The organism is bacterium (assembly GCA_023228325.1).
GTDB lineage: Bacteria > Auribacterota > UBA6266 > UBA6266 > UBA6266 > UBA6266.
On the sequence record JALOBK010000001.1, the window covers coordinates 288,357 to 346,027 of the forward strand.

63 protein-coding genes (2 of these 63 cut by a window edge) are annotated in these 57,671 nt (G+C 42.3%); 13 read left to right on the top strand and 50 right to left on the bottom strand.

Annotated elements, in window-relative coordinates:
* From M0R36_01330 to M0R36_01370, 9 genes are all read right to left on the bottom strand, one after another.
* Window positions 1-324, bottom strand: the 5' portion of a protein-coding gene (locus M0R36_01330; GenBank protein MCK9554452.1) for a polysaccharide biosynthesis/export family protein. 255 nt of this gene lie to the left of the window's left edge; the window shows 324 of its 579 coding nt (coding positions 1-324); its start codon is at window positions 322-324; its stop codon lies off the left edge, out of view.
* A 44-nt stretch (window positions 325-368) separates the two neighbouring features.
* Window positions 369-1,670 carry an outer membrane beta-barrel protein gene (locus M0R36_01335; GenBank protein ID MCK9554453.1) on the bottom strand — a complete coding sequence of 434 codons (1,302 nt, stop codon included), beginning with the start codon at window positions 1,668-1,670 and terminating at the stop codon, window positions 369-371.
* 109 nt (window positions 1,671-1,779) lie between these two features.
* Entirely contained in the window at window positions 1,780-2,322 is a 543-nt protein-coding gene (locus tag M0R36_01340) for a hypothetical protein (protein MCK9554454.1), read from the bottom strand.
* A gap of 68 nt (window positions 2,323-2,390) precedes the next feature.
* Window positions 2,391-3,029: a hypothetical protein gene (locus M0R36_01345; protein ID MCK9554455.1), complete on the bottom strand. Its 639-nt coding sequence runs from the start codon at window positions 3,027-3,029 to the stop codon at window positions 2,391-2,393.
* Between the two features lie 22 nt (window positions 3,030-3,051).
* Window positions 3,052-3,597 (bottom strand): HAMP domain-containing protein, encoded by a 546-nt coding sequence (locus M0R36_01350; GenBank protein ID MCK9554456.1) that lies wholly within the window; start codon window positions 3,595-3,597, stop codon window positions 3,052-3,054.
* A gap of 13 nt (window positions 3,598-3,610) precedes the next feature.
* Window positions 3,611-4,462 (bottom strand): peptidyl-prolyl cis-trans isomerase, encoded by an 852-nt coding sequence (locus tag M0R36_01355; GenBank protein MCK9554457.1) that lies wholly within the window; start codon window positions 4,460-4,462, stop codon window positions 3,611-3,613.
* A gap of 39 nt (window positions 4,463-4,501) precedes the next feature.
* Window positions 4,502-5,953, bottom strand: a complete 1,452-nt coding sequence (locus M0R36_01360) for a sugar transferase (GenBank protein ID MCK9554458.1) — start codon at window positions 5,951-5,953, stop codon at window positions 4,502-4,504.
* A gap of 20 nt (window positions 5,954-5,973) precedes the next feature.
* Window positions 5,974-7,257, bottom strand: coding sequence for an O-antigen ligase family protein (locus tag M0R36_01365; protein ID MCK9554459.1), 1,284 nt, complete (start codon window positions 7,255-7,257; stop codon window positions 5,974-5,976).
* Window positions 7,199-8,395: a hypothetical protein gene (locus tag M0R36_01370; protein MCK9554460.1), complete on the bottom strand. Its 1,197-nt coding sequence runs from the start codon at window positions 8,393-8,395 to the stop codon at window positions 7,199-7,201. The genes M0R36_01365 and M0R36_01370 overlap by 59 nt, the downstream gene beginning before the upstream one ends.
* Window positions 8,396-8,630: 235 nt before the next feature.
* Between M0R36_01370 and M0R36_01375 the strand changes: the two genes are divergently transcribed.
* Genes M0R36_01375 through M0R36_01430 form a run of 12 tightly spaced genes read left to right on the top strand, consistent with a single transcriptional unit; the run spans window position 8,631 to window position 21,811 of the window.
* Complete coding sequence (locus M0R36_01375; GenBank protein MCK9554461.1) at window positions 8,631-9,983, top strand: O-antigen ligase family protein; 1,353 nt, start codon at window positions 8,631-8,633, stop codon at window positions 9,981-9,983.
* Entirely contained in the window at window positions 9,980-11,110 is a 1,131-nt protein-coding gene (locus M0R36_01380) for a glycosyltransferase family 4 protein (protein ID MCK9554462.1), read from the top strand. Before M0R36_01375 ends, M0R36_01380 begins: the two co-directional genes overlap by 4 nt.
* A gap of 2 nt (window positions 11,111-11,112) precedes the next feature.
* On the top strand, window positions 11,113-12,060 hold the full coding sequence (locus M0R36_01385; protein MCK9554463.1) for a glycosyltransferase family 2 protein: 948 nt from the start codon (window positions 11,113-11,115) through the stop codon (window positions 12,058-12,060).
* Between the two features lie 32 nt (window positions 12,061-12,092).
* Entirely contained in the window at window positions 12,093-13,052 is a 960-nt protein-coding gene (locus M0R36_01390) for a glycosyltransferase family 2 protein (GenBank protein ID MCK9554464.1), read from the top strand.
* Complete coding sequence (locus M0R36_01395) at window positions 13,030-14,247, top strand: DegT/DnrJ/EryC1/StrS family aminotransferase (protein MCK9554465.1); 1,218 nt, start codon at window positions 13,030-13,032, stop codon at window positions 14,245-14,247. The genes M0R36_01390 and M0R36_01395 overlap by 23 nt, the downstream gene beginning before the upstream one ends.
* On the top strand, window positions 14,247-15,257 hold the full coding sequence (locus tag M0R36_01400; GenBank protein MCK9554466.1) for a glycosyltransferase: 1,011 nt from the start codon (window positions 14,247-14,249) through the stop codon (window positions 15,255-15,257). The genes M0R36_01395 and M0R36_01400 overlap by 1 nt, the downstream gene beginning before the upstream one ends.
* Window positions 15,258-15,259: 2 nt before the next feature.
* The gene (locus M0R36_01405) at window positions 15,260-16,666 is read left to right on the top strand and encodes a flippase (protein ID MCK9554467.1); all 1,407 of its coding nucleotides are present in this window, start codon (window positions 15,260-15,262) and stop codon (window positions 16,664-16,666) included.
* A 6-nt stretch (window positions 16,667-16,672) separates the two neighbouring features.
* Window positions 16,673-17,305, top strand: coding sequence for a hypothetical protein (locus M0R36_01410; protein MCK9554468.1), 633 nt, complete (start codon window positions 16,673-16,675; stop codon window positions 17,303-17,305).
* Window positions 17,286-18,461 (top strand): glycosyltransferase family 4 protein, encoded by a 1,176-nt coding sequence (locus tag M0R36_01415; protein ID MCK9554469.1) that lies wholly within the window; start codon window positions 17,286-17,288, stop codon window positions 18,459-18,461. The genes M0R36_01410 and M0R36_01415 overlap by 20 nt, the downstream gene beginning before the upstream one ends.
* Complete coding sequence (locus M0R36_01420; protein MCK9554470.1) at window positions 18,458-19,297, top strand: FkbM family methyltransferase; 840 nt, start codon at window positions 18,458-18,460, stop codon at window positions 19,295-19,297. The genes M0R36_01415 and M0R36_01420 overlap by 4 nt, the downstream gene beginning before the upstream one ends.
* Before the next feature lie 37 nt (window positions 19,298-19,334).
* A complete protein-coding gene (locus M0R36_01425) occupies window positions 19,335-20,723 on the top strand; it encodes a right-handed parallel beta-helix repeat-containing protein (GenBank protein MCK9554471.1) in 1,389 nt (462 codons plus the stop codon).
* A complete protein-coding gene (locus M0R36_01430) occupies window positions 20,720-21,811 on the top strand; it encodes a DUF1972 domain-containing protein (GenBank protein ID MCK9554472.1) in 1,092 nt (363 codons plus the stop codon). Before M0R36_01425 ends, M0R36_01430 begins: the two co-directional genes overlap by 4 nt.
* A 55-nt stretch (window positions 21,812-21,866) precedes the next feature.
* Here M0R36_01430 and M0R36_01435 read toward each other — a convergent pair whose 3' ends face one another.
* From M0R36_01435 to M0R36_01490, 12 genes are all read right to left on the bottom strand, one after another.
* On the bottom strand, window positions 21,867-22,670 hold the full coding sequence (locus M0R36_01435; GenBank protein MCK9554473.1) for a nucleotidyl transferase AbiEii/AbiGii toxin family protein: 804 nt from the start codon (window positions 22,668-22,670) through the stop codon (window positions 21,867-21,869).
* Window positions 22,667-23,305 (bottom strand): hypothetical protein, encoded by a 639-nt coding sequence (locus M0R36_01440; GenBank protein ID MCK9554474.1) that lies wholly within the window; start codon window positions 23,303-23,305, stop codon window positions 22,667-22,669. Before M0R36_01440 ends, M0R36_01435 begins: the two co-directional genes overlap by 4 nt.
* A gap of 120 nt (window positions 23,306-23,425) precedes the next feature.
* A complete protein-coding gene (locus M0R36_01445) occupies window positions 23,426-24,679 on the bottom strand; it encodes an ATP-binding protein (GenBank protein ID MCK9554475.1) in 1,254 nt (417 codons plus the stop codon).
* A 68-nt stretch (window positions 24,680-24,747) separates the two neighbouring features.
* A complete protein-coding gene (locus M0R36_01450; protein MCK9554476.1) occupies window positions 24,748-25,122 on the bottom strand; it encodes a hypothetical protein in 375 nt (124 codons plus the stop codon).
* Between the two features lie 118 nt (window positions 25,123-25,240).
* Window positions 25,241-26,665 (bottom strand): amidophosphoribosyltransferase, encoded by a 1,425-nt coding sequence (locus tag M0R36_01455; protein MCK9554477.1) that lies wholly within the window; start codon window positions 26,663-26,665, stop codon window positions 25,241-25,243.
* A 49-nt stretch (window positions 26,666-26,714) separates the two neighbouring features.
* Window positions 26,715-27,134, bottom strand: coding sequence for an EamA family transporter (locus M0R36_01460; protein ID MCK9554478.1), 420 nt, complete (start codon window positions 27,132-27,134; stop codon window positions 26,715-26,717).
* A gap of 31 nt (window positions 27,135-27,165) precedes the next feature.
* Window positions 27,166-27,933, bottom strand: a complete 768-nt coding sequence (locus M0R36_01465) for a hypothetical protein (GenBank protein MCK9554479.1) — start codon at window positions 27,931-27,933, stop codon at window positions 27,166-27,168.
* 3 nt (window positions 27,934-27,936) lie between these two features.
* Entirely contained in the window at window positions 27,937-28,476 is a 540-nt protein-coding gene (locus tag M0R36_01470) for a PilZ domain-containing protein (GenBank protein MCK9554480.1), read from the bottom strand.
* 3 nt (window positions 28,477-28,479) lie between these two features.
* A complete protein-coding gene (locus tag M0R36_01475) occupies window positions 28,480-29,760 on the bottom strand; it encodes a methyltransferase domain-containing protein (protein ID MCK9554481.1) in 1,281 nt (426 codons plus the stop codon).
* Complete coding sequence (locus tag M0R36_01480) at window positions 29,732-30,172, bottom strand: DUF116 domain-containing protein (GenBank protein ID MCK9554482.1); 441 nt, start codon at window positions 30,170-30,172, stop codon at window positions 29,732-29,734. Before M0R36_01480 ends, M0R36_01475 begins: the two co-directional genes overlap by 29 nt.
* Entirely contained in the window at window positions 30,165-31,103 is a 939-nt protein-coding gene (fmt, locus tag M0R36_01485; protein ID MCK9554483.1) for a methionyl-tRNA formyltransferase, read from the bottom strand. The genes M0R36_01480 and fmt overlap by 8 nt, the downstream gene beginning before the upstream one ends.
* Window positions 31,104-31,123: 20 nt before the next feature.
* Window positions 31,124-31,981 (bottom strand): DUF1189 domain-containing protein, encoded by an 858-nt coding sequence (locus M0R36_01490; protein MCK9554484.1) that lies wholly within the window; start codon window positions 31,979-31,981, stop codon window positions 31,124-31,126.
* 145 nt (window positions 31,982-32,126) lie between these two features.
* Here M0R36_01490 and M0R36_01495 point away from each other — a divergent pair, with 145 nt between their 5' ends.
* Window positions 32,127-33,551 carry a tetratricopeptide repeat protein gene (locus M0R36_01495; protein ID MCK9554485.1) on the top strand — a complete coding sequence of 475 codons (1,425 nt, stop codon included), beginning with the start codon at window positions 32,127-32,129 and terminating at the stop codon, window positions 33,549-33,551.
* 15 nt (window positions 33,552-33,566) lie between these two features.
* Here M0R36_01495 and M0R36_01500 read toward each other — a convergent pair whose 3' ends face one another.
* From M0R36_01500 to M0R36_01640, 29 genes are all read right to left on the bottom strand, one after another.
* Entirely contained in the window at window positions 33,567-34,436 is an 870-nt protein-coding gene (locus M0R36_01500) for an MlaD family protein (protein MCK9554486.1), read from the bottom strand.
* A 21-nt stretch (window positions 34,437-34,457) separates the two neighbouring features.
* Complete coding sequence (locus tag M0R36_01505; protein MCK9554487.1) at window positions 34,458-35,102, bottom strand: phosphopantothenoylcysteine decarboxylase; 645 nt, start codon at window positions 35,100-35,102, stop codon at window positions 34,458-34,460.
* Entirely contained in the window at window positions 35,099-35,671 is a 573-nt protein-coding gene (locus M0R36_01510) for a hypothetical protein (GenBank protein ID MCK9554488.1), read from the bottom strand. The genes M0R36_01505 and M0R36_01510 overlap by 4 nt, the downstream gene beginning before the upstream one ends.
* Complete coding sequence (gene rpoZ / locus M0R36_01515; protein MCK9554489.1) at window positions 35,631-35,852, bottom strand: DNA-directed RNA polymerase subunit omega; 222 nt, start codon at window positions 35,850-35,852, stop codon at window positions 35,631-35,633. Before rpoZ ends, M0R36_01510 begins: the two co-directional genes overlap by 41 nt.
* Window positions 35,853-35,893: 41 nt before the next feature.
* Window positions 35,894-36,508 carry a guanylate kinase gene (gmk, locus tag M0R36_01520; GenBank protein ID MCK9554490.1) on the bottom strand — a complete coding sequence of 205 codons (615 nt, stop codon included), beginning with the start codon at window positions 36,506-36,508 and terminating at the stop codon, window positions 35,894-35,896.
* Window positions 36,498-37,370, bottom strand: a complete 873-nt coding sequence (locus M0R36_01525; GenBank protein ID MCK9554491.1) for a YicC family protein — start codon at window positions 37,368-37,370, stop codon at window positions 36,498-36,500. The genes gmk and M0R36_01525 overlap by 11 nt, the downstream gene beginning before the upstream one ends.
* 4 nt (window positions 37,371-37,374) lie before the next feature.
* Window positions 37,375-37,956, bottom strand: coding sequence for an orotate phosphoribosyltransferase (gene pyrE, locus M0R36_01530; GenBank protein ID MCK9554492.1), 582 nt, complete (start codon window positions 37,954-37,956; stop codon window positions 37,375-37,377).
* A 114-nt stretch (window positions 37,957-38,070) separates the two neighbouring features.
* The gene (locus M0R36_01535) at window positions 38,071-39,378 is read right to left on the bottom strand and encodes a HEAT repeat domain-containing protein (GenBank protein MCK9554493.1); all 1,308 of its coding nucleotides are present in this window, start codon (window positions 39,376-39,378) and stop codon (window positions 38,071-38,073) included.
* Complete coding sequence (gene pyrF, locus M0R36_01540) at window positions 39,378-40,070, bottom strand: orotidine-5'-phosphate decarboxylase (GenBank protein MCK9554494.1); 693 nt, start codon at window positions 40,068-40,070, stop codon at window positions 39,378-39,380. Before pyrF ends, M0R36_01535 begins: the two co-directional genes overlap by 1 nt.
* Window positions 40,067-40,984, bottom strand: a complete 918-nt coding sequence (locus tag M0R36_01545; GenBank protein ID MCK9554495.1) for a dihydroorotate dehydrogenase — start codon at window positions 40,982-40,984, stop codon at window positions 40,067-40,069. The genes pyrF and M0R36_01545 overlap by 4 nt, the downstream gene beginning before the upstream one ends.
* A 157-nt stretch (window positions 40,985-41,141) precedes the next feature.
* A complete protein-coding gene (locus M0R36_01550) occupies window positions 41,142-41,936 on the bottom strand; it encodes a dihydroorotate dehydrogenase electron transfer subunit (GenBank protein MCK9554496.1) in 795 nt (264 codons plus the stop codon).
* Window positions 41,923-43,206: a dihydroorotase gene (locus tag M0R36_01555; protein MCK9554497.1), complete on the bottom strand. Its 1,284-nt coding sequence runs from the start codon at window positions 43,204-43,206 to the stop codon at window positions 41,923-41,925. Before M0R36_01555 ends, M0R36_01550 begins: the two co-directional genes overlap by 14 nt.
* Window positions 43,203-44,150 (bottom strand): aspartate carbamoyltransferase catalytic subunit, encoded by a 948-nt coding sequence (locus M0R36_01560; GenBank protein ID MCK9554498.1) that lies wholly within the window; start codon window positions 44,148-44,150, stop codon window positions 43,203-43,205. Before M0R36_01560 ends, M0R36_01555 begins: the two co-directional genes overlap by 4 nt.
* Window positions 44,143-44,688, bottom strand: coding sequence for a bifunctional pyr operon transcriptional regulator/uracil phosphoribosyltransferase PyrR (gene pyrR / locus M0R36_01565; GenBank protein MCK9554499.1), 546 nt, complete (start codon window positions 44,686-44,688; stop codon window positions 44,143-44,145). The genes M0R36_01560 and pyrR overlap by 8 nt, the downstream gene beginning before the upstream one ends.
* Before the next feature lie 172 nt (window positions 44,689-44,860).
* A complete protein-coding gene (locus M0R36_01570) occupies window positions 44,861-45,397 on the bottom strand; it encodes a hypothetical protein (GenBank protein MCK9554500.1) in 537 nt (178 codons plus the stop codon).
* Window positions 45,398-45,799: 402 nt separating this feature from the next.
* Window positions 45,800-46,780, bottom strand: coding sequence for a class I mannose-6-phosphate isomerase (locus tag M0R36_01575; GenBank protein ID MCK9554501.1), 981 nt, complete (start codon window positions 46,778-46,780; stop codon window positions 45,800-45,802).
* A 35-nt stretch (window positions 46,781-46,815) separates the two neighbouring features.
* Window positions 46,816-47,067, bottom strand: coding sequence for a hypothetical protein (locus M0R36_01580; protein ID MCK9554502.1), 252 nt, complete (start codon window positions 47,065-47,067; stop codon window positions 46,816-46,818).
* Window positions 47,068-47,095: 28 nt separating this feature from the next.
* Entirely contained in the window at window positions 47,096-47,851 is a 756-nt protein-coding gene (locus M0R36_01585; protein ID MCK9554503.1) for a fumarylacetoacetate hydrolase family protein, read from the bottom strand.
* Complete coding sequence (locus tag M0R36_01590; protein MCK9554504.1) at window positions 47,848-48,786, bottom strand: RluA family pseudouridine synthase; 939 nt, start codon at window positions 48,784-48,786, stop codon at window positions 47,848-47,850. The genes M0R36_01585 and M0R36_01590 overlap by 4 nt, the downstream gene beginning before the upstream one ends.
* Before the next feature lie 18 nt (window positions 48,787-48,804).
* On the bottom strand, window positions 48,805-49,575 hold the full coding sequence (gene lgt / locus M0R36_01595) for a prolipoprotein diacylglyceryl transferase (protein MCK9554505.1): 771 nt from the start codon (window positions 49,573-49,575) through the stop codon (window positions 48,805-48,807).
* 6 nt (window positions 49,576-49,581) lie between these two features.
* Window positions 49,582-50,178, bottom strand: a complete 597-nt coding sequence (gene lspA, locus M0R36_01600) for a signal peptidase II (protein MCK9554506.1) — start codon at window positions 50,176-50,178, stop codon at window positions 49,582-49,584.
* 12 nt (window positions 50,179-50,190) lie between these two features.
* Window positions 50,191-50,577: a TraR/DksA C4-type zinc finger protein gene (locus M0R36_01605; GenBank protein MCK9554507.1), complete on the bottom strand. Its 387-nt coding sequence runs from the start codon at window positions 50,575-50,577 to the stop codon at window positions 50,191-50,193.
* 23 nt (window positions 50,578-50,600) lie between these two features.
* Entirely contained in the window at window positions 50,601-53,381 is a 2,781-nt protein-coding gene (ileS, locus tag M0R36_01610) for an isoleucine--tRNA ligase (GenBank protein ID MCK9554508.1), read from the bottom strand.
* A gap of 71 nt (window positions 53,382-53,452) precedes the next feature.
* Window positions 53,453-53,734 carry a DUF167 domain-containing protein gene (locus M0R36_01615; protein ID MCK9554509.1) on the bottom strand — a complete coding sequence of 94 codons (282 nt, stop codon included), beginning with the start codon at window positions 53,732-53,734 and terminating at the stop codon, window positions 53,453-53,455.
* Window positions 53,731-54,579 carry a YggT family protein gene (locus M0R36_01620; GenBank protein ID MCK9554510.1) on the bottom strand — a complete coding sequence of 283 codons (849 nt, stop codon included), beginning with the start codon at window positions 54,577-54,579 and terminating at the stop codon, window positions 53,731-53,733. The genes M0R36_01615 and M0R36_01620 overlap by 4 nt, the downstream gene beginning before the upstream one ends.
* Before the next feature lie 16 nt (window positions 54,580-54,595).
* Entirely contained in the window at window positions 54,596-55,387 is a 792-nt protein-coding gene (proC, locus tag M0R36_01625) for a pyrroline-5-carboxylate reductase (protein ID MCK9554511.1), read from the bottom strand.
* Window positions 55,388-55,397: 10 nt separating this feature from the next.
* Window positions 55,398-56,063, bottom strand: coding sequence for a YggS family pyridoxal phosphate-dependent enzyme (locus M0R36_01630; GenBank protein MCK9554512.1), 666 nt, complete (start codon window positions 56,061-56,063; stop codon window positions 55,398-55,400).
* A gap of 43 nt (window positions 56,064-56,106) precedes the next feature.
* Window positions 56,107-57,624 (bottom strand): radical SAM protein, encoded by a 1,518-nt coding sequence (locus M0R36_01635; protein ID MCK9554513.1) that lies wholly within the window; start codon window positions 57,622-57,624, stop codon window positions 56,107-56,109.
* Window positions 57,625-57,627: 3 nt separating this feature from the next.
* Window positions 57,628-57,671, bottom strand: partial view of a PilT/PilU family type 4a pilus ATPase gene (locus M0R36_01640; protein MCK9554514.1) — the final stretch only. It continues 1,054 nt past the right edge of the window; the window shows 44 of its 1,098 coding nt (coding positions 1,055-1,098); the start codon falls outside the window, past its right edge — the gene reads right to left on this strand; it ends in the stop codon at window positions 57,628-57,630.

Sequence of the window (57,671 nt, forward strand, 5' to 3'; positions counted from 1 at the left end):
GACCGAAACCTGACGCGGATGATATTCTTCTATAAAAATCAGCACCTGAGCACTTACAAGATAATCTTTTTCGAGAAGTTCCTTTATAGTGTTTTCAAGCTCCTGGACAGTCAACCCTTTCACATATAATGTCCCTATAAGAGGAAAGGTGATATTCCCGTCGGCAGTAACTCTTGTCTGCGTTGTAAGGTCCGGCTGTTCATGGACGGTGATTTTCAAAACGTCTGTCGCCTGCAGTTTATATTCCGTAGACTGAGAATAAAGGAAAGAGGAACTTAAAAATATTAAAACAAAGAAAAGCTTTAAAAAAATGTTTGTTTTCATAAAGTATATCTAAAATATGGTTTTAGAAACCGGCAGGGTCAGGATTAAAAACCGACTGTTCCTTTCACCGTTATAATATGATCTTCAAAATCAAAAGTGTCAAATTTTGAGTCTCTCTGTTTATACTCATACATAGCTTCCAGCGACAGCCATTCCCTGACATCGTAGCGCAGGCCGCCTCCGCCCCCGAAAATATGGTCATACCTTCTGGCGGTCTCAGTTCCCTCTGTAGTCTCTTCCGGATACCAGTTATACTGGTAATCTCCGTAAAGGTTGGCGGAAACTTTATCATTAAACCAGTGAGTGTAACTTAAGGAAACAAAATTCACGTTATAGTAGTTTATATCCTGATAAGTAGATTCATAAATACTTCTCTCAACATTCAGTGTGAAAACATCATCTTTAGACGCTTTAAACTCAATGCCGCCCTTGCATACAAAACTGAAAAAATCCTTATCCACAACATAGTCCGAACTGTCATATTTCTGGTAACGCAGGCCAGCCCTGCCGTTAATCGTGATTTTATCGGTCAGTTCCCCCTTAAGTCCGACAAGGTCTTCCGTGTACCACGAATCGGAACTGTACCTGCTGTTATACCTGTAAAAGCCAAGGTCGCTTTCAACCAGGAAAGAAGTTTTCGGGGCGAACCTGTAACTCAACGTTACATCAACAACGTGCAGTTTCCTGTCTTTATCATCGTATGTCAGGGGCCCGGCGATTATTTCATCATTCAGGTAATCTTCTATCCCGAAGGTATAACCGATATCATAGGAAAGCTGGTCAAAAGCGGAAGATACACCCGCCCTTAAATGATTATGCTGCTGTCTTATCCTGTTGGTGTCTTCCGAACCGGAGCGGTCGGAAAATCTCCTGTACATCTCGCTGACATTCACCCTGAAATTTGTAAAATCAAGAGCCGCAAGGCCTCTGATGGTATGGTCTATGTAATCTTCCCTGTCATACCTCGCGAAGAAATAAGCGTCCATCTTATAATCAGCGCTTAATTTATGCTCCTGAATAGGAAGTTCAATCCCGATTGAAGGGCTTAATTTTGTTATAAAATCTTCTTTTTCATCATCTTCCGTAAGAAAAATGTTTGAATCCCATTGTTCCTGGGCTGTAAACGCGGCGTGAAGAAGGAACGGGTCCGCTTTTAATCCTTCCCTGAGGGGCAATTCATTGTTTGTCAACTCAAACTTCGTAACGCTTCCCAAAATACCTGACCTGACAGGGAGCGTTTCTTCAATACGAGTGGTCCTGTCTTCGCTGAGAGTTTCCGCTATGGCAATGTTGGCAAGTAAAAAGACAACTGAGAACAGCAAGAAAAGATATCCCGTTTTTCTCATAACATCCTCTGATTTAAGAAGTTAATGTAACTATCCATAAAAAAACAAATTCCCCCGAAGCAATTATCTTATCAATTGCGCAGGGAAAGTCAAGCAAGAACACTTAACCTTATGACTGGCTGGCGGGTTCTTCCGTAATTCCGGGCCCCCCGAAAGGATTTATTCTCGGCCGGTCAGGAAGTATATACGCTTCGGCTATCGCTACCGATTTTATCGCGTTTATAAGCTGCGCCGCCAGTTCTTTCGAAACACAATCTTCAGGTGTTATCTCCGGAACTTCTATGCCCGACAGGCTGCATATTGTCTGCAGTTTTTCATCAAAAGTCAAACCGTCCGCTTTAGTGCAGATAAAATATATAATGTCTGTCAGATCCTGGGCGTCTATACTGTCGCCCGGATTTGCCTGCGCAAAATAAGAAGAACTGAGAGATGCGAGCATATTGGAAAGCACCTCATAATATTCTTCATCCGAAAGCACTTCCGTCCCCACAGGAGGCTGTATATTGAGCGCTTTTGTAAGCATCTCGGCAAACTCGACATTGGTAACGGCATCAGGCGAATCGCAGGAAGCGGCATCTTCCTCCCCGTAAGAATATGCGCAGAAAAACGCCAATCCTAAAGCAATGGCCGTTAAATATGTTATCTTTCTCATAATCTACTCCTATATCGCTTAGTTAAGGTATTTATATAACATATTATCCGATTTTTGACAACTATTATTTAATCTTCAAGGTGTTCATCAACATAAATTGAAAGCATTTCCCTTATCTTCTCAGGCGGCCGGACTATAAAATAATGGTCTACAATAACATGGCCCATCTCATGGACAAGCACGGAATCGCTTATATCCGCCTCGGTCGTGTATATTGTCCTGAACTTATGGATGTAAAAAGCCTGGTATTTCCGCTTCTCCCCGAAAATATAATAATACTCTTCGCCTAACTCCCTGCTGTTCCGGAAAACGACTATTTTAATATCCTTGCACCTGGGCGCCATTCCAAGCAGTTGTTTCGCCTTATTAAATATGATATCCGTCCTGTAAGCTATTTTTTCCTCGTAATCCTTTAGATAAGAAGGCGTAGGCTTCGCGCTGAAAAAGAAAGACCTTTTTCTTAGTTTCTTTTCCATTGATTTCAGGTTTGCATCGGGCCTCACATATATTGTAAAATACGCGCTGTCTATCTGTTTCCAGTCTTTATCCCTTTCTAAAAGGTTCTCCTGCCTCAACAATGTGTCGCCGGAAGAAATAATACATTTTTTCTCAGCCATAAGAAATGAACTGACAATTACGGCAAAAAACAATACCGCGAAAACCGCCGGATAAAACTTACTGTTTTTATTCAGGATGTCGTTACGCATTTGTATTATTCCGTCACATTATTCAAGTTGAAAATTTAGAAAGAACCGCTTTTAGTTTAGCCATGTTTTCGCCGGATTCTTTGTCCGTCCGGGATTTTTCAAGTTCATTGACCGCGTCCTTGATGTCCTGGACATTGCTCTTTAATTGCAGTGTCATTTCATCAAGTTCATTGGAAAGGGATTTTATTTCATCCAGTTCCCTCACGCTAAACCTTTTTTTCAGGTTTCCCCCTGTTATATCCTTGATCTCCCTTTCTATCCTCTTCAAGGGCCCGGCAATCCTGTTTGATGTGTAAAGCGTTAAAATTATTGTTCCCAGCCCCACTGATATCATCACGACCGCCCCGCTCATTATGACAGCGGGAAGGATGAAATCGGCGGTAGTTTTCATTTCAAGGCGGGAATTGATAAATGCCGTTGTAACAGTAGAGCGGGTCATCGCGTATATAAGCAAACCCGCGAGAACAGAGCCTATTACAACCAGGACGCAAAAAGTAATAATAAACTTCTGCTGGAATTTAGCTTTTGTAAAGCGTCTTTTTCTTTTATGGACCTTCTCCGTTTTCATAGAAAATTCTCCGTTAATCCAGATTTATTTTATCAAGCAATTCTTCATTCACTTCAACTTTTGCCTTGCCCCTTACTTCCAGCGCCCATAATTCCATTGCCATTTCCTTCTTTTTCTCAAGGATATTTTCCTTTATCTGCTGTGAAATCTTCTCTATCGGCGCGATATCCCTGACTTCTTCCTTTGTAAGTCTCATTACAACCCATCCGTTTCCATATCTTACGGGAACGCTTATTCCGCCCGGCGTCAACTCAAAAAGTTTGTTTTCCATCGAATCGGGCAAATCCCCGGCGACCCACCAGTCCGCGGGCTCATCGGAAAGAATATTATCCTTCAGTTCTTTTTTAACTTTTTCAAAGTTTTCTCCCGCCGCCGAAAGTTTATCCGCTGTTTCTTTTGAAGAAAGAACCGTAAGTCCGGCAAACATCTTCCGCCGCATCTTCTTGTATTCATATAATATTTCGGCGTCTTTAACCGAAACATCCCCCGTGATTTCCGCGGCTTTCCTGTTCAGGAGCAGTTTCAGCAGCGCCTGCTGCCAGTAATGTTCGATATCCCGCATAAATTCCTTATCTTTGTCAAAATTCAGTTTCTGCGCTTCCTGGAGAAGGATGTTTTTCATAACCAGATTTTCCAGAATCTCTTCTTTCGCCGTCGCCGGATCTTTTGAGAAATACCTGTCTATTAAGGGATATTCCGCCTGCTCCTTGAATTCTCCGACCGTAAGCCCATAACCATTGATAGACGCGACAACCTCATCATCGCTTAACCGCCCGGCCGGCGTTTCCGTGATATCCTTTTTCGAACATCCGTTAACAAATGCAACCGTAACCGCGATTACAACAAAAACTAAAAATTTTTTCATATTTATATCACCTTCCCCCGGTTTAAAATAATTCAGCCCTTAATACGCTCCTTTACCGAATATTACGACAGGAATCGTCCTCATCAAAATCATAAAATCAAGCCACAGTGACCAGTTGTCCAGATATTTCAGGTCCAGCTTCATCCATTCATCGAAACCTATTTCGTTCCTGCCGCTTATCTGCCACAGGCATGTAAGCCCCGGCCTCATCGATAACCTTCTCATCTGCCACGGTTCATATTTTGCCACTTCCTTCGGTATAGGCGGCCTGGGCCCCACCAGGCTCATCCTGCCCGTAAAAACATTGAAGAGCTGAGGCAGTTCATCTACGCTGAATTTCCGCAGCAATCTGCCTACCGACGTAACTCTCGGGTCTTTCTTTATTTTAAATACGGGGCCGGTCATAATGTTTTTATCGGTCACCGAATCAATATTTTTATGGGAACCCTGGTACATCGTCCTGAATTTATACAGTATGAATTTTCTGCCGTTAAGGCCGACCCTTTTCTGCAAAAAGAAAACAGGACCTTTTGAAGTCGCTTTTATCAAAACCGCGCAAAACAAAAACAGCGGGCTGAAAATAATTATACATATAGCGGATACAACAATATCAACGGCCCTTTTCACAAAAAGTTCCCATTCCTTGGCTACGGTGGTATCAAAGGTAATGAGAGGAACCCCGTCAAACTCGGTTTGCCTCGCCCGGGCAATCTTCAACTCGAATAAATCAACGGCGACTGTGGCTTTAATGCCTTTGGTTTCGCATGCGAGTATGGCTTTCTCTATGTAATTCAACCTTGAGCGCGGAATGACAAAAATAACCTCGTCCACTGTCCACTTGTTCAATATTTCCCCTACATCTTTTAAGGAACCCGCTATATCGCTTTTATCAATATCTTTATGTTCTCTTCCGGGCTCATCATCAATTATCCCGAGTATCCTGATGCCCCATTCCCTGTGTTTCTTTATCCTGTCTATAAAATCTCTGGCTCTTTTCCCCGTGCCTACAATCAATATCCTGCGGAAATTATACCCTTGCTCGCGAGCATAATGCATCATAGAGAATAAAATCAACTTTTCCAGATACAGGAAAAACGAACCGCAAATCACAAATATCGCGAAGAAAAGCCTGCTGACATATTTGATTTTAAACAGGAATGCCACAGTGGAAAAAGCGACTATCAGCAAGACAGCGGATTTTATGATTACCCACGCCACTTCAAGGTATGATTTTGTCCTCATCGAGTGATACATGCCGCTCGTATAAAGCATGGCGCACCAGAGGGGAACAACCACAAAAAGCACTATCAGGTAATTCGCCATCGCTACGGGAGGCCTTGAAGCCAGTTCAACAGAAGGAAAAACATCAAACGTATAAACAAGATGAAAATGCCGGCGGAGGAAAAAAGCGAAAAGGAAAGAAACGGCTATTACGACACCGTCCAGAAATATTAATACACGCCTTATGACTTCGTCTTTTTCTTTTAACACTTAAAATCAACTCCCCTTTTTCAGGAAAAGTCTTTCTTAGCCGGAGTTTCGCTTGCTATAAAAGCCATACAGATTATAAATATTATCATATTCGCCGGTATATGGAAATTGAAATCCACAAGGCCGTGGATAGATAAACTAAAAATTCCGGCGGCGCACCCCAAAACAACGGAATTGCCCGAAGCAAACCCCTTATAAATAATTATCCCGAGAATTATCAGCATCAGGGGCAAAGCCAGGATACCCATCTCAGCCGTCATATGCAAATAATCATTATGCGCGAAATTTGCCCTGTTGTTAAGCCCCTCAGGGCGGTATCTTGAAAAACCCCATACATAGGTTCCGATACCTGTTCCTGTAACAGGGTTCGCCTTTATCATATCCAGGCTTCCCTTCCATATAAGAAAGCGCGTGGCCATAGACGCCTCACCTGATGGGCCGCCGCCAAGCTCCTCAAAACTTTTTATCCTTTCCGAAACAGCACCATCATTGTAATAGGCAAAAGCAAAAAGGCACACTATAATCAGAACAATAAAAACCAAACTTTTAAGCGGGACCATATTTTTCCTGACCATAGCCGCATACATAAAAAACAAAGCCGCTCCCAGGCTTACCCACGCCCCTCTCGACTGGGCCAAAATAAAAGCCGCCGCCATTATTGCCAGAGCTTCGATAACCAGCAATTTCAGAAACGGCCCGATATTTTTATAGCGGATAACAACACCCAGCGTCAGGGGTATAGACAGCTCGAGATACCCCGAAAAATGGTTATGGTTTACGTAAGTAGAGGCAAGAAACTCCGCCGGCCCCCACCACGGATGAGGGAAAAGCCCGAAATACTGCAGGAGCCCGTAAACCGAAAGCCCCGTCGCGCTTAAAATGATAACCGCGGTTAAATACCTTCTTAAAGGCCGGCTGTAATTCCCGATAATAAGATAAAACAGCCCCGCATAACACACCAGCCGCAGTAAAGCGTAAAAACTGTCGTGCTTATATATTGAAAAAACAAATGAAACAGCGGCAAGAACTATAAAACCGAAAATTGAAAGGTTTAAAGCCTTTGGGCTGGCTGAGAGATTCAACTTCTCATCCGAATTGACAACTTTCATCAGCCACAAAAAGATAAGCAACACAATCACAAGCAAAACCGGCGTAATAGACCATATTCTCACAGAACCGCCGCGGGCAACCGGCGGAAAAACAATCAGAAACGTCAACCCAGCATATAAAATAAAATCGTATATTTTATTCAGCGCTTTCAACCCAGGCCTCTCCGATATAAAGGTTTCGGTCTTCTTTCTCATTTCCCCCGTCGTTGATAAACATTATGCTTATAATTTTATCCCCGCCATCTGAATCAATATCAAAAGAATATTCTTTCCAATCTAAAGTGTCTACAAATGTCTCCCCAATGATTTCATCATCCAACAAAACAACCATATATGGCCACATATCATCTGATTTTGTGCCTCTGGCGCATATGCTAAGTTTAGCTCTGCCGGAAGGAAATTCGGCGGCTCCAAAAATAATGCCGTTAAAAAACATATTCCCGTGGGCAATATCCTGCTCTCCCTGTTCCGATACCCCAAGCCAACTTCCGCTATTAATCGTTTTTGTATTTAGCTCATCTAAACCCGAAAGAAGGTTTTCTTTTATTTCTTTGATTCGAGCCATTTTGCTATTTAATGACTCTGTATCAAAGGCCCGTCTTAATTCCTGTATCTTATTATACTGCTCTCTCCATTGCCGGATTAATTCAGCTTTTTGGGTTATAAACAAAAACAACAATTCATTCGCTGACAAAACATCCGGCGTGATTTCTTTAAGGACAGAATACTTTCCTGTCAAATCCCACACCATGGGATAAACATAAATAGAATACCACGGCCTTTTATTTAAAGAATATCTCAGGCGTCCTGTAATGAACTTTTTATCTTTGTCATCCAGCTCATCATATATGCGCATACCATCATAACCGATTATATATGAAGCATTAAAGCCGTTGGGGTCATTTTCATAAGCTTTCCTAAAAAACCCCATCGCTTCCTTTGACAACTTACCAATTGTTGAAGACCTTTTGTCCGTTATATCCGACAGCTTTACCTTTATTCGGGCAATCTTTAAGGGATATTCCTGCCAGCATGGATTTAAGGAAGATGCTTTGGCATATAAATCCCCCGCTAAAAGCAGTAATTTTTTGGCATCCTTTGAGAAATCGCTCTGATACAGCAGGAAATCCGCATAGTCTGAATAGCGGCTTGAATCAAAAGGGTTTGTTTTTATTGATTTCCAGAAAAAACTTTCCGCTTTATTCCAGAGATATTTATCCCTGTGTAATTCGGCCATCTCCCTATCGCAGAAAGAGATATAATTCTGAATTATCGCGAATACAAGCAATGCGGATACTGTTAAAATTGCTATATTTAAAACAAATCTTCTCATTGTTTTTTAATATTGCTACTTAATCCTTATCTGAAATACCCCTATTAAATATTCTTAAGTATATTACAATATATGGTATTATAAATAGAGTTTCAGGTGTTTTCTATATTAATTATTAAGCCTTGCTTAAAAATAAGAGCCTTTAATGAAATTTTTTGAACACTCCGTATATTATAACAATAAACTTCTGCTAACATTTTTTGCAGCCGTTTTTTCCGCACTGATACTCATTAATATGGGAAAAATCCAGACCAAATGGCTGCTGGCCTTTATTATGCTGGTATCATTCCCTATTTTCGTGTTTATCATCGGGTCATTAAAAAAATCCCTTTTAGCAATACTTATCTTCAGCTTCTCTATGAGAATGGATTTTAACCCGTGGTACAATAATTCAGGTTTTGGGATACCCGTTTCACTCTCCGGTTTAATAATACTCAGCCTTTATGCCTTATGGTTTTTTGAAGTAATGCAGAAAAAAGAGCGCCCGAAATTATTCCCCTCCATCACCATTCCGATAACATTATTAGTCCTATGGTCGGGCCTTTCTTTTCTGGTAGCGGCAAAACCCTACAATGTCTTATATGGTTTCGTATTTGCCATGGAATTCCTGCTTTGCTATTTTTACATCGCTAACCTGTCCGATTCAAAAAGTTATATGCCTTTCATCCTGAACTGCATAGCCTTCACGGTAATATTTTCATCCGCTATAGGTATTATACAGTACTTTTTCCCGGGACGTCTGAATCTTCAGTTTCTCGGATGGGAAGACGACGCCTTAAAACTGAGATACGGAAGCGCGCTGATAATCAGGGCTGTCGGGTTTCTCGGGCACGCAAACGCCCTGGCAAAATTCTTAAACTGCTGGCTTCCCGCATTATTCATATTTTCTTTTATCTCGGAAAAATCAAAATATAAAATATTCCATATGGCCTCTTTTTCTCTCGGTGTTTTAACCCTTATTCTGACTTTTTCAAGAGGCGGATGGCTGTCTTTCTTTTTCTCGATTATCTTGATAATGTTCATACTGATGTCCAGAAACGAAATAAATATAAAATTCGCCGGGATTGCCCGCATACTAATCGCGGTAGCGGTTGTAATCATAATCGCGGCGTTGCCTTTCTACCGCCACATACAACAAAGGCTGAAAAGAGATGATTATGACGCCGCGGCAAACAGAATTACACTGGCAAAAACAGCTTTCCAAATAATAAGGGAGCGGCCTCTATCCGGAACCGGCCTTAAAAATTACGAGTCTATGACATCCTATACTCCTTTTGTCGGCAATACACCTACCGTACACAATGTCTATCTTCATACAGCGGCGGAACTTGGCATTCCGGCGGCTTTAATATTCATATATATCTACATAGCGTTCTTTTTTAAAGGATTTAACGCGCTTAAGCGCGGCGACAGGGTAGTGGTTTTATTTATCCTCGGATTAATCGCGGGCCTTGCCGCGAATTTTCTCCACGGGATGTTTGAACTCGGCAATATAGGAGACAGCGCTTTCCTGCCTGTCGCTTTTATAGGAGGCCTCATAATCTGCCTCAAAAACTCACCGGAAGAAAATGGGCAGGATCAGGTATGAAAATAGCCATAGACGCCCATTGCATAGGCAAAAACCTCGCGGGGAATAATACTTACACAATAAATTTAGTCAACAATCTGCTCAAATTATATCCCCGACATAAATGGATAATTTACATTTCTCCCGCAGGAAAAACGCTCATCACGAATAATAACTCCAATGTGAAATTAATAACCCTAAAATCCAAATCGCCCCTACGGCGCTATCTTTTTGAAATGCCAAAATCATTAAGAAAAGAAAAACCCGATGTCCTGCACATTCAATACCACGGCCCGTTTTTCCACAATTGCCCGACAGTCCTGACAGTGCACGATATAAGTTACGAAATATTCCCCCGTTACTTTACCCTTCCGGAAAGATTAAGACTTCATTTTTCCGTTCCTTACTTTATCAAAAAAGCCAACAGCGTAATCACCGTTTCCGAATACTCAAGAAAAGATATGATTAAAAAATACAAGATTGAAGAAAATAAAATAAAAACCGTCTATAACGGAATAGACCACGATTTTTATACCGAAAAAACATCTCCTGAAGACACAAAACTGCTGACGGAAGCAGGCATAAAAAAACCGTTCCTGCTTTCTGTGGGTTCTCTTCAGCCGAGAAAAAATATAGAGGGCATTCTGCTTGCTTTAAAAAAAATATATAAATCTTTGCCGGAACTACGCTGGATAATCACCGGCCCCGAAGGATGGCTTTCCGGCGGGATACATAAAACATTCAAAGAAAACCCGGAATTGCACTCCATAATAAATTTCACGGGATACGTCCGACCCGAAATGCTCAGGGCTTTATATCGTAACGCCCTAGCTATGATTTATGCGCCATTCTATGAAGGATTCGGTCTGCCTGTGCTTGAAGCAATGGCATGCGGGGCACCTGTAATAACATCTAATGTTACTTCCCTGCCGGAGGTTGCCGGAAATGCTGCCCTATTGGTAAACCCGAACAACATCGGCGAAATTGCAGAATCAATAAAAAAAGTCTGGCTATCGGAAAAACTCAGGAGAGAAATGTCTCAAAAGGGAATGGACAGAGCCCGGAATTTCAGCTGGCAGAAAGCCGCAGAGGAAACTTTTTCGATACTGGAAAGTGCTGTTAAAAAAACACAAAAAAACAAGATTTAAAAATGATAAAACTATCAATCATAATCGTAAACTGGAACACGGAAAAAATACTTAAAAAATGCTTATCCCTTATTCTGAAAAATACAGGGAAGATACCCTGTGAAATCATTGTCATAGATAACGCTTCCACCGACAATTCCATATCTATGCTTAAAGAAAATTTTCCGGGTGTAAAAATCATACGCAACCGCGAGAATTTAGGTTTCTCCAAGGCAAATAACATCGGCATAAAAGAAGCAAAGGGAGATTTCCTGCTTTTATTAAACCCCGATTGCTTCATCGAAGACGGCACTTTGCTGGAAAGGTGGCTTGAGTTTATGTCCTCGCATACTGATACAGGTATCAGCGGCTGTAAACTGGTATTTCCCGACGGTAGTCACCAGGTCGGGGACGCAGGTTACAAACCGTCTTTATCAACCGCCCTGAACTACTATTTTTTTCTATCAAAAATATTTCCCTCTGTCTTCAAGGGGCTTTTTTTGAATTCAGAAAAATATATGAAAGAAACTGAGGTGGACTGGATCTGCGGGGCAGCCTGTATGGTCAGAAAATCGATTTTGGCAAAGACAGGATTGCTCAACGAAACAATCTTCATGTTTTCGGAAGACATAGAATGGGGCTGCAGGATAAGATCATCTGGGTTTAAGGTTTACTACCTGCCTTTCTTAAAAATAACTCACCTCCAGGGAAGCAGTGTCCAAATGCAGGATAACAATACACATTTCTCTACTCTTTGGCTGAAAAATCTCAGAAACATCTACGCCCATTTTAATAAACGTTCCCTGATACTTTATGACATAACAGCCGCCGCAGGATTCTTAATAAGATTTATTATTTATTATTCAACATCTTTACTCATAGGGAACAAGACAAAAAAGGATAAGGCGATTCGAATGGGTAAATGCTTCATTTTCACGTTGAGAAACATATGCAAACCGGTTAATATGTAGCCTGCAAAACAACCGGACTAAGGTTTGATTTTATGCATCAGAAAGGCAAAAAGATTATTATATCAGTTATAGTTCCGACGCATAACCGCGCCGATATTCTGGTTATGTGCTTAAAATACTTAAAAAAGCAGAGCCTGCCGGAAGATTTATTCGAGGTAATAGTTTCTGATGACGGCTCAGATGATAACATACAAACGCATATACAGGATTTTCTGGATGACACATCCTTTAACTGCATTTACTTAAGGCAGGAAAAAGCAGGCGCTAATCCGGCAAGGAATAACGCAATCAAACATTCGCGCGGAGAAATACTCCTGCTGATAAATGATGATATATTACCATCCGAAAAGATGCTGGAAGAGCATTTCAAAACACATAAAAAATATACAGAAGAATCAGACGCGGTTTTGGGTAAAGTCACGATACACCCTTCAATAAAAGATTCTTTTTTCACAGCGCTGCACCTTGACGCGAGTTTCGACTTATGGGAAGGCAGGAAAATCCTTGACTGGAAAGCCTTTTACACATGCAACATATCAGTTAAGAAGTCTTTTTTGGATAAATACGGATATTTTGACACCGGTCTGAACTGGCATGAGGACCTTGAACTTTCCGAGAGGTTATCACACCATAATCTTAGAGTAATTTACAACCCTGCCGCATTGGGGTATCATTATCACAATCTTGATGAAACACAGTTCCTTAATATAGCGAAAAAGGAAGGGAAAGCCCTGTCAATATGGTATAAAAAATCGCCTCATCTGATAGAGACTCTTGCTTCAATAGGATTTTACCCGGGGCTTCCTTTTTATAGGAGGATAAAATATATCTTCGCGGATATTATAATGAACAGCTGCAGTATTCCTGTTTTTCTGCCGGTCGCAAGGTCATTGCAGGGAAAACACCCTCATCAGGCAACAGCGCTGTACAGAAAAATTTTCCAGTCCATAAAAAGAAAGAGCATACTAGATGAATTACAAAAAAAGAGCTGAAAATAACCTTGCTTTATACGGAGGAAAACCCTGCCGCCCCAGAAAAAAATTTCTGGTCTTCGGCTCCCCCGCCATCGGCAAAGAAGAACTTCTTGAAATACAGGACTCGATAAAAAAACGCTGGATAGGAACCGGTCCGAAAGTAGCCCGGTTCGAAAACGACTTTGCCGAATACAAAGGCTCCCCTTTTGCGATAGCGTTGAATTCATGCACCGCGGCTCTGCATCTCTCAATGCTGGCCAGCGGAGTGGGGCCGGGCGATGAAGTAATTACCACCCCTATGACATTTTGCGCAACAATCAACGCAATCATCCATTCAGGGGCAACACCTGTCCTGGCAGACTGCGACAGAAAAACGATGAATATCGACCCCCGGGAAATCGAGAAAAAAATAACGAAAAAGACGAAAGCTGTTTTAATAGTCCATTTTGCCGGCCGGCCCTGCGATATGGATCCGATAGTATCTCTTTGTAAAAAACATAACCTAACACTCATCGAAGACTGTGCCCATGCCATTGAATCGGAATACCATGGAAAAAAGACCGGTACATTCGGGCAATTGGGATGCTTCAGTTTCTACGTAACAAAAAACATCATAACCGGCGAGGGAGGAATGGTTATAACAAGAAACAAAGAAATGGCATCAAAAATAAAAGTCCTGGCTCTGCACGGAATGAGCAAAGACGCGTGGAAACGATTTGCCGATGAGGGGTACAAACATTATCAGGTTATTTACCCCGGGTTTAAATACAATATGATGGACATTCAGGCGGCAATGGGCATTCACCAGTTAAAACGCATCGGCCTTTACTGGAAAAAACGCAAAGCCATATGGGAAAGATATAATAAAGAGTTAGCCGATTTGCCATGCTATCTTCCCCTAGACCCCGAACCACGCACAAAACACGCTTTCCATCTTTATACACCGTTAATAAACATAAAAAAACTCGGGAAAACACGGGATTGGGCCCTCCATGCTTTGACTGCCGAAAATATAGGAGTGGGGGTTCATTATATTCCCGTCCACCTGCACCCTTACTACAGGAAGCATTACGGTTGGAAAAAGGGCTCTTTTCCCAATGCGGAATGGATAGGAGAAAGGACAATTTCACTGCCTCTGTCCCCTGCTTTGACAAAGGATGATGTCCGGGATGTCTGCCGCGCCTTTAAAAAAGTTCTCAAGGTAAAAAAATAATGAAGATAGCAATATTATCCACTGTTTATAAGACTACACCGCCGAAAGGCTACGGCGGCATTGAACGTGTTGTGCATATCCTGGTTGAACAACTGGTAAAAGAAGGCAACAAAGTAATACTTTTCGCCACTCCCGGAAGCCGTTGTTCGGGAAAAACAATAGAAATCCCGGCTTACGATTCCGCAAAAGCCCCCTCAAGCATCCATTCAAAATCCGATATTATATCAGAAGAGCCTTTATATAACGCCGTATCGGAGTTTTTAAAAAAGGAAAAAGTGGATGTTATACACGACTGGTCTTTCCAGAATCTTTTTGTCCTGCGGCACCCGGATAAATTCCCTTTTATAATCTCTACCTGCATACCGCCGGGCCCGGGTTACAGTCGCCCCAATCTCGTCGCATGCAGCCGCGCGCATGCAGAACTATGCGGAAAATCCGCTAAATATGTTTATTACGGCCTGGATTTAGACAACTGGCCATTCAACCTCAAAAAAACGGAACCTTTCATCCATATATCCAAAATTGCGCGGTATAAAGGCCAGTACATAGCCATAAAAGCGGCAAGAAAATCCAAACGCCAATTGGTGCTGGCAGGCAACGTAGCCGATAGGATCTACTATAATTTTGTTATAAAACCTATGCTGTTCTTATCCCCAAGCATAAAATATATAGGTGAAATTAAAGGCACAAACGAATATCTGCAGAAAGCAGCCGCGTTAATACAGACACCGAGGTGGTTCGACGCCTTCCCTCTTGTAAATTTAGAAGCTTTCGCGTCAGGCACACCTGTCATTTCACTCGCGGCAGGCGGCGTCCCTGAACAGATTGTAAACGGATTAAACGGATTTTTATGCCATAATACAAATGAGTTATCAGACGCGATGAAAAACATCGGTTCCATAAAACCGAAAGACTGCAGAGATTACGCAGAAGAACACTTTTCGGTTAAGAGGATGGCAAAAGATTACATTGAGTTATACAAAAAAGCCATAAGCGGCGAGAACTGGTAAAAATGAAAGCTTCAACTTCTTATATTCATAATGTCTCAGCCCAGGCCATTGGCAGATTTTTTACCGGACTTATAAGCATTATAGTTTTCATTTTAATAGGGCGTTTAATGGGGCCCCGTGAACTGGGACAATTCTCTTATATACTTACTTTTTTTGGGCTTTTATTTATTTTCTCAGAAGTCGGAACTCCGAGCGTGTTCGCCAAAGATATAGCCCAGATAAAAGAAGCTAAGGATGTTTATCTCGGGAATTATCTGGTTTTGCGCATTGGACTGGCTCTGTTATTCATTATTCCCGGCATAACAGCCGCATACTTCTTAAGAAAAGACATTTTTTTTATTTTAACTCTTGGAGTTATTTTTCTGCCGCTGTTCAACCTTCGTTTTTTTGAGCCTTTATATCAGGTTTATAATAAACCGTTATTCTCCGCCTATACGGCATTTTTTTATGGAATAATATATTTTACTTTGTCTTTGGCCGCTATTCTCTTAGTTAAAAACATTTTTTCTGTTTCTTTGGCGTATATTATTGCAAATGTATTTTATGCGTTTTTTGCCCTTTATCTGGCTACAAAAATTCTAAAACCGAAACTTACAATCAAACCATCTATAATAAAAAATATAATGAAACTGGCTCTTCCCATGGGTGTTGGGGCTTTATTCGCAACCGTCAATTCCCATATTGATATTTTTATGCTGGCCTCGATGAAATCCGACTATGAAGTGGGCATATACAGCGCCGCATACAGGTTTTTAGATATGACCGCCATGCTGGCGGTAACAATCCTGAACCCTATAATACCCATTTTTTCAAAATGGGCGCTTGAAAACAGACAACTTCTTAAGGAACGTTACACACAGCTTATAGAGACATTTTTAGTTATCACTTTGCCAGTTGCAATTTCTATCCCGTTTATCGCTCCTTTGATAGTGCGCTCAATTTACGGCTTGGACTTTCTCCCTTCCGCAGACGTTCTAAATATTTTAGCCTGGGTGGGGATGCTGCTTTTTTTATCCCTACTTACAATGTCGCTATGTTTATCCATCGGTGTAGTTCATTTTGGGTGGTGGATTACTGCTCTTGCAGCAAGTGTGAATATACTTTTAAATTCAATATGGATACCAAAATACAGCTATATCGGCTCGGCATGGGCAACTGTTATCTGTGAACTACTGATATTGGGAATTGTATCTTTCTTTGTCATCAAACATATCGGTAATTTTATAAGATTTCCTATATGGACAAAAATTATCTTTACAAATATAATACTTTTTTTGCTCCTTTATTTCATTAAAAACACATATTTAAGCATAGGTTTTGGGATAATCATTTATATAGTTATGATATATTTTTTAAAGGTTATTCCGGAACATTTTTTATTTTTAATAAAGGATATGTTAAAAAAATAATTGCTTATGAATAGAACATCTTTTCTTAAAAAGAACCTTATGCGGATAAAAGCATTTTTGCACATTTTTTATTATCCTCAGGTAAAAATCGAGTTTCCTATAGATATTTTAAAGCAGTATATAAATTATGATTGGAAATTACCTGAAGACTATAAGATTCGCTCTCCCGACAACACTGTAGACAAGCAGGCGTGGGCAGATTTATTAAATTCAGATGGAGAATTCGGTATATGGAACAAGCAAAGGATTGAAGACGAAATCATATCGCATATGATAGCTCCAGACACGGCTTCATTATTATACTATAAGGATAAATTAATTGGATGTTCTTCTTCTCTGTCCGATAAAAGAACGAAAGATAAAGTTGGCATTGGGATGTTTCTTTTCTTGTCAAAATCTCACCGTAGTAAAAAGGGATTGTCATTTGCACTTACATTTCGCACCTTGAGTTTTTTCGCTAGAGAAAATTTTGTAAGAGCATTTGCATACACCGATCCTCACCGTCTTTCAGCCTTATATCTGTATCTTTCTACTGGAATAAAGCCTAGATATAATTCAATTTTTAGTATAATTCAATGGTACAAGATTAAAAAAAGACTCAATCCGCTTCTTAAGCGGATTGAAAATAAAAAAAGATGATAAAATGAAAATAGGTTTTTGCACATGGTTTAACATAAACGATAAAAATGCATGGTCAGGGACACAATACCCCATGCTCAAGGCATTGGAAAAATATTGCGGAGAAATAATACCTCTGGTGCCAGAACACAACAAATTCTTTATTTTGGGGAAAATCCTCAATAAACTTACTAAGATATTTCTTGGCCAGAGATTTCATTATTTCCATGCTTCCTTTGTAACAAAAGAATTTGCTAAAAGTATTCATAAACAAATCAACAAAACAAAACCTGATATTCTTTTCGCTATTTCTCACGGCGTATTATTAAATGATGTCAACTGCGATATTCCGATAATTTATTATTCGGATGTTACTTCTAAATTGCTGGTCAATTACTATTCTGATTTTTCCAATCTTCTGCCTATTGCTGAAAAATGGTACCACCAGGTCGATCAAAACATCATGGATAAAGCCGATATTGTTATTTTTTCTTCTGATTGGGCCGCTAAGAGCGCCATAAACGATTATGACTGCGACAAAGAAAAAATTTATGTTATCCCTCTGGGGGCAAATATAGAAAATATCCCGGAACGCAGTGAAATATTAAACAGGAGAAACAAAGACAAAACTATTTTAAAACTGCTATTCTCAGGCAGTGACTGGGAAAGAAAAGGCGGGGACATTGCAGTAGAAACAATGGAAGAACTTAACAGGAGAGGGATTCCGACAGAATTGACCCTATTAACCGGTATTGCCCTTCCTCATCACAAAAAAAATCCCAGAATCAATATTGTAGGCCATTTAAATAAAGAAAATAGCGAGCAGGCGATTAGAATGCATAATATATTTATGGATGCGTCAATATTTATATTACCAACAAGAAAGGACTGCTCCCCCACCGTTTTATGCGAAGCTGCGGCATATGGATTACCGGCTGTTTCCACGAATGTGGCAGGAGTTTCCGCACATATAGAAAATAAAGTCACCGGTTACCTGTTGCCGTTAGAAGCAGGATTTAAAGACTATGCAAAGACCATTGAAAAAATCTGGAGCGACAAAAACACCTATGTTAATTTGTGTAAAAATGCCCGGGACAAATTTGAGCATGAATTAAACTGGGATTCTTGGGGAATCAAAATCAGAAACTTAATTGATAGGCACAGACTATTTAAATGAAAATTCATGTTCACAGAAGATTAAAAATATTATTTAAGTATCTTTTGCATTATAAAAAATATTCACCTTATGTAAATTTAAGTGAAATTCTTCGTGTCTTATTTGAGCCAAAATTAAAAACCAGAGCTTCCAGGCATATCAAATACATAAAACAAGGTGAAGGTGACCATTTTCTAGTTGTGCAGTTAAAAAACATTGAAAATGTTTTATATTGGCCTGTCCAGTTTCCAATTAAAGACTTATACCAGGTGATATCGGAATGTTTCAATGAGGATGACTGGCATTATTATGAGGCTAGTAACACACCAATTGAAACAACTGACGTCGTCGCAGATTGCGGGGCAAGCGAGGGTATATTCTCTTTAAAACACTATAAAAACTGTAAGTTCATTTATATTATCGAACCGCTGGAAATATTCTGCAAAGCTCTCAAAAAAACATTTAAGAATGCCGATAACATAAAGATATTAAACTGCGCTTTAAATGATGGCAGTTCAGATGAAGTTTCTATCAATAGCAACTCAATATCTTCTGCTATAGGGAAAAACGCATCCAACCGAATAAAGGCAACCACAATAGATAATATTTTTTATAAGGAGGATAAGCCTGTAAATTATATCAAGATAGATGTCGAAGGCAGCGAACTGGAAGTATTAAGGGGGGGAATAAACACTATCCGCTCAAATAAGCCCAGAATGTCAATAGCTGTTTATCACAATCTAAATGACTGGAAAACAATATTGGGCTTCGTAAAAGGAATTAACACTGATTATAAATATAAAGTAAAAGGCATTTGCCACCTGAATTTTAAACCTGTATTATTACACTTGTGGTGACAATCTAAATTTAAGAATAAGAATCTGAGTATTAACTATGCGCATTTTGAAAATCCATATCTTATTTGTATTGCTTATCTGGTTATTTCCCATCCCTGTCTTCGGAAAAAACATAGACATCTATCCAAATCACAAGGTAAAAAAAGAAAATTCTCTTGCCTCTTTCTTTCAAATCAGATGGTCTGATGTCAAACCCGGAGATACAATCCTGCTATATGACGACTATGGGCCTTACCGGGAACCCTTCATTATCCTCGGCAAAGGAACCCCCGAGAAACCAATCATAATCAAAGCAGCAGAGGGAGAAAAGCCTGTCATAATGTCTTCCGTAATTTTCTCACACGCAGAAAACATTGTCTTTGAAAATATTACGATATCCAATCACTTCGAAAGAGGCATCATTATCAGAGAAGGAAGCCATCATATAACAATCAAAAACTGTGTGGTCAAAAATAACGGGCTTGGTATATGGATAGGCGGTTATGCCGGAATCAACCACAAAATAATCAACAATGAAGTATTCTCCAATGAAACACACGGTATCGCCATTGATGTAGTTAACTGTAAACGGGGCTCAGAGACCTTAATCGCGGGAAACCGTGTATACAACAACGGGCATCACGGAATGGAAATAAACGGCAGTTATTATATTATCGAAGAAAACGAGGTTTTTAACAACGGGTTGAAACACCTGGGATGCACGGGCATCCATACTTACGCCAAGGACGCGAAACAGGACACGGGCGATCATAACATAATCAGATATAATGTCTGTTACAGGAACAGGGATACAAAAAAATTTGACGGCAACGGCATACAGCTTGACCAGTGGTGCGACTATAATGAAGTTTATTACAACATATGCTACGAGAATGACGGCGCCGGCATATGCATATTTGACAGTTCAAACAGCGTGGTTTATAACAATACCCTCTTTAACAACGCCTTAGACTCAGGCAAATCACATCAGATTAAGGCCGAACTTGTCATTGCCAGCGATTTCACCAAAAATGTGGACCATACAAACAATATCTCCGTATTCAACAATATAGTCGTGGCTAACAATAAAAATGTATACGCTATTTACGTGGACAGGCTGAGCTCGGATAATAAACTTTCAATAAACAATAATCTTTTTTATAATTTGAAATCCGATAAGTTTTACATATGGGATGACAGAACGGTCAAAGATATTAACAAAATGGACAATCTTAACGCGAAAATAAAAGGTAACCTGTCTGATAACCCTTTATTTACCACAAAAACCCCGGCGGAAATTAACGGTTTCAAACTTCAGGAAAACTCGCCCTGTATCGGCAAGGGAATATACACCGGGCAGAAAAGAGATATTTTTGGGCATATAATACCTGAAAATAGAAACCCTTCTTTGGGAGCAATACAACACAACCCGGGAGATTCTCAGTGAAAGTCGCTTTTTTGGGTTCCAGAGGAATACCGGCCTGTTACGGCGGTTATGAAACGCTTGTGGAAGAACTCGCTCTCGGCCTCGTTTCAAAAGGGAATAACGAAGTAATTGTTTATTGCCGGAGCAACTATTTCGAGGACAAGCCCAAAAACCTCAAGGGCATTAAACTGGTTTATCTCCCCACAATGCGCATTAAACCGCTGGAAAGCATAATCCATTCTTTTCTGTCTTCAATACACGTGCTTTTCCGGGATGTAAAAGTTGTGTTTTTCGTGGACCCGGCAAATGCCCCGTTTTTCTTATTGCTCCGCCTGTTCGGCAAAAAAGTAGTCGTCCATACAGACGGACTCGGATGGCAAAGGCTGAAATGGAACGCGATAGAGAGAAAATACTATAAATTCGTTGAACTGTTGTGTAAATGGATGGCAAACGTGCTCATCACGGATAATCCCGCTATGCAAAAATACTACAAAGATGAATATAACGCGGATTCCGTTTACATACCATACGGCGCTTCAAACCACGATATATCAAATACAAATATTTATAATGAACTTGGAATCCCCGAAAAAAAATACCTTCTTCTGGTAGCAAGGCTCGAACCTGAAAATAATCCCGGACTGATAATCAAAGAATATGTTAAGGCCGATATCGATATGCCGTTAGTTGTCGTTGGCGACTCTCCTTATAATCCCGATTTTATGGCAAAATTAAAGCAGGCGGCCAACAAAAAAGTTATATTTACAGGTTTTATCAGGGATCAGCAAAAGTTAAATGCATTGTATCGGGGGGCTTTCATTTATATCCACGGCCACGAAGTCGGTGGAACCAATCCTTCCCTGTTGCGCGCTATGGATGCTGCAACGGCCCCACTGGTAATATCTTCCCCTTTTAACAAATCAGTTATACCTGACTGCGGATATATTTTTGAAAAGGAGGAAGGTTCTCTTTCAAATATCTTAAAAAAACTTGCCACAAAACCCGATGAGGTCAAAAAAATAGCTCTTCTGGCAAAAAGACAGGCTGATACAAATTTTAAATGGGAAACAGTCGTAAAGGAATACGAAAAGGTATTTAATAAAATTTAATCGAGGCTTAAGGCAAGAAAAAAACAGGCTGAGGCCAAGGTTGATGGTATTGAGATTACTCTCTCAGAAGACGTAAAATATTTTCTTTTGTAAATACACTCATATCCTCCGGGCGTTCGAGGAAATTTTCCGCATCCCTTTTTACTTTTGCCCAATCCACCTTGCTTGCCACCTCGAAAACAATGTTCCGCCATGTTGTTTCCATAGGAAATTCTTTCTTCCAGCCCGTTTGTTTCAAGGCATTATCCAACTGGACAATATTCGGCGCAATACCGGGCCATTTTGACAGGTACCAGCCAAGGTCAAAATAATCACGGCCTTTTGTATATTCCCTGCTAAGAACGGCGTGTACTTTACCCGCGAATAATGAATTTTTTTCATATGTTAGAAACGAAAGAGGAAAATACCTGTTCACAACCATTGTTTCGGTAACAGCCCCTTTCGGAGGATTTGTATCAACCTCAATCTTTATAGAAATATTTTGCTCGGCAAAGGGTGAAATACCGGCGTCTTTCATCAATTCCTTAATCTTTACGAACGCCGAATTCACGGTCTTTGCATCATTAAACGTCACACCGGCATTGTATCCGGCAAGGGATAATTCTTCCTTGATTTTCATCATAAGCTCCGCAAATGCCAGGCCTTTAATATTCTCCGCCGAAAAATCGAGGTCTTCGGAAAAACGAGGAAGCCTGTGCATAAAACGCAAAGCGGTCCCTCCCACAAACGCCAAATTTGAAAACGCGCCATTGTCATGCATTACCCTGAGGATATAAGCCTGCAGGTACTCGCGCATTACATTTAATTTAGCGTTCATCCCGCTTTGTTTAGCGGCAAGTTCCAATACATAATCTTTCATAATGTTTTCTCTTCGTCTTTATACGACTCTATATATTTATTAACTTCCTTCACGGCGCGCAAAATACCCGCGCTTTTGAACTTTTTTGCGTAAGCAAACAGCTTATCCTTATTTATATTTGCGACATTCTGGAGCCGTAAACCTGTCAGGTACGCCTGTGAAACTTTCATTCCGTTAAGATAGAATAGGTCAAGAAGAGCTTTTTCCGGAAAAGCGATGAAACCCGTTTGACCATTTACCGTAACTGAAGCGTATCCCCAAAAAAGCTCTTTCTTGATATGTCTATACGCAAAAACTCCCGCCTCTGAAATAAACCTACCCTGTCTTTTTGTTGTCAGAGACGTAAAAACAGGCACAGCTTCGGGAATAAGCCCGTGATATTCCAACGCTTTTTCCAGGCTGATATACGACGGCCTCTTCAGTAAAGACGCCAGATACGGTTCATAAAGCGTTGTCCTGCGATATGGTTCCGCAAAAAGATAGATACTTCTTTTTGCCTGAATGAGCTTTTTTGCTTTTACCCAACGGCTTAGCTGTACTTTTAGCGGCCGGGAATTAACAATCCCCGCTGTAAGGAGATCCGCATCGATAACCGGAAGAGCCGCATATTCATCTATAAATTTACCCCATTTCATAGCGTTAATTTAACATATTTGTTAATATAACGCAATAGAAATTTCCTCCCTTTATTAGGGGCTCATCCTGTGTCAACTGTCCGAAGTTTCGCTTCGGACAGTTAGAGGCCGAGGACAGGGTTAAGATAAGAACTGCCAGGGCACGGCAATAACTTTTTTGCTAAGCATTTTTACCTCGTTTCCCGCATATACCAAAACTCCCGCTGTGGTTTCGGTATGTTCGCGCATAAACTCCAAAATGCTTTTCGTATCGGAATACTTCGCTTTATCTGTACATTTAACCTCAAAAACAATAGATTTTCTACCATGCTCAACGACAAAATCCACTTCACTGCCGGAAACAGTTCTCCAGTAAAATACGTTAGCCCTCGGAATTAAATCCTGACAGGCTATTTTCAGGTGCAGAAGAACAAGCGTCTCAAAAAAAGCCCCCATTTCCCTCGATTTCTCCATAGCTTCCATATCATAATAACCTGAAAGGTACACTGCCAGGGCCGGGTCAAGCCAGTATATTTTAGGCGTTTTTACAAGACGTTTATTCCTGTTTTTTGCATATACGTTTATCCTTGTAATCAAACAGCTTGTTTCAAGAATATTCAAATACCTGTAAACCGTAGGCTGGCTTACTTTAATGTCGCGGGAAATATCCGTTTGATTCATTATCTGACCACTGCGAAGAGCCGCTGATTCCATAACTCTTCTGAAATCCACAAGTGATTCTATCTGTGATAATTGCCTCAAGTCCCTTTCCAAATAGGTTGACACATATCCTTCCCACCATCTCAGATATTCCGAAGAAGATTTGAACGTAATCAAGGGCGGCATAAAACCTCTGTGCATTAACCTAAAAGTATCTTCAGTGGAAACGCTTATTTTGCTCTCTTCGGGAAAATCCGAGTTTAAAAGGCCGGACAGCAAATTGCCGGGGGATGTTCCTGCCATTTCACTATAGCTCATCGGCAAAAGGTTAAAATAGACAGCACGCCCGGCAAGAGATTCGCTAACTTTCTGCATTAACATAAGGTTTGCGGAACCGGAGAGCACAAAAGATATATTTCTATCTTTACTATCAACAACTTTTTTTATCGCCGAAAGAACTTTAGGAGATTTTTGAACCTCATCTAATACTATCCTCTTAGCTCCCACCCATAAACTATCAGGATCATTTTCAGCCTGCTCAAGTATTTCAAAATCATCCAGGCTTATATATTTCCAGTTATTGAAAGGATGAGCATGTCTCAACAAGGTACTTTTCCCTACCTGCCTTGCCCCTGTAATAATAATCACAGGATGAGCTTTTGCTGCTTCCTTAAGAGAAGGTGTAATCACCCTGTTTTTGTAAATAAATTCATGCTGTGAATGATTTTCATTCATACTATGAATTATAATCAATTTAAGCCATTTGTCAAGGGGAAAAGGAAGGCCTAAACCTTAACCTTAATCTACATCCTGTCATTCACCTTGCCGGCTATTTCCCTGACAAGCGCGTTGCCTTCGGAAGAGCTGTCCTGAACATTGATTTTGATGACAACAAGTTTGTCATCTTCTTCCTCTATTATCACCTTAACTTTCGCGTCATCGATTTTCGCTTCGATTCTGGCGGCGTTTTTATTTTTATACGTTATTTTACCCATTTTTTTCAGGACGCCGTACGCGGCGGACCATGCCCTGTAGAACTTTACTTCTTTTTCCAGTATGGCCGTGTTTTTATCTATGGTAATGCGGCCGATTTTATCGGTATCTTTCGCAAAAAGCCCCGCCACAGAGTTAGTGGCAAGAAAACAGGCGATAATAAACATAACAAACGATTTTTTCATTTTTCCCCCTCTATATATCCTGTGCCCTATTAATATAAGATTCAATACCAAACCCGGATTTGAATCTTCTACACTGCTTTTACTGATGCCTTTTTCACTGACCTGATTCTGCCGTCAATCATTGACAACCGGAACATCGGCCTTTCTTCGGACATTCCCCCGTCCAGCAATGAAGGCATATCTTTTCGCGGGGCAGTCCGATGGCTTTCACCATATCGTCAACGGTCTGATATCTGAGAGTAGTAACCTCAAGGTCTTTGGCTATCCAATCAACCATCTTTTTATATTTTGCGGATGAACTATCCGCATATTCTTTTACATCCTCCGGGTCATGCCCTTCGATGCTTCTGATAGCCTTGCGCGTAGCAAGCTCGTGGATTGTCCTTGTGGAGCGATTGAATTTGCATGGGAACATCAACGGCGGGCACGCGGGCCGCACATGGACTTCTTTTGCCCCAGCATCCCACAATTTTTTAACCGTGTAATTCTTCAACTGCGTCCCCCTTACAATAGAATCGTCGCATATTATAATCCTGTTGCCTTCTATAATATCTTTAATGGCGATAAGTTTCATCCTCGCTACAAGGTCTCTTGTGTCCTGGGAAGGAGGAGTGTAACTCCTTCCGTAACCCGGCGTATATTTCACAAGCGCCCGCCTGAAAGGCTTTTTCGATTCCATCGAGTAACCTATGGCATGGGCCGTTCCCGAATCGGGAACACCCGATACAACGTCTATTTCCAGGTCTCTGTCATGCTTGGCGAGAAAACTGCCGCATCTTTCCCTGACAGTTTCGGCGTTTATTCCCTCGTAACTCGAAGCCGGGAAACCTGTGTATATCCATAAAAAAGCGCAAATCTGGTTAATTTTGCCGGGTTCCTTTTTCTGTATCATATCTCCTTCATTCAGAAGCATTATTTCTCCGGGCCCGAGATATTTGACTATGCTGAAACCGCTGTTTAGAAACGCTATTGTTTCCGATGTAACCGCCATGGCATCTTCGCTTTGCCCGACTACAAGGGGCGTATACCCAAAGCGGTCTCTGGCGGCGTAAACCCCGTCTTTATTCAGCAGAAGAAGCGAGCAGGAACCTGTTATTGAATCAAAAACATTCTCAATGCCGTCAACAATGCTTTTTCCCTGATTTATCAGTTTGGCCACAAGTTCGGTCTGGTTGACATTGCCTTTCCTGAACTCGCTGAAAGAAATACCTTTTTCCATAAGTTTGTCCGCGAGTTCGTTCGCGTTTTCAACCAACCCGTTCATAACCACACAGAAAGCGCCGAACTTCGAGTTAAGGTATATAGGCTGTTCCTCAAAAGCGCTTATCACGCCTATCCCTTTATTGCCTTTCATGGATTTCGCATCATCATAGAACTTGGCTTTGAACTGGCTCTGGCTTATATTATGTATCTGACGCGCAAAATCATCTCCGAGAACGGCTAAACCGCCGTATTCGGTTCCCAGATGAGAATGATAATCCGTTCCGTAAAATAAAATATCGGTACAGTTTTTCTTTGAAACCACTCCGAAAACACCGCTCACGCTGCCTCCTTTTATTAATGAATGTTAAACCGCCAAGGAAGTCTTATTCTCACTTTAAAAGGCAAATACCGCTGACAACCAGTATGACACCGATTATTTTTGTGACGGTAATCGCTTCGCCGAATATAATCACTCCCAGAATAAACGTTACCAGCGGGAAGGAACCCGCGATGGGAACGATTTTGGAAGCTTCCCCGGCGCTGAGAGCCTTATAATATATCATCTGACCCACTATACTCGCAAAAAATCCGCCGAGCATAATATAGACTATAGCCCTGACATTGGGCACCGTAAAAGTCCTGAACATGGAAGGTTTAGCCAGGAACATAACCATACCGGCAAGAAAAACCGATAATGCCCTTATGAACACACCTTCGTATACGGGTATATTCTTTAATCCGGCTTTTTCCAGTATAGGGCAGACACCCCAGACAAGCGCCGCCAGTAAAGCCAAATATACAGCCTTCATATTTTTACCCTCTCGGTTAACATAAGACAGCCTATTCTCCCAAATGCCTTACAACACCTATACTGCGGGGTATTACGATATCCGCTTTTTCTGGGCGCTTATCATCCAAAAGCTTGAACTCAGTATCCATTAACTCAATAAATTCCGCCGTATAGTCCCGCAGGATGCCGGAAAATTCGCGCTTTTTTGAATCCAGGACGTAAGAGACCACAACACGTTTTCCGATATGCCGTTCCAGAACAGGTTCATACGACATCCCTATACCCGAAACCACCTGGCCCTGTATCTGGGAGACATATTTTTCCTGTCCCGATAAAAATTTTCCGGCCGGGACAGCGGTTTTGATTTTACCGACAAACAAAGCGGATATTTCCATAATAGAGTCTTTTATCGTGCCGAATATATTTCTCGTGTTTCTCGAAACACGCTGGAAAAAACCCGGGTGATAGGCTTTCTTAAGTATGATATCCCTCTTTTTGCCCTCTTCCCCGTTAAGCCGGCCAAGGAACCTGACCAGCATAAGAATACCGGCAAATTCATTCTTATATATAATATAACTTGTTTCTATGTGATTATCCTTTTCGTCCCTGTAAACATCGGGATAAAAAAGTTCAAGAGATGAATGTTCGGCCTTTAACCTGCCCCATATGGTTTTCATATCTTTGGTTATGACGGTAACAAAAGCGCCGGAGAAATGATCGAGGCACCTGTCTTTCGAGCGGCCTTTTATAAACGCGCCGATGAAAGTCGCGGCCACTATAAAAATAATCGTTATCGCAAAAGTATCCTGCATAACCATTGATTAGAAGAAATGTTCGGAAACAAATTCAGCCAGTTTGGATTCTTCTTCCTCTGTGGGTTTTAAAAACGCGACGGCTATCTCATAAAATCCGAGGTCGGGATGTTTATCCACCCTGATGATTTTACCGTTAAGTTCAAGCGAATACTCTTTATTGCTTGTTTCAATCGTCAGGTGAAGAAACATACCCGCCGAAAGTTTTTCCTTCACTTTAAAAAGGACCCCCGAAGCGCTGATATTGGCGGTATATCCTTTCTTTGTGCCGTCACCCGCGGAAACTATCCTTTCGCCCTCTTTTTTTACACAATACAGGCTGCAGAAAAGAGGGTATTCCTGCCGGTCTACAATTTTATATTTTATTGAAGTTCCGACCGGAATACGGACATATCTTCTTCTTTCTTTTGAAGCGTTTTTAGATATTTTTATGATAGTTTCACCCTGCTTTGCGGGCTTAAGAAAAAAAGCAATCAACAATACCGCTGAAACAGCGAATAACACAATGCCTGCCAGGAACACTACCTGTTGAGTGCTGATGTTTTCCATATGTTAATTCCTCCTTATAGCCGCGAAATAACCGCCTTCGGAACCGCCTGTTTCCTGCAGTGTGAGCTTTTCGTATGTCAGTTCCAATTCCCGGTCCCTGCTGATAGCGTCCAGGACGATGTCCCTGTTTTCTATATCAAGCACGGAACAAGTACTATAAACCAAAACTCCCTTTTTGGCAAGCAGAGACAGAGCTTTTATAAGAATTCCCTTTTGAATTCCGGTTATGTCCCTGAAGCTCGATGGAGTAAACAACCACCTCGATTCAGGCCTTTTCCTCCACGCGCCGGTATTCGAGCAAGGGACATCCACAAGAATTTTTCCGAACAATCGATTTTCGATTTTATCACAATTCTTCAGGAAATCACATTGAACAATCTCAATATTATGCAGGCCCAGCCTCCGGGCATTCTGCCCGATTAACCGTGTTTTTTCCGCCGTCCTGTCGATGCAGAGCACTCTTCCGCCGCCTCCGAGCAGTTGCGCCGTTAAAGTGGCTTTGCCTCCCGGAGCCGAACAGACATCCAGGACCTCATTGCCTTCAAACCGGTCCAGGTACAAACATGGCAGGACCGTAGTTTTATCCTGGACATAAAAAGCGCCTTCTTCAAAAAGTTTTTTATACAACAACCCTCTTATTTTATACGTCTTATAAAGGAAATCTATATCTTTATCCCTCTCGAAAACGATGTTCTCGCTCTTCAGTAACCGCTCCAGGGATTCCCTGTCGGATTTCAGTAAATTGAGCCTCAGCCACACCGGCGGAACCGAATTGTTGGCCTGAAAGACAGAAATCGCTTTCTCAGGCCCAAACTTACCCACCGCAAACTTTACAAACCATTCCGGATGGGAAAACCTGACGGCGATATCTTTAATTGAACCTGACCGGGGCAGTTCATATTTACTTTTATCCCTTATATACTTCCTTAAAACAGCGTTTAAAAAACCCTTTTCCTTTTTCCCTTTCAACAGCATAACCGATTCGTTAACAGCCGCGTACTCCGGCATTTCCGAATCAAATAACAAAAAATAGAACCCGAACCTGAGGGCCGTAAGAAGCCCTTTCCCGAGCATGGATTTTTTTCTTCCCGAGACGCGTTCTATATAATAATCCAGCAGTTTTTCCTGTTTGATGATATTATTCACAAGCTCTGTCAGGTAAGCCTGCATAACTATGCTATTTTCATCTTCCGCCGCTACTGTTACACCCTTCGCGTTTCTTTTGTTCCCAAGAAGCGAATGAAACGCTTTTGCCCTAGACTTTTGTAAAGACGCCAATGCCATAAATTATTTCTTCCGGATCCACTTTCGTTTCGATACACGGCCCTTTGGGGGTTATATTGCGCACTGCATATACCGGTTTTGGAAAAGTTTTTATTATACCCGCAACAAGCTCAAAGGGACAGGCAACCGCGACAACCGCTTTATACGCCTTATCTTTCGCATAAGAACATGCCAGCCTGCCGCCGGGGGCAAATGCGGTGTTAACTTTCATGTCTTCGGAAATCTTTACCACATCAGCGACGCTGCACTTGCCGCACCTGCAGCATGAACCGGAATCCGACAGGATATCTTTCCCGCATTCCGGGTTTTGAAGGCATTTGGGGCACAGAACAAGGATCTCCGAAGGTTTAAACCCGTATTTCCTGTTTCTGACCCGGTAATTATTAATTCGAAGAACAAGGTCCTTAAACAAATTTATCTCCGGGCTTTATGTGGTAACCATTGATGAAATCGGAAGCGTCCATAACTTTTCCGCCTTCCGGCTGGAGTTTAAATATTTCAACACAGCCATCCGGGCATTTTACGGTTATTTTTTTATCCGCGGCGATTATCTCCCCCGGCTCTCCTGCCGTATCGCACTTTACGCCTTTTGCCTTATGGATTTTAACCATTATTTTCCTGCCGTTAACATCAAGATGAGTAAAAGCCGAAGGCCATGGATATACACCTCTTATAAAACAGTCAAGAGAAACGGCATTTTTATTCCAATCCAGTTTGCCGTCTTTTTTTGATAATTTCGGAGCTTTTGAAATGCTTCGGCCGGTCTGGGGCTTGCATTCAGCGCCGCCTTTTTCGATATCTTTCAGAACTTTCACAAGCAAATCAGCCCCGATATCCCCCAGCCTGTTCATCAGGGTCTCAGAAGTATCGTCACTTTTAATCTCTTCCTTCCTGTAATCAATGATATTACCGGCATCAACCTGCTCGTTAATATAAAAAACCGTAACCCCCGTTTCCTTCTCCCCTCCGATTATCGCCCACTGCACCGGGGCAGCCCCCCTGTATTCCGGCAAGAGCGAAAAATGGAGGTTGATGCATCCTCCGGGCGGTATATCAAGGATTTCCTTTTTGAGGATTTCACCGAAAGCCACTATAACGAAAATATCGGCAGAAAGGTTTTCGAGTATTTTTCTGCCTTCTCCGGAAGAGACTCTTCCGGGCTGAAATACTTCATACCCTAAATCAAGGGCAACTTTCTTCACAGGGGAAAACAGCGCTCCCGAGCTTCTTTTAGCCGGCCGGTCAGGCTGTGTAAAGACAGCGGATATATGAAAACCGGATTCGGAAATTTTCCGAAGGCATTTTGCCGCAACTTCAGGCGTTCCCATAAAAACTATTTTCATTGTATAGCCCCCGGCATTTCTTATTTTCTGTTAACAGCGGCCCTTAAACCGCCGTTCAGGAAATAAAGATAAATTATCGCTGCCAATAAAAGCTCGTAAAAGAAAATATCATCCCGGTTCAAACCCAGGGAAAAAATCATACATAATACTACAACAACAGGACCCATAGCGAACAGGCAGAGATTAAACACATTCACAAACTCTAATTTGATATTATTGGCTTTTTCCGCGTTCCGTGTAAAATTAGCGCTTATAACAGTCATTAAAAGTATCAGGCAGGCGGAAACCAGCACACTGAAAACCGAGCTCATTGCAACCATTCCCAGGTATAGCGCGCCGAGAAACCTTTGCAGGATACCGGAGTCAAACGAAAAATCCTTTATGCCGGAGAAAGAATAAGTTCCGCCGGACATATCACTTTTCGCGGGATGGATGTCTACAGCCTTCATCACGACGGAAACTATATGAATGAAAGATAAAGAGAAAGATTTCTGGATTTCAGTTTCTTTTCTGTCAAGTTTAAACAAAACTTTATCTTTGTCTGCGGCCATAACATTACCCTTGTTCAGAGCATTATCGCCTTCCGGCATATTAAAAGAGATTGCCGCCTTATCATCCTCGTATATAATCCCGTTTTTGAGCTCAGGGCCGGAAAGAGCGCCGGACGTAATCGAAAATGAAGGGATATTCCGCAGAATCCAGTCCCGGAACCCTTCGGTCCAGAGATAATGCCTGTAAGCGTTGGAAGGGATATAAAAAAGATTGAACAGGCAAACCAGAAAGATAAGATAACCTATCTGATATTTTTTCCTGTCAAAAATTTCCCTGTAAACCGAGAAATCATACAATGATCTGAAAAAATCCTTAAATATACGCATAAACACCCCGATTACTGATTTTTGAGATTATATATCATTATAAAGCGGGCAACAAGTATCAATTCCGCTCCCAAAAATTCCTTGTTAACTGAGAATAAATATATTAATGTATTATTAATATTAAAACTTCGGGAGGAATCCTATTATGGTAGAACTCAAAGAACCGGAACCGAGCCGTCAGGCCTTAATGCTTTATAATAAAGGAATGGACGCATTTAACAAGGGCAATATAGATTATGCCGTAACTCTTTTTATTTCAGCCGTAAAAGACTCCCCGGGTTTTGTCAAGGCCAGGAATATACTCAGGCTGGCTGAATTCAAAAAATTCCAGTCTAAATTTGAGATTGTAAAAAAAATAATCACTTTTATCACTACACTGCCTCTGCAGATATCTATGTCGGTTGAACTCCAGAAAAAAAACTGGAGGGGCGTGATGTCAAAAGCCGAAGACATACTGAAGCATAACCCTAAAAATGTTTCTGTCCTTATGCAGCTCGCGAACGCCGCCGAAATGAGCGAAGAGGACGGGATGATACTAACAGCAATAGATTCCTACGAAAAAGCGAGGAAAATCAAACCGAAAAATGCAGTAGTCCTGAAAACCCTGGCAAGGATATACAGGGCAATAGGAGACCTTGACAGAGCCCGCGCCTGTTTTGAAGAAATTTTAAGATATTACCCCACAGACAAAGATATAAATAAAGGACTAAAGGACCTTGCCGCGCTTGGGACTATCGCCAGGGGCGGCCTTGACGATACAAGCACATACAGGACAAAAATCAGGGATGGAGAAAAAGCGGAAATCCTTGAAAAAGAAGCTAAAATGGTCAAGACGGAAGAGGACATAGAATTACTTATCGCAAATGCCGAAAAACAGCTCCAGATGCAGCCTGAAAGCATTAACATCCACAGGAAACTTTCGGATCTTTATGTGGAAAACGAAGAGTTCGACAAAGCAATCAATATGCTTGAAGCCGCCGCGCGGCTTGATAAAGGCGATATCTCAATTAAACGGGAAATAGCAAATGTTACCATTAAGCGCTTCGACAAAGAAATAAGAGACATTGAAAATAAACTGCTGAAGACCCCCGACAGCGGCGAGCTGCAATTCGAATTAAAACGCATAAAAAACAACAAGAACAGCTTTATTCTCAAAGACCTTAGCGAAAAAGTGGCTCAATATCCCAATGATATGACTTTGAGGTATGACCTCGGAAGTATCTACTTAAAACTCGGGGAATATGATAAAGCCGTAGCAGAGTTCCAGCTTGCCGTCAGGAACCCGCAGAGAAGAACACGGGCAATGAATTTTCTGGGATTATGCTTCCAGGCCAAGAAAATGTATGATATGGCAATAAACCAGTTCCAAAAAGCTATTCAGAGCCTGAAAGAGATGGACGCCCTGAAAAAAGAAGTTATTTATAACCTGGGCACCACTTATGAAAAAATGCAGGACTGGGATAAAGCCATTGAACATTTTAAGCAAATATATGAAGTTGACATAAACTACAAGAATATTTCACAAAAAATCGAACACGCCTATAAGGAAAAAAGTTCAGACAAAAAGTGAGCCCGGATACCTTTTTTAATTACCCATCAAATACCCCTGGTTCATGGACTCATCCGTATTTTCGCTTGTCCTCGGGGATGTCCTGCCGGGAGTAACTCTCCTGTCGCTGCCGCCTGGCCTGCCGAGGTCCCTGTCAACGGAAGGATGGTCGCCTTTGTCTTTGTAACCCCAGACAATGGAATTAGGCTTATCGGCTATTTTAGCGGTGAAAATCTTTGTATTATCCATTATATCGCCTATATCATCATCTATTTTCTTTGTTATGCTATTAATATTACGGGCGCTGGTTCTGATTTCCTGAACCGTACTCCTTATATCTTCTTTGTTTTCCGCTAACATCAAGTCCGCATCATTAATAAGTTTCTTTGATGAATCCAGGAGCCCTTCCACCTTTTCACCGAGAGTATGCAATTTAACCTGGACCTCTTCAAGCAAGGTTCCCATCTCTATTGATTCCAACCCCAGTATTTTATCGCCGGCTTTAAGAAAAGCCGTGTCCCTGCTTCCGGGAGAGAAATTTATATATTTGCTTCCCAGAAATCCCATTGTCTCTATCCTCGGCAAGGCATCCTCTTCTATGTGGATGCCGTAATTAACCTGCAGGGTTACTTCGCAATTATATTTTTTATCGTACAGCTTACAATATTTTTCCCTCTCATCCGGAGTCAGGATCCTGATATTGGTAACTTTTCCTATGCTATCCCCCGCATATGTCACGGGAGAATCTTCCTCAAGTTTGCTGACAGAGGAAAAAAGCACGTTGATTTCATACGGTTTTTCGAAAAAGTGGAAATCCCCCACCGATGTTATAAGAAAAATCAGCAGGACTAAACAGATAATGACCATTAATCCGGTTTTTATTTCGTTCTTATAATACTCAGCCATCTTTTCCTCCGAATAAATTATTTATTTCCCAGCTTCGTTCAGTTTTTCAATTTCTTTAACAATAATATATCCTAATCTATTTTTCGATATTTTTCCAATTCGATTTTTGCGGCCGCCTTTAAACAGGATAACCGCGTCTATCATGCCGGAATCAAAGCCGGGGCCTTTTCTCCCGACTTTATTCGCAATAATCATATCACATCTCTTGTTTTTAAGCTTCTTCAGCGCGTTTTCTTCAATTTTATCCGTTTCAGCCGCAAAACCCACTATGACCCTGCTCTTTCCGTATTTCCCGCCAAGTTCGGAAAGTATATCGGGCGTCCTCTTCAGTTTTAACGTCAGGAAACTCCCGTTCTTTTTAATTTTGCCGGCTGACATCTTAACAGGGGTGTAATCCGCGACAGCGGCGCACATAACCACCGCGTCGGCGCGCCTGACTTCCCTCATAACGCTGTTTTTCATTTCCCCGGACGTTTCGACACCGATAACTTTAACGCTTTCCGGACAATCAATATTACAGGGCCCCAGTACAGCCGTTACTTTATGTTTATTTTTTAAAAGAGCGTCTATCAGGGCCTTCGTCATCTTGCCCGAAGACCTGTTGGTAATAAACCTGACAGCATCAATATATTCCCTTGTGGGCCCTCCGGCCAGAAGAACTTTCATCCAAAATAATCCCTTACCTCCCGCAATATATCCGCGGGTTCCGGCATGCGTCCCTCGCCATCCTGACCGCAGGCCAGCCTGCCTTTAACAGGCCCGGCAAATAAGCACCCGTCTTTTTTCAAAGTTTCGACATTCCTTTTAATCACGGGTTTCAGCCACATTCTTGAGTTCATCGCGGGAACTATCATTGTTTTTTCACTTTTTACCGACAACGCAAGCGTGGAAAGGAGGTCGTCGCATATACCGGCAGCTATTTTGGATATCACATTCGCGGTAGCGGGCGCGATTAAAAGCAGGTCACACCAACCGGCTAAAGCGATATGTTCAGGGTCAGAATCCGCATTCGAATCGAATAAATCGGAATAGACAGGGTTTTTTGTCAAAGTCCTGAAAGTCAATTTCCCGACGAAAAATCCGGCATTGCCGGTCATGACAGTTTTGACTTCCGCTCCTTCGGATACCAGAAAGCTTACCAGCATGGGTGTTTTATAAGCCGCTATTGAACCGGTAATTCCTACTATAATCTTCTTATTTTTTAATGTCTTTTTGTTTACCGAGCTTTGCCGCATTTACTATTTTACCTTTTTTAATCTCTTCCAAGGCTATATCAATGTGTTTTCTCTTCCTCGTATTTTCAACCAAAGGCCGGGCGCCGTCGGAGAGAGCCTGAGCTCTTTTAGCAGCTAAAATTATTAATTCGTAGTGGCTTCCGATACCTTCAGGCAAATTATCATAACTGACTTTTTCCATTACAGAATCACCTCTTATGAGACTTGTTTTATATCCCGCTTTTAGTATAAGAAATCCCTCTTGAATTTCTTAATGAAGGAAATGTTGTTCTTAACGCCGCACTTCTCAGCCTTTATTATGGATTGCATCAACGACAAGGATTCAGAAAGCTTATTGTTTATTATAACATAATCATATCTGTCTATATAAGATATTTCTTTTTTCGCTATTTTAAGCCTTTTCAAAATCTCATTTTTCCCGTCGGTTTTTCTGCCTTTGAGCCGCGCCGCAAGAGCCGTTCTGGATGGAGGAAGAACAAAAATAAATACCCCTTTTACCCTGCTCATCAGCTGGACCGCGCCCTGAACATCAATATCCAGCAAAACATCTTTCCCTTTTTTTAACGCGTTTTCTATGACCGCGCGGCTTGTGCCGTATTTGCGCCCGAAAACATCGGCATGCTCCAGAAAAGCGTTTTTCTTCAGCATCTTCCTGAATTTATCGTCCGTAACAAAAAAATAGTCTACCCCGTTTTTCTCGCCTTTTCTGGGAGCCCTTGTGGTAAAGGAAACAGAATAAACCGCGCGGGGGTTTTTCCGCAGGTATTCCCGGCAGATAGTGGACTTGCCGGCTCCCGAGGGCGCCGACAGGACTATAAGCAAACCTTTATTCGACATTTTGTATCTGCTCCCTGATCTTTTCAAGTTCCGCTTTAAAATTTATTACATTGGATGAAATCCTGTAATCATTCGCTTTTGAGCCGATAGTATTTATTTCCCTGAACAATTCCTGAATCATAAAATCCATAGACCTGCCTACTTCGCCTTTTCGCGCCATTAATGCGCCGAACTGCGAAAAGTGGCTTTCAATCCTGGTTATTTCTTCGGAAATATCGCATTTTTCGGCGTAGAAAGCTATTTCCTTTATGATTCTCTCGTCATTAACATTTTTGTCTATACGCTTCAGATTATGCAATATTTTCTCCCTGTATGATTTAAGGGCTATATTTGAATTGCTTTTAATTTTTTTTAAAATCTTAGTTAAGCCCTTAACCCTCGAATTTACATCCCTGTAAAGGTTTTTCCCTTCTTCCATTCTCATCTTCATAAACAGGGTAAGAGCCTTTTTCAACACCGGTTTCAAAGACATCAGAATTTCTTTTTCAGGTATTCTTTTATACGAAGTATATGTAAGTTCTCTGAGGTTCATCAGGTCGGCCATACAGAAATCGGGGGCTATATTTAAAATACCCGCCGCTTTTTTAAGTTTTGATATGAACTGTTTCGCGGCGACAATATTTATTTCGGGATACGCCGTATATTTCGAAGCCGGCCTGAGATAAACGTTAATATCCAATTTCCCCCGGTAAAGATATCTGGATAATTCCGCTCTTATATCTTTCTCTATCCGGCAGAATGAGCGCGGAATGTTTATATTTAATTCAAGTCCCTTTTTATTATAGCCTGAAATTTCCACGGATATTTTCCCTATTGAAGTATCCGCTTCGCTGAAACCGTACCCTGTCATACTCATAAACATAATGTCATTCCCTGTTAAGGTTTCTGCTTCCCGGTTTTTCGGCCTTGCCGCCCTTTACGCAAAGAGGGCAATCCTGAGGCCGGTAACTCTCGACTTGCAAAGACAATAGAGGCCTGAAATGGACCGGAAAACTGATTTTACCGCCGCTTCTGTCAACTATAGACCCGATTCCTATGACTTCGGCTCCGGCTTCTTTAAAAATAGAAACCAGTTCGAGTATAGAGCCGCCGGTCGTAATAACATCTTCAACAAGAAGCACTTTCTGGCCTTTTTTTATGCTGAAACCCCTTCTCAGGGCCATCTTACCGTTCACTCTCTCCGTAAATACCGATTTGACCCCAAAGGCGCGGGCAACTTCATGGGCTATTATTATACCTCCGACCGCAGGGCCGGCTACAAGGTCCACTTTGCTGTCAGCGAACAAATCCTTTATTTTTTGCCCGAGTTCTGTCGAAATTTCCGGGTTCTGAAGAAGTAAAGCGCACTGGAAATATTTATTGCTGTGAAGCCCGCTTGTAAGTTCAAAATGCCCTTCCAGAAGGGCTCCTGTTTCAAGGAGTTTCTTTATAAGTTTTTCACTGTCCATATTTCTCTCTGTATTGTCTGCCGGTATCGTTTTCACATATCATTTACAGGATATATTCCTCTTTTGAGGCAATTTTTCATTATATAGCAAAACGGTAAGCTAAAAAAGATATTTTTATCGGACAAGAGTAAAAGCGGACGCCGCTCTTTTTATTTTTTCAACGGCTGAGACAGATTCCTGCCTTACCCTGATATTTTGATCGGTAGCCAGGCCCGACAAAGGGATTAACGCGCTTGAGTCACCGATGTCCCCCAGCGCTTTTGCGGCTCCCCACCTGACGTTACTATGGGGATCTTTCAAAGCTTTTATCAGCAATTTAACCCCGTCCTTGCCTGTTTTTCCTAAAGTTTCCGCCGCGCTTGTCTGAATGGAAGAATCATCCTCTTTTAATTTTTCCAGCAGTACAAGGACAAGAGGTTTTACGGCAGAATCTCCGATCTCAATCAAAGCATCAGCGGATGCTATCTGAACAGCGCTGCTTGTATCCTTTTCAACCTTTTCTATCAACGGGTCTATGGACTTTTTATCTTTCATTTTACCCAGGGCGACAGCGGCCTGTTCCCTTACCTTTTCGCTTTTGTCATTTAACGCCGCCATAACATAAAGCGCCGTCTTTTCATCTTTTATATCGCCCAAAGCTTTTAAAGAAGCGACTCTCTCATTCACATCCGCGCTTTTCAGCTTCTCCAGACAAACATTCACCGCGCTTTTCCCTATTTTCCCCAAAGCCAGCGCCGCCGCATCTCTTATCTCGCCGACATCATCGGAAAAAAGCTGCGCTATATCATCCACAGCGTTTTCATCGCCTATTTCTCCAAGCGCGCGGACAGCTTCTTCTCTTATATACCTGTCATCGTCTGAAAGAAGCTTTTCAAGCGGACCAACCGCGTCTTCGGATTTTAAGGAGGCGAGGGCCTTCGCGGATTCAAGGACAACATACCTGTCTTTCCCTGATAAATTCCTTATGAGAGGCCTTATTCCTCTTTTATCTCCCAGCTGCCCGAGAGCATAAGAAGCAGCCCCCCTGACATACCAGTCTTTATCATCAAGAAGTCTCAATAGCGGGGAGACAGCCCTCTGTTCTCCTATCTCTCCCAGGGCTTTGGCCGCTTCCCACCTCACGTACCTGTCTTCATCCTTTAAATTGTCAATGATATATTTTACCGCGCGCCCGTCTTTAAGCTGTCCCAATGAATGGATAGCCGCTCCTTTGACCCTCCAGTCCTTGTCGTCAAGAAGCAGGATAAGAGGCTTTACAGCCCTCCTGTCAGCTTTATTCCCGAGTTCTACCGCGGCTTCATAACGGACATCGCTGTTCCTGTCCCCTAACTGTCCTATCAAACCGGACACTTCATCCGCCGGTAAACGCGAAGAAAACAGGATGAGAAAAACAGCAAGAAATATTTTCAGGATTTTTAGCATCAGATTTCGCCGAGAATTTTATCAGCGGCTTCCACAGGATCAGGCGCGGACGTAACCGCTCTGCCGATAACTATATAATCAGCCCCTTTATTAAAAGCAATTTCCGGGGTTACTATTCTCTTCTGGTCGTCCGCGGAAGCCCAGACAGGCCTGATACCGGGAGTCAGGACAATAAAATCCCTGCCGCATTCCTTCTTGATCATCTCTATCTCTTTTGCTGAAGACACAACTCCGTCCAGTCCGGACTCCTTAGCGAGATTTGCCAGCCGCAGGACCTGGTCTTCAACTTTTCTTTCAACTCCTGTTTCACACAGGTCATCGGAAGACATGCTCGTAAGCACCGTAACACCGAGAACAATGGGAGAAGGTTTATGATTTTTAGCCGCTTTAACGGCTTCCTCCATCATCTTCCTGCCGCCGGAAGCATGCACATTAAATATTTTAACTCCGAGCGAGCAGGCCGAAACCGCTGAGCCCCTTACAGTGTTCGGGATATCGTGGAATTTAAGGTCCAAAAATACATCCGCCCCGAGAGAAGCGATTTTTTCAACAACAGCGCCGCCGCATTTAGTGAATAACTGGCTCCCCACCTTGAAAAAATTTATTTTCCCCTTTAACTTCCCGACAAGCGACAGCGCTTCCGTATCACTGTCAAAGTCAAGCGCGATAATTATCCTGTCTTTTCTCTTCAATGTACGGCAACTCCGATTAACTCTTTGAGGGAAGATATTTTATTCTCCGCTAAATATTTCCTGAATCCGCCGATAATCTCAGGCATTACAAGAGGATTGTAAAAATTGGCTGTTCCGACCTGAACAGCATTTGCTCCCGCCATAATAAATTCAAGGGCGTCTTCAAAACATTCAATCCCGCCTACCCCGATTATATCAGCGCCCGTGGCTTTTTTCACTTCATATACCATCCTCAGCGCTATCGGTTTTATTGCGGGCCCGCTGAGGCCGCCTGTGCAATTCGGAAGCAGAGGCTTCCTGTTATTTATGTCTATAGACATTCCTTTAACCGTATTAATCAATGTTAGCGCGTCCGCGCCGGAATCGATGCAGGCCCGGGCAATCTCGACTATATCCGTGACATTGGGCGAAAGTTTCGCTATTAATACGCGTTTATACTTTTTCCTTACGGACTTAATCACGCCGGACGCGGTATCAGCCCCGACCCCGAAGGCAATCCCGCCTTTGCTTACATTCGGGCAGGAAATATTCACTTCAACAGCCGAAACATCTTTTTCGGCGTCAAGCCGCTCCGCTATTGCGGCATAGTCATCAATGCTATCGCCGGCTATATTGGCAATTACTACGCATTTATTGTCTTTTAAAAACGGGAGTTTTTCCGAAATGAATTTTTCAACGCCGACATTTTGAAGCCCCACGGAATTAAGCATTCCCGCAGGCGTTTCGGCGATTCTGGGAGGTTCGTTTCCATGCCGCGGCTCAAGCGTCGTCCCTTTGACAACTACAGCGCCTAATTCACCGGGATTATAAAATTCAGCATATTCTTCGCCGTAACCCCATGTTCCCGACGCGGGCATAACCGGATTTTTTAACTTTAATCCGCCGACTGCGGTAGATATATCAATATTTATCACTATAAACATTCTCCAAATTTAAAAACTTGAAACAAAAATTTCAAATATCAAATACACATTAACCACAGATAACACAGATTCACACAGATGTAAAATTTGATTGGGAAATAACATATTTTTCATTTACCTCAACTTTAAATCCAAAACCTGAAAAACATCAATAAATCACTTTACTCCCGTCAAAGACAGGCCCTTCTTTGCACACTCTCTGATATTCTTCTTTGCCGCCGGACCGTATTTTAACAACGCATCCAAGGCATGCTCCCATCCCGCAGCCCATCCTTTCCTCAAGAGACACGAAAATCCTCATTTTGTTTTCCCCGGCAAAAGCCGACAGTGACTTAAGCATGGGCCTGGGGCCGCACGCGCAAATGATTTTTTCATCCTTGATTATCTCACCGATTTTTCCGGTTACATTCCCCCTGCTGCCCAGGCTGCCGTCATCAGTACATACAAAAACATTCCGCAAAACAGATTTGAATTCATTGATAAAATACGCTTCATCCTTGTTTTTAAAACCGAGGACCAGAGAAGTCTTTTCATTATTCCGGAGTTTCTTCGCGAGAAAATACAGAGGAGCGGCGCCTAATCCCCCGCCCGCGAGCAGGACAGGCTCATTCACTGCCTGAAACCCTTTTCCGAGAGGGCCCATCACGGAAATCTTATCTCCCTTGCTTAACTCGGAAAGATACAATGTGCCTTTTCCCTTAACCTTAAATATCAATTTAACGGTATCGGCATCCGCATCGGCTATGCAGAGGGGCCTGGGAAGAATCGTTCTTTTCTGTGTTTTGGGAATAATATATACAAACTGCCCGGGTCCGGACTTTGATAACTGGGCTGATGAACTTATTTCAACCAGAAAAGTCCCTTTAACTATTTCATTAATATTTATTACTTCTCTCAGGCCGAAGAATATCTTCTCGCTGCTAAGTTTTTCACGGGAGTTCATTATAAGCAATTTTTCCGCCGACAATAGTTAAAACGGGTTTCCCTTTTAAATCCCATCCGACAAAAGGGGAGTTTTTGCTCTTTGAATAAAAATCATCTGTTTTTACCGTCCAGTTTTTCTCCGTGTCAATAACGGTAAAATCAGCGTCCGCCCCCTCAGACAGGTGTCCCTTATCTTTAAAGTTCAGTATCTTCGCGGGATTCAGGCTGTACCTCTCCGCGATCTGCGTCAGGTTTAAGATCTTCCTGTGGTAAAGATGCGTAAATGTAAGCCCGACCGAAGTTTCAAGTCCGATTATACCGAAAGGGGCAAAATCGAATTCCACATCCTTTTCATGCTGGACATGCGGCGCATGGTCCGATGCAATCGCGTCAATTACACCTTCCTCCAACCCTCTGATAACGGCTTTGCGGTCTTCTTCAGTCCTCAGCGGAGGCTTCATCTTGAAGTTAGTGTCAAAACTTTTAAGGTATGAATCGGACAGGGTAAAATAATGCGGCGCTGTTTCCGCCGTAACTTTCAAGCCTTTCTTCCTGGCTCTTCTTATTAAATCAACGGCTCCGGCAGTGCTTATATGGGCTAAATGAACATGGGCATCCGTCATCTCGCTCAAGATAATATCCCTGGCAACAATAATATCTTCGGATGCGGAGGGAATCCCTTTCAGCCCGAAACGCACGGAATTCTCGGAAAAATTCATAACGCCGTCGCCCGAAAGACTGAAATCTTCACAGTGGTCAATAACCGGAATCCCGAACATCGAGGAATACTCAAGCGCCCTTCTCATCAAATTACTGTTCATTACAGTATTCCCGTCATCCGACAAGGCAACCGCGCCCGCTTTTTTCAGGGCGCCCACTTCCGTTATATCTTCTCCGGACCTTCCCCTGGATACGCACGCGACAGGAAACACATTCACAACGCCATTCGCCCTCGCCTGGGAATAGATTAATTCAACTATCCCCTCGTTATCCACGGGAGGTTCTGTATTGGGCATGCAGACAACAGAGGAAAAACCGCCATGGGCGGCGGCAAGCGTGCCTGTTTCAATCGTTTCCTGGTCTTCCCTGCCGGGTTCCCTTAAGTGGACATGCATGTCTATAAAACCCGGGAATACCACGCGCCCGTTCAAATCTATCACTTTACAGCCGGATCCTTTCAGCGATTTTCCTCTCTGGGCCACTTTTCCGTTTTCGGCGAGAATGTCCAGTTTTTCATCAATATTATTTTTAGGGTCTATAAGGCGACCGTTTTTAAGGAGCAGTTTCACATTACACCTTTACCTTTTCTGCCGCCGGTAACAAGGAAGAAAACAGCCATCCTGACCGCCAGCCCGTTCGTAACCTGGTCAAGGATTACGGAAAAAGGACCGTCCGCGACCGATGCCGACATCTCAACCCCCCTGTTAATGGGGCCCGGGTGCATGATGATAGCATCTTTTTTTATCTTTTTTACTCTTCTTTCATCAAGGCCGTAAAGGTCCGAATACTCTCTCAGTGAAGGGAAAAGATTTTTTTTCTGGCGCTCTTTCTGTATCCTGAGCATATTTATCACATCCACATCGCCTATTATATCGTCAAAGTTATGAGAGATTTTCACGCCCATGGATTCAAAATATTTCGGGACAAGCGTTGTCGGCCCTACAAGTATCACTTCGGCCCCTAATTTCGTAAGTCCCCAGATGTTGGAACGGGCAACCCGGCTGTGCAGTATATCTCCCACAATCGCGACTTTCAGGTTTTCAATCCTGCCTTTTTTCTGCCTTATGGTAAAAATATCCAGAAGACCCTGCGTCGGATGTTCATGCGCCCCGTCGCCCGCATTGACAACCGAAGCCTCAAGTATTTTCGAAAGCATATGCGCGGAACCGGGAACAGAATGTCTCATCACAAGTATATCTATTTTATAAGCGGCCAGGTTTTTCACGGTATCTATCAATGTTTCCCCCTTAGTAAGGCTGCTGCCTGAAGTCGAAACATTGACAATGTCCGCGCTCATCCTTTTTTCCGCAAGTTCGAAAGATGTTTTCGTCCTGGTGCTCGGTTCAAAAAAGAGGTTAACAACCGTTTTTCCCCTTAAAACAGGGACTTTCTTTATCGCGCGGGTTGATATCTCGTAGAAGGACTTGGAAGTATCAAGGATATGGAAAATCTCATCGGCGGTTAATTCCTCCAGCCCGAGCAAATCTTTCCTTTTCCATACAAACTTATTCATCTCGCCTCTCCAATGTAACCTTGTCATCCACCTTATCGGTTTCCTCCAAATACAGCGTTATTTTCTCATCCTTTGCCGTAGGGACATTTTTTCCCACATAATCGGCTTTTACAGGAAGTTCCCTGTGCCCACGGTCAATCAAAACCGCAAGTTCTATTTTTTTCGGCCGGCCGAAATCCATTAACGCGTTCAAAGCCGCCCTCACGGTCCTGCCGGAATAAAGTACATCATCCACTAAAATCACAACCTTATCCGTAAGGTCATCGTTAATCTCCGTGCTGTGGACCACCGGCTGTTCGTCAATCCTGTCAAGATCATCCCGGTAAAAAGTTATATCGAGTATCCCAAACGGTATTTTCCGCTTTGTAATCGCCGAAAGCTTGCTCAAAAGCCTTTCGGCAAGCTGGACTCCACGCGTCCTCACGCCGACGATCACGATATCCTCCGCCTTTTTATTTTTCTCTATAATCTCATGGGCCATCCTGGTGATAGCCCTTGAGATATCTTCCTTATCCATAATTTTTATAATCGCAGCCATAAAAGTCTCCCGGAAACAAAAAAAATCCCCTCCTGTAATCTCATACGGAGAGGTTTAATAACAGCATAATTTTCATTTTTTCTCCTTTTCCGGACTCACAGGACCGGTTTAAAAGGTTAATTTTCTGTGTAACAATACCGTACCATAACCGTTTTGTCAAGCTGATTTATTGTTAAATCTGTACCTGTTTCGAAAGGAATTCGTCAAAAAAAACCCTGCCTGAAGGATTCTTCTCTTCGTTAACCACATAGCCCAAAACCCTTAATTTCACCGTATTCCTCGGGGCTTTATCCGAGACTACCATTTCTTTGTATTTACTGTTACCGCTGATTTTTTCGCTGTCCCAGCCCTGAATGATATTGCCTTTTTCATTCAGCGCTTCCACCCTGAGAAAAGCTTTTGCTCCGGTGAGGCCCGCCGTCTTTACATAAACCCTGACCACAAATTCCTTATTCTCCGCATGCGCGATATCCTGAAAAACAGCATTGGATTCCCCGCGTCCGGGATTTGACGGGCCCATGGAAACATCAATAACAGCGGCATATTTTCCAAAATGGACATCTTCTCCGGAATCGGTTATATCCCAGTGGCCGTAACATACCCATTCCTGGAAATCGCCGGATTCAAAACTGTTGTTGGAAATATCCAATTGCTGGGAGAACACAAGGGAAGCAAGAAGAAAAATACAGAGGAACAACATTTTTTTCATTCTATCCTACTCCTTTGTTTTAAACTTTAAAAACTCAACTCACCACAGATAACACAGATAATCACAGATAAAGCCTTAAAAAACTCAACTTAAATACCGGAAACCCGGATATAATTATTTAATAACTTTCTGATATTCCATCTTTGGATAACTGCCGCAATTGATTAAAAATTCCAAACGATTACCCGTTATTTTTAGATAATTATGAATTTGCGGCCTGTGTTCTTTGTTTTTCTATCTATGCCCATTTGTATCTATCTGTGGTTATAATATTTTAGCTGTTGTTTCTTGTTTTTTTAATCTGTGTGTATCTGTGTTATCTGTGGTTAAAACTCTTTTTTTTATTATTTATTTCTTACTTAGCAATCAAATAACTCAGCAGCTTGATATTTTACCGCTTTTCTACTTTTTTCCGATTGTCACAACCGCGGTTGAAAAATCTTTGCCGACATTTTTAAGGGAATACCCGGGAGCCGACGCGGGAATGACACAGGAATATCCTTTTGAAAGCCTTTCAACCACATTACCGGTTTCCACTTCAAATTCGCCTTTAACACAGGATACGATATTAAAACTATTCTTCGTCCTTAATTTAATCTCACTGGAAACCCTGTACGCGTTATTAGAAAAATATTTACAGCTGACCATCGGCCTTTTACTGTTATTTCCCAGAACCTGTTCTTTGACCGGAACGACAGGGTCTTTTGAATCATTGAAATCTATGACTCTTAACGCTTTTTCCACATGGAGTTCTCTCGGTTTTCCGTCGAAACCGACCCTGTCCCAATCGTAAACCCTGTAAGTGACATCGGCATTCTGCTGGATTTCAAGCAGGACTATACCCGCGCCTATGGCATGAACCCTGCCTGACGGAATAAAAATAACATCATCCGGCTTAACTGGAAAAGTATTTAACAGTTCCGGAAGTTTTTTACCCTCCATTGCTTTTTTAAACTCTTCCCTGCCGGTTTTTTCCTTCAATGCCGCGGTAATCTTCGCGCCGGGTTCCGTTTCTATTATGTACCACATTTCCGTTTTTCCGGAACTGCCGTTTTCATTCTTTTTCGCAAAAGCGTCATCGGGGTGCACCTGGACGGACAAAACATCCACGGCATCGATGACCTTGACAAGGACCGGAAACCTGCCGGTTGCGATATTTCCCAGAAACCCGTCTTTAAACCTGTCAACCAGCTCCGTAAGGGACATTCCCTCATATTCCCCGTTTTCAACAACCGACATGCTGTCATGCCTGTCGCTGATTTCCCATGACTCGCCGATTTTAAGGCCGGGGGGGAAAGGCTTATTATATTTTTCCACAAGGGCCGAACCGCCCCATATTCTCTCTTTGTAAATAGGCTTGAATTTAATGGGATATACTTTCATTTTACCTCAGTCTTATGTTGTGTGATGTCCGGAAATCAATGTATCTCTTTCAGTGATTTTTTAAAATTTTCCTTAATTATTTCTTTCCCGGTTTTATACTTTTTAAGCAGATACATGATCTGTATTACGCTTACTATAATAGCACAAACCGCAAAAATAAAACAAAGAACCCAGGAAATAACAGAAACAATATGATTTTTCCCCATGGCGATAATACCGGCGGCGGAAAATAAACAAATAAAAACAAGCAGCAGCTTGTTGATAAAATATAACCTTTTCTTTAACATCGCTCCCGTTTGACGGCCCTCCCAAAAACTATATGACCTTATTCCTGAGCACGCCTATATTTTCTATTTCAACCTCAAGTATATCATTTTTTTCGACAGGGCCTACACCCGCGGGAGTGCCCGTTAAAATCACATCCCCCGGGCGGAGTGTCATTATTTTCGATATAAAACTTACCACATAACCTGTCTTAAAAATAAAATTTGAAGTGTTTGAATTCTGAAGAATCTTACCGTTACGCCTGAGTTTTATAGACAGGCTGTCCGGGTTAATATCCGTCGAACAACAGGGCCCGAAAGGGCAAAAAGTATCGAAAGATTTTGCTCTTGTCCACTGCCCGTCTATCTTCTGCAGGTCTCTTGCCGTAATATCATTGGCGCAGCAAAAGCCCAGGATGCCGGCTTTCGCGGTTTTTTCATCCGCATGCGATATTTCTTTTTTGATGATTATTCCCATTTCGGCCTCATAGTCCACTCTTCCGGACATTGACGGATACACGATATTGTCCTCATGGCCTATAACCGCGGTCAAAGGCTTCAGGAAAATAACAGGTTCCGAAGGTGTAGCCATATCCAATTCCTTCGCGTGGTCCGTATAATTAAGCCCGACCGCCACAATCTTCGAAGGCGCGGAAGGAGGCAATATTCTTACATCCTCTTTTTTTACCGCCGGGCCGGTTTTATCCAATTTCGCGAACGGGGAACCTTCGCACAGGATAAGCCCGCCTTTTTCATCCTCTACGCTCCAATGCTCACGGCCTTTATACTTTATCCTGAATATTTTCATTTTTTTCCCATAAGTTCAGCGTCCAGATATCCTATTATACTACTCATATCTCCGGGAAGCGATGACTGAAAGCGAATTTTTTCCCCGGTGGAAGGCAAATCAAATTCAAGGCCGGCGGCATGCAGCATCTGCCTTGAAACCGTAATATCCCCCACCTTATGCGTTCTTGATCCGGCATAGACCCTGTCGCCGAGAATGGGAAACCCTTCATTGGCAAGATGGACTCTTATCTGGTGAGTCCTTCCCGTAAAGAGCCGGGCCGAGACCATGGAATAACTATTCCATCTCTTTAATAACCTGAATCCGGTACGGGCCTGTTTTCCGCCCGGGACAACAGCCATTTTCTTCCTGTCGTATTTAGACCTTCCTATAGGAAGGTTGATATCAAACTCCGGAATTATAACCCGGCCGAATACAATCGCATAGTATTCCTTGATTACTTTCCTGCATTTGAACTGCTCTGCAAGATCATTATGCGCTTTATCATTTTTAGCTATGACCATCAGACCTGACGTGTCTTTATCAAGGCGATGCACGATACCCGGCCTTATAACACCGTTTATCCCGGAGAGGTTCCCTATATGATACATCAGGGCATTAACAAGCGTATTATCATAATTTCCGGGAACGGGATGCACGACCAGGCCTGCGGGTTTATCAATGACTATAATATCTTCATCCTGATACTTTATATCAACAGGTATGTCTCTGGGAATTATCCGAAGGGGCTTCTTTTCGGGGATATTGACTGTCACAACCTGGCCCGGAACCATTTTCCGGCTCGGCCTGCAGGACAGGCCGTTTACAGAAACACATCCATCCTCTATCAGTTTTTTTATAAAATTTCTTGAACAATCGGGCATCTTTTCAGAGAGGAACTTGTCGATTCTCTTTCCCGAACTTTCAATATCCGCGTTTAAAGAAAGTGTCTTCATAAAATTTCAGGATACAGGCTATATGTAAAAAGATTTTTTTGATTTAACAACGCACAGCATCGCAATACCCGAAACACAAAGGAATATACTTACCAGCTGAAAAACCGTAAGGTTGAAAAAGGCCTTTCCGTTATCCCCCCGCAGAAATTCGGTCCAGAACCTCATAAAAGGATGCAGAATCAGGTAAAAAGCGAAGACTTCGCCTTTCGACCTCCTCTTGCTGAAAATCCGGGCTAAAATAAAAAAAATCATCAGGTTCAGAAAGGAATTATACAACTGGACCGGATGAAGCGGTATGCCCTGTAATTCTTCCGGCATAATTTCCTTATGCCTGAATATCACTCCGCACGGCAGGTTTGTAGGAGTCCCCCAGCAGCACCCGTTCAAAAAACATCCTATCCTTCCGATAGCCTGCCCGAGGGCAAGCGAGGGAGCGATCACATCTGCGATATCCCATACATTGATTTTCCTGATACGGCAAAAAACAGACACGGTAACCATGGAAAACAGGACACCGCCGAAAACGGCAAGCCCGCCTTTATCAAGCCTGATAATCTGCGCGGGGTTATTAATATAAAAATCAAGGTTAAGCAATATGAAGAATATCCTTGCCCCTATTATTCCGGACAGGATAACAACAAGCCCCAGGTCGAGAATTACCTGGCTGTTGATGTTAATGCTCCTGGCGCGCCGCGCCGCGGCATAGATAGCCGCCAGAAAAGCCAGCGAGAGCATCAACCCGTAAGAATAAACCGAAATATCGCCGAATTTAAACAACACAGGATACATATTCTGTTATTGACCTTTCAGAGAAGGCTCTTTCGCCTCATACTTCCACAAATACACAAGTATCAGAAAAGTACCGATACAGATACAGGAATCCGCTACATTAAAAGCGGGCCATCTTTCGAGAGATATATTGAAAACATCTATATTAATATCAGGGATATCAACATCTATAAAATCAATTACATAACCCCTGCTTATCCTGTCGAACATATTGCCTAAAGTCCCCCCGGCAAAAAGAGATATTCCGAGCATAAAATAAAAAGGGCCTTTAAAAACAGACTTCCTGAAGAAAAAAACAGCGGAAAGGGCGGCCAAAGACAGAATAATAAAAATATTTCTGACAAAAGGTATGTCTTTGAAGATTCCGAACGCCGCGCCCGTGTTTTTAACTATTATTATCGATAAAATGCTTTCGGGGTTGTATGCCGGCAGGGTTTTTTCGAACCACGAAACCGCAACGGCTTTCGTCACCTGGTCAAACAGCATGACAGAAACAATTATAAAAAGAAAAAGGATTATTCTTTTAGAGATTTTTACCGGTTTTTCATTCAAGTCTTTTATGTAATCACAGCCTTTTTCCGGGCTATCTTTTTCTTTAAACATTTCGGCACGTTATTATTTCTTCTTTTTCTCCAGGTTTTCTTTGCATTCGACGCAATATCTGGCATAAGCCCGCGCTTTCAACCTGGTTTTATTTATATCCTGACCGCACATCTCGCATTTACCGAACGTGCCGTTTTCTATGCGCTCAATGGCATCCTGTATCTCATATAGTATTTCCTGTTCCTTTTTCATAAGGTCAAGGGTAAACTCTCTTTCAAAATTGTCGGAACCCATATCCGCGAGATGCATTGAGTAACCGGACAAATCACCCGAAGAATCCCTTTGGGAATTATTAAGAATTTGTTTTTCCATGGAAGACACATCGCCGGTGATCCTGGCCTGTTCTTCAAGCAGTTTTTTCTTATACTGTTCAATGTCTTTTTTTGTCAGCTTTGCCATGTGTTTCCCCCATTAATAAATGTTTAGTCGCCTGTTATAACCTTAAAGCACCTTTCACATATTTCCGGATGTTCTTTTACTGTTCCGACTGTTTTGCTGTAGTTCCAGCATCTGACACATTTTAAACCTTCCGCCTTCTCGATTTTCACTTCCAGCCCTTTTATATCCCCCGCTTTAGAGCCCTTTCTTTCACTGAAGCCTTTTACTTCCACTTCGGAAACTATGAAAACCATCTTCAGCACATCGAGATAATCGCGCAGAACACGTTCCAGCTCTTTATCTTCAGCATATAATACCGCTTTTGCCTGAAGAGAATTGCCAATCAGCTTATCTTTCCTCATCTCCTCAAGTAATTTATCGACTTCCGCCTTAACATTTATCAGTTTTGTCCAATCAGACTCGATTTCCCCGTTTATCCATTCCGGATCATACGCCGGCCAGTTGTTCATATGAACGCTGGGGTGTTTATCGGCAACATCGATATATCCCCACACTTCTTCACAGGTAAATGAAAGAATCGGCGCAAGAACCATAGAAAGACTGACGAGAATTTCATACATTACCGTCTGAGATGAACGTCGTTCCGCCGAATCTGATTTGAAAGTGTACATCCTGTCTTTAAGAATATCAAGATAAAAAGAACTCATATCAACAGCGCAAAAATTATGGACCTGATGATAAACCCGGCAAAAATCAAAATTGTCATAAGCGAGCGCTGAATTTTGAATAAGCGCGGCAAGCCTGTTCAATGCCCACTTGTCAACAGGCGTGAGTTTCCTGTAATCCACCCTGTCCGACAAGATATTAAAATCGGAAATATTGCCCAGTAAATAGCGGAATGTGTTCCTGATTCTTCTATAGGAATCAGATATCTGCTTGAGGATATGCTCGGACAGGGCGACATCCATCGTATAATCGACTGACGAAACCCAAAGCCGCAGGATATCGGCGCCGCGTTCTTCTATGACTTTTAAGGGGTCAACAACATTCCCCAGTGATTTTGACATTTTCCTTCCTTCTTCATCTATGGTAAAACCGTGTGTCAGCACTGTTTTATAAGGCGAATTTCCATAAAGCGCTCCGGCAGTCAGCAATGAACTCTGAAACCATCCCCTGTGCTGGTCGGAACCTTCAAGGTAAAGATCCGCGGGGTAATCAAGTTCTTTGCGTTGTTTAATAACAGCCGTATGGCTTACTCCGGATTCAAACCAGACATCAAGGATATCCTGCTCTTTAACAAATTCCCCGGAACCGCATTCACATCTGGTATTTTCAGGAAGAAGTTTGCCGGCATCCCACTCAAACCAGATATCACAACCTCCGTTTTTTCTCATCAGTGAAGTGACATGGTTGATTACTTTTTTTGACAATACGGCCTTCCTGCATTTTTTGCAGTAAAAAACAGGGATAGGGACACCCCAGTATCTCTGGCGTGACAGACACCAGTCAGGCCTGTTTTCCAGCATAGATGATATTCTGTTCTGTCCGTACGCGGGCAGCCATTTTACGTTTTTTACATAATCAAGCGTCTTCTTCCGCAAATCCTTATGGTCCACATTGACAAACCACTGTTCCGTAGCCCTGAAAATGACCGGGCCTTTGCACCTCCAGCAGTGAGGATACGAATGTTCAACCTCTTCAGACAGGACCAGAACATTCTTTTCTCTCATCAACTCTATGATATCTTTATTCGCGCTGAACACATTTTTACCGGCAAAATGCTTTACCCCTTTGTCAAAACATCCCTTTTCGTCAACGGGAGAATATATATCAAGCCCGTATCTTAACCCTGTAACATAATCTTCCTGTCCGTGGCCCGGCGCGGTATGCACACATCCGGTTCCCTGTTCAAGAGTCACATAATCGGCAAGAACAACATCCGAATCCCTGTCTATGAATGGATGTTTTGCTTTTTTGCCTTCAAGTTCAACCCCTTTAAAAGTCTTAATTAATCCGGGAGCCAAACCGGTTTTCCTGAAGAATGCATCCGAGAGTTCGGTTGCTATAATCCAGATTTCTTTACCCGCTTCATACGCCCCGTATGAAAAAGACGGATGTAAAGCTATTGCCAGGTTCGCCGGCAAAGTCCAGGGAGTGGTTGTCCAGATAACAAAATACACGTCTTTTTTTACGCCTATGAATTCGGAAACCTGCCTGTCCGCTTTAAATTTAACAAAAACCGAAGGAGATTTCTTATCGGAATATTCCACTTCCGCTTCAGCCAGGGCAGTTTCACATTTTCCGCACCAGTAAATCGGTTTTAAGCCTTTATAAACATAACCTTTGTCAGCCAATTCGGCAAATGAATCGAGAATGCTCGTTTCATATTCGGGATCAAGCGTGTAATACGGGTGATTCCAGTCTCCGAAAACTCCGAGACGCTGAAACTGGCCGGACTGGATTTCGGCAAAATTCACGGCGTACGCGCGGGCCTTTTTCCTGAATTCCGCCTGAGAAATTTCATTTTTTGATATGCCCAGATTCTTAAACAACTGATGTTCGACAGGCAGCCCATGGCAGTCCCATCCGGGCACGTAGGGGCTTCTGAATCCTCTCATGCTTTTATACTTAACGATTATATCCTTTAATATTTTATTAAGGGCGTGCCCGAGATGAATATCGCCGTTCGCGTAAGGAGGACCGTCGTGCAGGATAAAAGCAGGCTTTTCCCTCAAGCCGGAAAGCACCTCATTGTATATATCCAGTTTGTTCCATTTTTGAAGGATATCAGGTTCTTTTTTCGACAAACCCGCCTTCATGGGAAAGTCTGTTTTGGGAAGATTAACTGTATTTTTATATTCCATAATTATAAACCCTGTATTGAACTGCGAATATTATCATCACAAATTTTAAAAGTCAACACAAAAAAGGGTAATTACAGGAGTGATTTCAACAGGTTTTCATTCACTGTTTTAATAATTATTTTCTTGTTGGAACAAGCTCTGCCTCTGACAATTACAACATATTTTCTGGAAAGCCCGAGTCTTTTTGCTATCAGCGCCGTCAATTCATCATTTGCCCTGCCTTCAACGGGCGGAGATTTAAGGCATATTTTAAGTTTTTCACCCAGGACACCCGCAATTGACGATTTGGAAGAGCGCGTCACAATTTTAGCTTCAATCAAAAAACCATCGGCCGTCTTTTTATAATAAGTCATATGGCACCGTGCGCAAGCAGCATAAGCTTTTGCAGGAGCCCTGTTATAATCCATATCACAAATATCGCCGCCATAGGCGAAAAATCTATCGGGCCCGCGAACAAGCCGAACTTCCTGAAAATGGAAAGATACGGCTCAGTCACGTTAAAAAGAAAAGCAAAAAGAAGGTTCTGGTACGATACAATAAACCATGAAACGATTATCCTGATAAAAATAAGCGCGGTGTAAATCCTGAAAATCTTTATTATATCCGCTATGGTCGAAATCAGGGCTCCGTATACAGAAGCGGCATTAAAAGCAAATCTTCCCGTTTCGAAGGAAAAGAAACTATTTATGATAAGAAGTTTAAAAATAAAAAATATAATAAGAACGGACAAAAAAGCCGATACAGCCTTTGCGGAATCTTTTTCAAAATATCTGCCTGAAATCCTGGCGATAGGCTGTATAAGGTCTTTAAGTATCCTTGAAATGTTATCATAGGCATTTCTGAAACTTTCGATACAATACAACGCCGAAGACACAAAATATATTATAAAGAAAAAAGAAACCGCGCCGTTAAACCCTCTTGTTATCACAGCGGCGGCGGACGGACTGCCCCCGGAATAAGACACGGTTTTCATCTCCGCAATAAGCCAGAGTATTTTCAGCAGAAAGACCATGATCATGGCGAAAAGAGGCAGCAGCCTTGATAACCGGTTAAACAGCATATGCCTGACAAACCTGATAACCGGATCCGTTATCTTAACCAGAAAACCAAACGCCGGATTGAAGTACATCTGTCCTGTAAAAGGTATAATAAACCTCAGGAAAAGAATAAAGCAATATGCATCAAATATTGTTTCCATATTTTTATACGCCGGTTTATTTATTGACGGTTTTCGCCAGTTTACCGCTTTTAATTTTTGCCGCCCGGACAGCCTTTTTTATTATCTCCCCGAACTTTTCATTCTGAAAAACCTTCAGCGCCTCTTCCGTAGCGCCGCCCCTGGATGTGACATTCGCCCTGAGTTCGGAAAGCTTCCGGGCGCCGGAGCACATCATATTCGCCGCGCCCGCAAAAGTTTTCTTAACAAGCAGTTCACCCGTTTTTAAAGGCAGGCCCGCTTTAACGGCAGCCTTTATAAGTTCTTCGGCGAACAGGAACACATAAGCCGGACCGCTTCCGCTGACAGCGGTTACCGCGTCCATATCTTTCTCCTCGACCATGACACAATCGCCTATCTTCAGAAATATATTCTTCGCCTTTTTCAAGTCGGCATCTCCCGCATACTTGCCTTTGCATATCGCGGTCATGCCCATGCCCACCAAAGCCGGCGTATTCGGCATAGCCCTTATAACCGGGACCGTCCCCAGCGCTTTTTCCAGGGCAGCGGTTTTTATTCCGGCGGCTATGGATATGACAGTCTTCTTTTTTAAGCCCGTTTTTGAAAGGGAAACCAGCGCGCTATTTATTTCCTGAGGCTTTACGCAAAGGATAATAACATCCGCTTCGCCCATCTTCCCGTTTTCACACGTGTGGACAGCCGAACCGAATTTTTTCGATACTTTCTTTGCTTTTAAGACATCTTTATCATAAATAACAAGGCTGCAACCCTTCAATCGGCTGATAATAGCCTGTCCCATATTTCCGGTCCCTATAATCCCGATTTTCATTTATTATCTCCTATTTGAATATTGCGGTCCCTATCCTGACCATATTCGACCCCTCCTGAATAGCTATTTCGTAGTCCTGGCTCATCCCCATTGACAAATACTTCATCGGGAATACAGCGCATAATCCTTCAAAATATTCTTTTGTCCGTCTGAACAGAGGCCTGAGGTCGTCAGGGTTTTCAGACAAAGGAGCCATGGCCATAAGCCCTGAAACCGTTACGTTTCTAAATGACAAAATTTCGTTAAAACAACCTGTCAGTTCATCAGGGGTAAATCCGAATTTGCTCTTTTCGCCGGAAGTATTGACCTCCAGCAGTATTGCCTGCTTTATCCCCGCAGAAAAGCTTCTTTTGTCGATTTCTTTAACCAGCTTAAATGAGTCAACGGATTGAATAATATCAAATAATCCAACCGCATCTTTCGCTTTCCTTGATTGAAGGTGGCCTATCATATGCAGGTCCATACCTTCAGGCAAAAGCGGTTTTTTTTCAAGAACTTCATCTATCCTGTTTTCCCCGAAAACCCTGTGTCCCAAACCGAATAATTCCATCATCCTGTCCGCGCTGACCTTTTTTGAAACGGCGACAAGGGTTATATCGTCCGCGCTTCTTCCCGTCCCTGCCGCGGACAAAGCAATCCTCTCTTTAACTTCCAGATAATTTTCAGACAGACTCATAAGTGGAATTATAATGCATTTAATATAAAATTACAAACCGGTATCATTTCAAATATAACATTTTATCTTTTTCCTCTGATAATAATCTCCCGCCATAGGAAGAAACAATATTAGCCCAGGGAAGGGATTCCCCGGGTTTGTATTCTCTTGAAGCAATCTTTTCGGCATCTCCGGCGCTGATCCTTCCGCCTTTAATAAATTCTGTCATCTCCTTCCCGCTCCTTGAAAGAGCGCCCTGAACAAGAGAAATCCTGATATCTTCGAAAGAAATGTTTTTAAGTCTCAATTTTTTTAATATATCAAGCATGTCACCGCGTGTTTTCACAAGCCCGGCGCGGGACATCATCCCAGACCACTGGAAAGGAGTGTGCGGTTTAGGGACAAACGCGGAGAAACCGACGGATATATTCACGATTTCGGCGGCTCTTTTAACAAAATCGCGCAAAAAATCAATTCCGTCTCCGAAGGGAAACCCGAACATAAAGTACAGTTTGACAGACTCAATGCCGGATTGGCGGCACTTTTCCAGGCTTTCAAAAAATACACTGTTATCAAAATTTTTATTCAGCCTGAGACGCTTTTCGGGATCGGGAGTTTCGGGAGCAACCGTTACCTGTTTTATCCCGCCTTTCACAAAAAGTTCCAGGATACGGGGATTTAATTTGTCCACGCGGGCGCTGGAAACGGAAAAAACGGCTTTTTCGCTTACAAGGGACTCCATTATCTCTTCAATATCCGGATGATCAAGCACCGACGGGGCCAAAAGCCCTATTTTTTGACCCTTTCTTGCGCCTTCAAGGGCATCCGCTATTATATGTTCCTTAAGCCTGAACCTGCTTTTCCCGCATAACCATTTAATAAGACAAAACCTGCAGTTCCAATTGCAGCCTCTTGCCACTTCGACCAGCCACATATTAAACTGCGCCTTCGGGGAAATAAAACAGGAACATAAATTGCGGAGGCCGGAAATATCAGCTTTCCGCAATTCACATTTTTTTCCCGGGTCAGCCAGCGGGACAAAACATCCGTCAATTCCGGAAAGGGCGGAAAGGACATCTTTTCTCTTTTTCCCTTTTGAATTTAAAATTTCCTCATAAATACCGTAACCGTTATCCTCAAAATCCCCTATCCAGAAAGCATCGACAATTTCACTCAAAGGCCCCGGATTCATTGAAACGCATATACCTCCCGCGGTTATCAGGGGGTCCTTATCCGTCCTGTTTTTTGACAACAGCGGGATCTTAGCGCTCTCAAGTATTTTTATCATCTCAAAGTACTGCAATTCGAAACTTAAAGAGAATGAAATAACATTGAAATCAGATAAACGGGCGCCGCTTTCAAACGAATACCCTCTTGAGGGGTTTGAAAACGCCCGTTCGCACCTTATATTATTATGAAAGTTGAGGTAACGGTATACTAACTGGAAACCGAGACTGCTCATGCCGGCGGGATAATCCCCCGGATAGACCAGAGCGACAGACAAATCACCATATTTTTTGGCGGGAAGACCTGTTTCGGAATCGAGAAATTTCCTGTTGTCGGATAATTCTTTCCAGGGCATAACTTATGAATCGTCCATGATACGGTTTGATTCATCAAGGTAAATTC

Excerpts from the sequence above, each read along its gene's own strand:
- M0R36_01335 (MCK9554453.1), bottom strand. The coding sequence starts at position 1,670 with ATGAGAAAAACGGGATATCTTTTCTTGCTGTTCTCAGTTGTCTTTTTA.
- M0R36_01340 (MCK9554454.1), bottom strand. The coding sequence starts at position 2,322 with ATGAGAAAGATAACATATTTAACGGCCATTGCTTTAGGATTGGCGTTT.
- M0R36_01345 (MCK9554455.1), bottom strand. The coding sequence starts at position 3,029 with ATGCGTAACGACATCCTGAATAAAAACAGTAAGTTTTATCCGGCGGTT.
- M0R36_01350 (MCK9554456.1), bottom strand. The coding sequence starts at position 3,597 with ATGAAAACGGAGAAGGTCCATAAAAGAAAAAGACGCTTTACAAAAGCT.
- M0R36_01355 (MCK9554457.1), bottom strand. The coding sequence starts at position 4,462 with ATGAAAAAATTTTTAGTTTTTGTTGTAATCGCGGTTACGGTTGCATTT.
- M0R36_01365 (MCK9554459.1), bottom strand. The coding sequence starts at position 7,257 with ATGAGAAAGAAGACCGAAACCTTTATATCGGAGAGGCCTGGGTTGAAA.
- M0R36_01370 (MCK9554460.1), bottom strand. The coding sequence starts at position 8,395 with ATGAGAAGATTTGTTTTAAATATAGCAATTTTAACAGTATCCGCATTG.
- M0R36_01375 (MCK9554461.1), top strand. The coding sequence starts at position 8,631 with ATGGGAAAAATCCAGACCAAATGGCTGCTGGCCTTTATTATGCTGGTA.
- M0R36_01380 (MCK9554462.1), top strand. The coding sequence starts at position 9,980 with ATGAAAATAGCCATAGACGCCCATTGCATAGGCAAAAACCTCGCGGGG.
- M0R36_01385 (MCK9554463.1), top strand. The coding sequence starts at position 11,113 with ATGATAAAACTATCAATCATAATCGTAAACTGGAACACGGAAAAAATA.
- M0R36_01390 (MCK9554464.1), top strand. The coding sequence starts at position 12,093 with ATGCATCAGAAAGGCAAAAAGATTATTATATCAGTTATAGTTCCGACG.
- M0R36_01395 (MCK9554465.1), top strand. The coding sequence starts at position 13,030 with ATGAATTACAAAAAAAGAGCTGAAAATAACCTTGCTTTATACGGAGGA.
- M0R36_01400 (MCK9554466.1), top strand. The coding sequence starts at position 14,247 with ATGAAGATAGCAATATTATCCACTGTTTATAAGACTACACCGCCGAAA.
- M0R36_01405 (MCK9554467.1), top strand. The coding sequence starts at position 15,260 with ATGAAAGCTTCAACTTCTTATATTCATAATGTCTCAGCCCAGGCCATT.
- M0R36_01410 (MCK9554468.1), top strand. The coding sequence starts at position 16,673 with ATGAATAGAACATCTTTTCTTAAAAAGAACCTTATGCGGATAAAAGCA.
- M0R36_01420 (MCK9554470.1), top strand. The coding sequence starts at position 18,458 with ATGAAAATTCATGTTCACAGAAGATTAAAAATATTATTTAAGTATCTT.
- M0R36_01425 (MCK9554471.1), top strand. The coding sequence starts at position 19,335 with ATGCGCATTTTGAAAATCCATATCTTATTTGTATTGCTTATCTGGTTA.
- M0R36_01435 (MCK9554473.1), bottom strand. The coding sequence starts at position 22,670 with ATGAAAGATTATGTATTGGAACTTGCCGCTAAACAAAGCGGGATGAAC.
- M0R36_01440 (MCK9554474.1), bottom strand. The coding sequence starts at position 23,305 with ATGAAATGGGGTAAATTTATAGATGAATATGCGGCTCTTCCGGTTATC.
- M0R36_01445 (MCK9554475.1), bottom strand. The coding sequence starts at position 24,679 with ATGAATGAAAATCATTCACAGCATGAATTTATTTACAAAAACAGGGTG.
- M0R36_01450 (MCK9554476.1), bottom strand. The coding sequence starts at position 25,122 with ATGAAAAAATCGTTTGTTATGTTTATTATCGCCTGTTTTCTTGCCACT.
- M0R36_01460 (MCK9554478.1), bottom strand. The coding sequence starts at position 27,134 with ATGAAGGCTGTATATTTGGCTTTACTGGCGGCGCTTGTCTGGGGTGTC.
- M0R36_01465 (MCK9554479.1), bottom strand. The coding sequence starts at position 27,933 with ATGGTTATGCAGGATACTTTTGCGATAACGATTATTTTTATAGTGGCC.
- M0R36_01470 (MCK9554480.1), bottom strand. The coding sequence starts at position 28,476 with ATGGAAAACATCAGCACTCAACAGGTAGTGTTCCTGGCAGGCATTGTG.
- M0R36_01475 (MCK9554481.1), bottom strand. The coding sequence starts at position 29,760 with ATGGCATTGGCGTCTTTACAAAAGTCTAGGGCAAAAGCGTTTCATTCG.
- fmt (MCK9554483.1), bottom strand. The coding sequence starts at position 31,103 with ATGAAAATAGTTTTTATGGGAACGCCTGAAGTTGCGGCAAAATGCCTT.
- M0R36_01490 (MCK9554484.1), bottom strand. The coding sequence starts at position 31,981 with ATGCGTATATTTAAGGATTTTTTCAGATCATTGTATGATTTCTCGGTT.
- M0R36_01495 (MCK9554485.1), top strand. The coding sequence starts at position 32,127 with ATGGTAGAACTCAAAGAACCGGAACCGAGCCGTCAGGCCTTAATGCTT.
- M0R36_01500 (MCK9554486.1), bottom strand. The coding sequence starts at position 34,436 with ATGGCTGAGTATTATAAGAACGAAATAAAAACCGGATTAATGGTCATT.
- M0R36_01505 (MCK9554487.1), bottom strand. The coding sequence starts at position 35,102 with ATGAAAGTTCTTCTGGCCGGAGGGCCCACAAGGGAATATATTGATGCT.
- M0R36_01510 (MCK9554488.1), bottom strand. The coding sequence starts at position 35,671 with ATGCGGCAAAGCTCGGTAAACAAAAAGACATTAAAAAATAAGAAGATT.
- rpoZ (MCK9554489.1), bottom strand. The coding sequence starts at position 35,852 with ATGGAAAAAGTCAGTTATGATAATTTGCCTGAAGGTATCGGAAGCCAC.
- gmk (MCK9554490.1), bottom strand. The coding sequence starts at position 36,508 with ATGTCGAATAAAGGTTTGCTTATAGTCCTGTCGGCGCCCTCGGGAGCC.
- M0R36_01525 (MCK9554491.1), bottom strand. The coding sequence starts at position 37,370 with ATGTTTATGAGTATGACAGGGTACGGTTTCAGCGAAGCGGATACTTCA.
- pyrE (MCK9554492.1), bottom strand. The coding sequence starts at position 37,956 with ATGGACAGTGAAAAACTTATAAAGAAACTCCTTGAAACAGGAGCCCTT.
- M0R36_01535 (MCK9554493.1), bottom strand. The coding sequence starts at position 39,378 with ATGCTAAAAATCCTGAAAATATTTCTTGCTGTTTTTCTCATCCTGTTT.
- M0R36_01550 (MCK9554496.1), bottom strand. The coding sequence starts at position 41,936 with ATGAACTCCCGTGAAAAACTTAGCAGCGAGAAGATATTCTTCGGCCTG.
- M0R36_01560 (MCK9554498.1), bottom strand. The coding sequence starts at position 44,150 with ATGAATAAGTTTGTATGGAAAAGGAAAGATTTGCTCGGGCTGGAGGAA.
- pyrR (MCK9554499.1), bottom strand. The coding sequence starts at position 44,688 with ATGGCTGCGATTATAAAAATTATGGATAAGGAAGATATCTCAAGGGCT.
- M0R36_01570 (MCK9554500.1), bottom strand. The coding sequence starts at position 45,397 with ATGAAAAAAATGTTGTTCCTCTGTATTTTTCTTCTTGCTTCCCTTGTG.
- M0R36_01575 (MCK9554501.1), bottom strand. The coding sequence starts at position 46,780 with ATGAAAGTATATCCCATTAAATTCAAGCCTATTTACAAAGAGAGAATA.
- M0R36_01580 (MCK9554502.1), bottom strand. The coding sequence starts at position 47,067 with ATGTTAAAGAAAAGGTTATATTTTATCAACAAGCTGCTGCTTGTTTTT.
- M0R36_01585 (MCK9554503.1), bottom strand. The coding sequence starts at position 47,851 with ATGAAAATATTCAGGATAAAGTATAAAGGCCGTGAGCATTGGAGCGTA.
- M0R36_01590 (MCK9554504.1), bottom strand. The coding sequence starts at position 48,786 with ATGAAGACACTTTCTTTAAACGCGGATATTGAAAGTTCGGGAAAGAGA.
- lgt (MCK9554505.1), bottom strand. The coding sequence starts at position 49,575 with ATGTATCCTGTGTTGTTTAAATTCGGCGATATTTCGGTTTATTCTTAC.
- lspA (MCK9554506.1), bottom strand. The coding sequence starts at position 50,178 with ATGTTTAAAGAAAAAGATAGCCCGGAAAAAGGCTGTGATTACATAAAA.
- M0R36_01605 (MCK9554507.1), bottom strand. The coding sequence starts at position 50,577 with ATGGCAAAGCTGACAAAAAAAGACATTGAACAGTATAAGAAAAAACTG.
- ileS (MCK9554508.1), bottom strand. The coding sequence starts at position 53,381 with ATGGAATATAAAAATACAGTTAATCTTCCCAAAACAGACTTTCCCATG.
- M0R36_01615 (MCK9554509.1), bottom strand. The coding sequence starts at position 53,734 with ATGACTTATTATAAAAAGACGGCCGATGGTTTTTTGATTGAAGCTAAA.
- M0R36_01620 (MCK9554510.1), bottom strand. The coding sequence starts at position 54,579 with ATGGAAACAATATTTGATGCATATTGCTTTATTCTTTTCCTGAGGTTT.
- proC (MCK9554511.1), bottom strand. The coding sequence starts at position 55,387 with ATGAAAATCGGGATTATAGGGACCGGAAATATGGGACAGGCTATTATC.
- M0R36_01630 (MCK9554512.1), bottom strand. The coding sequence starts at position 56,063 with ATGAGTCTGTCTGAAAATTATCTGGAAGTTAAAGAGAGGATTGCTTTG.
- M0R36_01635 (MCK9554513.1), bottom strand. The coding sequence starts at position 57,624 with ATGCCCTGGAAAGAATTATCCGACAACAGGAAATTTCTCGATTCCGAA.